Genomic DNA, 56,241 nt, shown 5'->3' with positions numbered 1-56,241 from the left:
GAAACCCCGTCCATAGACGAGATCGCGGCCAACTGGAGTCGGATCACGGACATGGACGCGGCGGTCCCCGGCGTCAACCCGGTGGGCTGAGGCCAACGGCGAGTTCGTGAGCGGCGAAGAGAGGCGAAGGCGATGACGATCGACGACATGGTGGTGGTCGGGGCGGGCTTGGCCGGGCTGCGGGCCGCCGAGGCCGCGCGGAAGACAGGCTTCGCCGGTTCGATCACCATGATCGGCGCCGAACCCCACCTGCCCTACGATCGGCCTCCGCTGTCGAAGGCGTACCTCGATCCGCTCGAGTCCGGACAACAGCCCGCGTCGACCACATTCCGTCCCGCGCGGACTTTGCGCGAGGAATTGGGTGTCGACCTCGCCCTCGGTACCGCGGTGACCGGACTGGACACCGGTGCCAAACAGGTACACCTCGGCGAGCGGGCGATCGGCTACGACGCGCTCGTCATCGCGACCGGCGCGGACGCCCGTTCACTGCCCGGCTCGGCGGGACTGGCCGGGGTCCACGCACTGCGCACTCTCGACGACGCGATCGCGGTGCGCGCCGCGCTGGACGCGGGGGCGCGCACGGTGGTGATCGGCGCGGGATTCATCGGGTCGGAGGTGGCTTCGGGAGCGCGCAAACGCGGACTGGAGGTCACGGTGCTCGAATCCATGCCGACCCCGCTCGTGCGGGCGATCGGCGAGCTCATGGGTCCCCGGTGCGCGTCGCTGCACGAGAAGAACGGCGCCGACCTGCGTTGCGGGGTCACGGTGACCGGACTGCTCGGCCAGGGCAAGGTCGAAGCGGTGCGACTCTCGGACGGCTCCGCGATCCCCGCGGACCTGGTTGTGGTCGGCATCGGCGCCGTCCCCGCCACCGGGTGGCTGACAGGTTCGGGTCTCACGATCGACAACGGCGTCGTCTGTGACTCGACCCTGTGGGCAGGCGTCGATGGTGTGTACGCGGCGGGCGATGTCGCGCGGTGGCACAACGACCTGTTCGACCGGTCGATGCGGCTCGAGCACTGGACCAGTGCGGCCGAGCAGGGCACGATCGCTGCCCGCAACGCTCTGAATCCCGCTGCGGCGCAAGCCTATCGGACGGTTCCGTACTTCTGGTCCGACTGGTACGACAGCCGCATCCAGTTCGTCGGAGTACCCACCGCCGACGAGGTGACGGTCGTCGACGGCGACTTCGACCGCGACGGCCGCTGCGTGGCGCTGTATCGCGAAGGCGACCGCCTCGCCGGGGTGCTCACGGTCAACGGGCAATCGGTGATCATGAAGTACCGCGGCCTGCTCATGCGACGAGCCGGCTGGGCGGACGCGTTGGCGTTCGCGGAAACCAGACGCGCCGCCAGGACCGGTTAGGCCGATCGGGTATCGGTGGTGACGCCGGTCTGTTTTCGTGCCGTCGCGCGCGCGGTCCTGCGGGTTCGGGAGCGTGGGGGGACCGTCGGCACCTGATCCGGGTCGGGGCTGAGTCCGTGGCGGACGATGGTTTTCGCGGTGCTGATGGTCTTCTCCAGCGAACCGCGGCGCGGGTTCCACCATTCCGCCGCCCAGTTGAGCGCGCCGAGCACCAGCATCCGTGCGGCGCCCGCGTCCAGTTCGGGGCGGAGGTAGCCCTCTTCCAGCGCATCCTGGAACAGTTTGCGCCAGATGTCGCCATAGCGGGTGGCTTCCTGGTCGTAGCGGGCGCGGATCTGCTCGGGGATCTGGCCCGCGTTGCGGATCGCGGCCGCGGTGTAGTCCGACACCGACAACTCGAAGCGCAGGTGGGCCTCGACCGCCGACTCGATACGTTCCAGTGCGGTCGTCTCGGCCGGTATCTCGTCCAGTGTCTGCTCGAGGTGATCGGCCATGTGCGCCAGCCCGGTCCACATGACCTCCTCGATGAGTTCTTCGCGCGAGGAGTAGTAGTAATAGATGGCGGGGGCTTGGAGTTCGGCCTCGTCGGCGACATCGGCCAACCGCGTGCCCGCGTAACCCTTGCGGCTCAGCACGCGAGCCGCGGCGTCGAGGACGCGTTGGCGGGTGCGCTCGGACTTCGGGCCGCCGTTGTTCCCCGCGGTCTCGTCGGGTGTCGATTTTTTAGGCACGAATCAATAATACGGTTCGAACCGGGGACGGGTGACCCGCGCGTCCGCCGCGGGCCACCCGTCGCGGATCAGCGATCCAGACCGCCGCGCTCGATCAGCTGCCCGATGATGACGTTGCGCTGGATCTCGTTCGTCCCTTCGCCCACGATCATCAACGGGGCGTCCCGGAAATACCGCTCCACGTCGTATTCGGTGGAATAGCCGTAGCCGCCGTGGATTCGCACGGCGCTCAACGCGATCTCCATGGCCGTCTCGGAGGCGTACAGCTTCGCCATCCCGGCCTCCATATCGCAGCGCTGCCCGTTGTCGAATCGCCGCGCGGCATCGAGGACGAGCAGGCGCGCGGCGGTCAGCTTGGTGGCCATATCGGCCAGATAGTGGCCGATGGCCTGGTGTTGCCAGATCGGCTTGCCGAAACTCTCGCGCTGCTTGGCGTATTCGAACGCGTCGTCGAACGCGGCCCTTGCGACGCCGAGCGCGCGCGAGGCGACCTGGATCCGGCCCGTCTCGAGACCTTTCATCATCTGGGCGAAGCCCCGTCCCTCCACCCCGCCGAGGACCGCCTCGGCGGGGGCGCGGTAGTTCTCGAAGGACAACTCGCAACTTTCGACACCCTTGTAGCCGAGTTTGGGCAGATCGCGCGAGACCGTGAACCCCGGGCCGGGTTCGATCAGCAGAATGCTGATGCCGCGGTGTCGCGGCGTGGCTTTCGGGTCGGTCTTGCACAGCAGCGCGACGAGCTGGGAACGCCGGGCATTGCTGATCCAGGTCTTGGCGCCGTTGATCACATAGCCGTCGCCGTCGCGGCGCGCGGTGGTGGTCATCGCCTGTAGATCCGATCCGCCGCCGGGTTCGGTGAGCGCCATGGTCGCGCGGACTTCCCCGGTGGCCATCCTGGGCAGGTAGCGTTGCTTCTGCTCCGGAGTTCCGAAGGCCGCCAGCAACTTCGAGACCACCGTGTGCCCACCCATGGCGCCCGCGAGGCTCATCCAGCCGCGGGCGAGTTCCTCCGTGACCGCCACGTAGCACGGCGTGGAGACCGGCGCCTCGCCGTAGGGCTCGGGCACGGCGAGACCGAAGATCCCCATGTGCTTCATCTGTTCGATCAGCTTGTCGGGGTACTCGTTGGCATGTTCCAGTTCACGGGCGACCGGTCGCACCTCCCGGTCCACCCACTCCCGGACCGTGTCGACGACGGACTGCTCTTCGGCGGAAAGGGTGGTCACTGCGTCGCTCCTTCATTGCGCTGTGCGTGATAGATCCTTTGTAGTTTAAGCTAGATTAAATAACAAGGAGCCTCCCGCAGGCGATCCCGCCGCGCGGCGGGTGTCCCCGCGCTTCGGTATCGTCGAGGAACTCGAACGGCGGATCGCGGCCGTCCAGCGGGACGCGGTTGCCGATGGTCCTCGTCGGCGGTTTCGCGCGAAATCTTGTCATCGAGAGGAACTTTCATGGATGCAGGCGCCCGTCGACGTCGGGGCGGGTCCGATGCTGACAGTGCTGTCAATTAGACTGGTCGGGAAGTCCTGAACCGGTCGGGTGTGGCCACCGCGGAGGTCGGGACCGACAAGTACGTGCGGGCCGGTCGAGGAGAGGTGGCGATTGTGGCCGAGGTGGCAGCGGGTCACCGCAGGGGGCGAGGGCGTCCTGCGGGTTCGGACGGCGCCGACACCCGGGATCGCATACTGCACGCGGCGCGTGAGATTTTCAGTGAAGTCGGCTACGACGGAGCGACTTTCAAGGACATCGCGGCGCGAGCCGGGGTGAGTCGCACCAACGTCAATCACCACTTCCACAGCAAGGAAGAGCTGTACCGGATGTTGTTCCAGGCGACGCGCGACAGTGTGATCGCGGTGGGCATCACCGATGCGGCATCCCAGCCGACGCTGGTGGACCGCATGTCGGCGTTCCTGCGTACGGCGGTGCAGATCGATTCGGCGGATCGCACCTACGCGCGCTTCATCGCCTCGTCGCTGTTCGACTCGTTCCGCAATCCCGAGTTCGACGCGAGATCGCGGGATCAGCTCGACGACGTGCGGACCTTCATCAAGGATTCGCTGGAAGACGCCGTCGAGTGCGGCGCCGTCCGCCCGGATATCGACGTCGTGGCGATCACCGAGATGCTGATCGCGGTGATGTGGGGGATGAGTATGTACGCGGGTTTCGTCGGTACGCACGACCAGCTCGAATCGGTGGTGGATCAGTTCGTACGGCTGTTGGAGGGCAGCCTGTGGTGACGAAACTACGCCCGCCCCGTCGAGCCGGGGCGGGCGCGTGTGTGCCGAGGGCGGAGGGTTACGCGTCGGCGGGTACCCGTTCCGGTTCGGGTAGCGCGGGCGGTGCGGCCGAGGATGTCGAGCGCCAGTTGTTGAGCGGCCAGGTCGGCAGCTTCGGCTCGTAGGTCTCGTCCCAGCCGATGCCGCGGATGTATTGCTCGCGCCGTTTCGGCGTCATGAATCGAGACTTGAACAGGCCCCAGAACGTCCATTCGACCGACTTCTCCGTGGCGACCAGTTCCGCGAGCACCCGGATCCACAGCAGCGACAGCGGGACCGTCAGGCATCCGATGGCCCACTGCAGCCAGGTCGGGATATCGGCGTTGATGGCGAGGAAGACCGGGAAGCCCGAGCCGAATTCGCCCATGGTGGTGCCGATGATCCCCAGCGGGATGATCCACAGTTGCTGCCTGCCGTTGTCCTTGACCAGCGGCCACACGTAGTGGACGAGGACCGCGATGGTGCAGATCGCGACTCCGTTGGTGAACGACCAGTAGAACGGGAACTTGTAGAACTCGAGCGGCTGCGTGCCGTAGTACTCGTACACGCCCATGATGACGCCGGGATGTTCCATGACGGCGTCGCTGATGCCCACCGCGGCGAACATCAGGAAGAATCGTTTGACGTCGATGCCGCGCTGGATGATCATCCAGATCCAGTAGGCCTCCAAGCCCATGAACAGCATGTAGCAGGGCGGGATCAAGACCGGTACCGGTATGCCGAAGTTGACGAAGGCCGGGCCGAGCAAGTTCTCCGACCAGCGCAGGTGCCCGACGAGGTCGAGCATCGGCTCACCGAGCGAGGTGCCGAGACCCGCGCCGAGCATCAGGATGGGCAGGGTGTCGCGGAACTGGACGAGGCGCCTGATCGCCCAGGGCAATGCCAACACGACGACCAGCAGACCCGCCCAGAACAGGAAGAACCACGCGGAGAAGTCGCTGGCGACGATCGGTGACGGATGCGGTAGTAGCTCGCCGTATCCCGGCGATGGCGTGTAGCCCGGTTCGTTCATCTCGATTTCCTTTCCCGGAACAGCGACCCGATTCGCTTCGCGCCGGGCGGTGATCCGCCGCGCGAGCACGAGGCGTGCGGCGGGGGTGAGGGGGATGCGGGTGAGTACCCGACGAAGTGATGCTAGACACTTATTGACCTATGTGTCAATATTGTGGCGATGGTCGGTCGCGGCGCCGAATCGGGGTCGCCTACGACATCGACTCTATTTTAGAATAAAAAATGGTGCGGACGCGGTAGCGAAGCCGCCGTATGGATGAGCCGGAAACCGCTGCCGCGGGGAAGATCTCGTTCCCGGTCCGCCCGCGCGAGCCCTGCGCCCTCGGCGCGCGGGTGAACCGAATATCAAGGAGTTCGATCATGGTTGTGCGAGAGAAGCACTCGGCGGGCCCCGCGGTGGCCGCCCCTGCCTCGCGACGCGGCGCGGCGACCGTGTGGGCGGTGGTCGGCGCGGTATGGGTGGTGCTGGCGACGCAGGCGATCCTGCGCTGGGTGCTGTCGGGGGAGCAGTTCGAACCTGCGCCGATCCTCGGACCGGACGAGTATCCGGTGTGGCGCGAATTCGCCCTGCGTGCACTCGAAGTCGCCAGTCTCGCGGTGCTGACGGGCTTCGTTTGGCGCTGTGTGCTCGTGCCGTGGCGTCGCGACGGCAGGCTGTCGCTGGACGGGAAGTTCGTCATCGGCGGGTTGTTCGGGGTGGTGGCCGACGGCTTCCTGAACATCCACCACTATCTGTTCGCTTGGAACGCCCATTCGGTGAACCGCGGCGTGTGGACGGCCTTCCTGCCCTTTCACGACCCGGCGGCGTCCACCCGCTACGCCGAGGGCCTCGCCTGGGGTATTCCGATGTACATCTACTTCTGCACCGGCGCGGCGATCGTCGGCTGTGCCACCGTGCGGTCGCTGCGTCGCCGGTATCCCGCCATCAGCGATGTCAGCGCGTACTCGATCGTTTTCGCCATGGAGTTCACCGGCGGTTTCCTGCTGGAGAACACCATCATCAGGGTCACCCAGGCGTACGGCTACGCGCAGACCACCGCCGCGTTGACGCTGTTCGACGGGTCGCAGTACCAGTTCCCGCTCTACGAGAGCCTGTGCACGGCCGCGCTGGGAGTGGCGTTCACCTATGTCCGACTCTCCGCGCTGGAGAGTGCCGACGGCGTCTCGTGTGTGGAATTCGGATATCGACGGTGGCCGCGTCGCCTGCATGAGCCGGTGCGACTGTTGTCGGTCGTTGGGTTCAGTGCGGCGGCTCTGCTGATGCTCTACCACCTGCCGTTCAACTGGTTCGGCGTTGCCGGACGCTGCATCGCCGATATGCCGAGTTACATGTTGCCGGGGTGAGACAGCCCTCATGAAAGTGACCCTGGACACTAAATGACGCATGTGTCAATATAGGCGGGTCGCCCATGGCGAGCATGCGGGACGGGTCCGCGATGCGCATCTGTTTCGAATCAACCACTATCCTCGCGGGCCGCTCCGACCTTGTCGGCAACCGCGAATACCGCTGACCGAGAACGGAGTTCGAGATGAGTCAAGGGGTGCGCAGACTCTGCGCCTGGTGCGGCCCCGCTTTCGTGGCCGTGTTCTTCCTCGGGGTGGTCCTGACCGGACTGCTGCCGCCGCCATCGCCCGCCGACTCCGCGGCCGAGGTCGCGCACTTCTGGAGCACGCACACCGACGTGCGCCGCATCGGCATCGTGCTGATGATGTTCGCCGCCACCTTGCAGGCGCCGTTCGGCGCGATCATGGCGGTGCGGATCAAGAGCATCGAAGGCAGGGCCGCTCCGTTGGCCTACACCATGATCGTGGGCACCGCGCTGGCGGTCATGGCCATCATCCTGCCGGTCTTCATGTTCGCCGCCGCCTCCTACCGGCCGGAACGGTCACCGGAGATCACCCAGGCGCTCAACGACCTGGCCTGGCTGCCGTTCGTCATGAATCTGCCCGCGGCGCTGTTGCAATGTCTCGCGTTGGCGCTGTCGGTGCTGGGGGACCGGCGCGCGACACCGCTGTGGCCGCGCTGGGTCGGCTATTACAACCTGTGGACGGCATTCCTGTTCTGCGGCGGCGGATTCGCGGTCTTCTTCAAATCCGGCGCGTTCGCCTGGAACGGCGTGCTCGCCTTCTGGATGCCCGCGGTGGTCTTCGGGTCGTGGTTCCTGATCATGTGCTATCTGCTGCTGCGGGTGGATGATCAGGTCGTGCCGGAGCTCGCGCCCGAACCGGAGCTCGCGCCGCGATGACACTGATTCGCGAACGGGTCGCGCGGGCCGAGCCCGCGAAGCGATTGCCGGGCGAGGAGGGAATCTGGGTCTTCGTCCTCGGCGATATGTGTGTCTTCGCACTGTTCTTCGGGATCTTCGTCTTCGAACGCACGCGCGCGCCCGAGGCGTACGAAGCCGGCAGGCAACTGCTCGACACGACCTCGGGAGCGATCAATACGCTGCTGCTGCTCACCAGCTCGCTGCTGGTGGTACGCGCGGTGGCGGCAGGCGACGCCCGGCGCGCCCCGCGCCTTTTCCTGGCCGCGCTGCTGTGCGGAGTCGGATTCGTGATCGTCAAGGCCGTCGAGTGGGCGCGGCTGCTCTCGGCAGGGATGACCCCTTCGGGCGGCGGCTTCTTCGGCTACTACTTCATGTTCACCGGAACTCACCTCGCCCACGTCGTGATCGGCGTTCTCGTACTCGCCCGGCTCGTGCGGCTGAGCAGGAAACCGCGGCCGACCGAACGCACGCGCGTGCTCATCGAGAGCGGCGCCATCTTCTGGCACATGGTCGATCTGCTGTGGGTGGTGCTGTTCCCGCTCTTCTACCTGATGCAGTGAGGCGGACAGTGACGACATCGACCCGAATGACCGCGGTGTGGACCGTGCTGGTCGCCGCGACCTGCGTGTCCTGGGTATTGGGCGCGACTCACCGGGCGGGCGCGGTGTCCGCGATCGCGCTGTTGGCCGTCGCCTTCGTCAAGGTCAGGCTGATCGGCCTGCATTTCATGGAGATTCGCGGCGCGCCGATGGCGCTGCGCGTGGTTTTCGAGATCTACGTCGTCGCGGTGCCGACCGCGCTCTCCGTCCTGGTCCTCACGGCATGAACGCCGCGATCGAACACCGAACCCACCGAACCGCCCGGGCGCGCGAGGAAGTCGCGACCCGCTACGAAATCAGGCAGTCATGAACAAATCCCGAATCACCCGTACGCTCTCCGGCAAGGTCGTCGCCGTCACCGGCGCGGCGCGCGGCATAGGACTGGCCACGGCCACGGCGTCGCACCGGTACGGTGCGCGCGTGGTCCTCGGCGATATCGATGAGGCCGAGGTCAAGGCGTCCGGCGCGCGACTCGGCGGTGACGTCGAAGCCGTCCGGCTCGACGTCACCGACGAGGACTCGTTCGCCGCGTTCCTACGGCAGGCCGAATCCCGTTTCGGCGCGGTGGACGTCCTGATCAACAACGCGGGCATCATGCCGATCGGCCCGTTCCTCGATGAGCCGAACGCGCTGTCCAAGCGCGCGCTGGACATCAATGTCGCGGGGGCGGTCATCGGCATGCGCGCCGTGCTGCCCGCCATGATCGCGCGCGGGAGCGGTCATATCGTGAACGTCGCCTCGATCGCGGGTAAATCGCCGGTGCCCGGTGGACTGATCTACGCCGCGAGCAAGGCGGCCGTCATCTCCGCGACCGAGACCGCACGCGTCGAATTCGCCGGTACCGGAGTGTCTTTCACCTGCGTGCTGCCCTCCTTCACCAATACCGACCTGATCTCGGGAACCACGGGCACCAAGTTCATCGCCAACCTGGAGCCCGAACAAGTCGCCGAGGCCATCGTCGGGGCGGTCGTCGCCAGGAAACCCGACCTCTATCTGCCCGCCGCGGTCGGCGTGATCGCCCGTACGCAACCCCTGCTCGGCCGCCGCCTGCGGGATCGGCTGAACCATCTCATCGGCGCCGACCGCACTTTCCTCGTCGTCGACCACGAGGCGCGCGGCGCCTACGATGCCAGGATCGGCGTCACGGCCCCGCCCGACTGAGTGCGACGAAGGTCGACAACGCTCCGCATTCGAAAATCGCACGGCGATCCCACCACGCGCATCCTGCTCACGGTGCGTTCGGTGTGCATGACTCGGTCTGTATCCGTGCTCAGATTTTCTAATGCAGAGTTTATTTTACTCTTGTGTGTAACTCGACTTATGCTACGCTGAGAGAGTGATCCAGAACACGATCTGCGCGTGAAAACTGCTCTTGTAGAGCAAATATATGCGCGGGATGCGATTTCCGTCGGAGCTGCGCAAAGTCTACGTCGTCGCTACCCATAGCGATAACTATCTAATCCAAGATCGAAATTCTTCGCGCATCGGCAGGTGCGCTCGGAGGCCGATCGGTTGCGCCGATCCAGCGTCAAGGGCAGGGAACAACTATGAAACACCCATCCGCGCAGCGGAATCGGCACGAAGGCAGCCGGATTCGATGAGCGCCACCCTGCTCCGTCCGCTCGCCTCGATCGACGCGGAACCATCCAAGCCGCCTCCCGGGGCTGCTTCACCCGCGCGCCGATTCGGCGCGCATCTGCGGCAGGCCCCTGTTCGGTCACTGGCCACCCTCGGTCGCGCGGCGCGTCTGGCTGCCGCGGTCGTGCGCTACGCCGTCCTCGACTCGGTGCGTTTGCGGTTGCCCGTGTCCGAGGTGGTCGACCAGATGTGGTTGCTGCTCAAGGTCACCGCGTTGCCCGCGCTGCTGATGGCGGTGCCCATCGGGGCGGAGGTCTCGGTGCAGGTCGGCGGCATCATGAATCAGGTCGGCGCGAATTCGCTGGCGGGTGCGGCCAGCGGACTCGGCGTGGTCGGCCAAGGCGCGCCGATGGCGGCGGGCCTGCTCATGAGCGGCGCCGCGGCCTCGGCGATCGCCTCCGATCTCGGCGCGCGCGCCATTCGCGAGGAGATCGACGCCATGCGGGTGATGGGCGTCGACCCGGTCGAGCGCCTGGTCATGCCGCGCTTCCTGGCCATGATCGCGATCTCGCCGATGCTGTGCGTCCTCATCATCGCCGCGGGAGTCGCCGCCGGGCTGATCATCTCGGCGAACGTGAACGACGTTGTGCCCGGCAGCTTCTGGCAGTCCTTCGGCGCCTTCGCGACACCGACCGATCTGCTGTTCTCCGTGCTGAAGGCGCTCGTTTTCGCCACCATCGTGGTGTTCGTCGCGAGCTTGCGCGGGCTGGAGGCCAAGGGCGGGCCCAAGGGCGTGGCGAACGCGGTCAACGCGTCGGTGGTGCTGAGCGTGTTCTGCATCTTCCTGTCGAATCTGCTCATCAGCCAGCTCCAGATGATGTTCTTCCCGGCCCGATTGGCGTAATATGGCAACTCTCGTACCCCGCCCGTTGCGCACCCTCGGTCGCGGCGTCCTCGACATCGGCGAAGAGATCGGCCAGGTGACGATCTTCGTCGCCAAGACCCTCTACCTGCTGCCGACGACGGTGCGCCACTACCGCCGCCAGACGCTGCAGACCATGAACGACATGGCTTGGGGCAGTGGCTCGTTGATCGTGGACGGCGGGGTGGTGAGCCTGATGTTCTTCCTCGGCGTCGCCGTCGGCGCGGTCGTCGCCATCGAGGCGTTCATGGCGTTGAACCTGCTCGGCTTCGGCGCGCTGAGCGGAATCATCGGCTCGTTCGGCAATATCCGCGTGATCGCCCCGATCATCACCGGCATCGGATTCGCGGCGCAGGCGGGCTGCCGGATGACCGCCGAGATCGGCGCGATGCGCATCTCCGACGAGATCGACGCCACCGAGGCGATGGGGCTGCGCGCGATTCCATTCGTGGTCGGCACCAGGCTCATCGGCGGCATGCTCGTGGTGCTGCCCGGATATCTCATGGCGCTGGTCGTGAGCTTCCTGACCGGCGGTGTGATCGTGAAGGTCCTGCACCGACAACCCGCGGGCACCTACGACCACTACTTCGCCCAATTCCTCACCATGGACGATCTGATCGCTTCGGTGTGCAAAGCGGTGCTGTTCTGCGCTGTCGTCACCGTGATCCACTGCTACTACGGCTATTTCGCCTCCGGTGGACCGGCGGGCGTCGGCGCGGCCTCCGGTCGCGCCATCCGGGCCAGTCTGGTGGCGATCGTGGTGATGAACTTCGCTCTGACGGTGGCGATCTGGGGTCTGAGTCCGCTGCTGGTGTTCAAGGGGTAGGCGGATGGCACAGTCGAGGAATCAGGACTTTCTGCGCGGCAGCGACCGCGCGCAGCGGGTGACGGTACTGCTCGCGGCGGGCGCCGTGATCGCGGTCGCGGTGGTCGCCGTGCTCGCGTTCGGGTGGATACGGCCGCGCTACGCCCAGCCCGACGGGCTGCCGGTGTCGATCGAGGTCCCCTATGTCGGACCGGGCGTCACCGAGGGCACGGCCGTGATCTCGCGCGGAGCGCGGATCGGTGCGGTCGTTTCGGTGGACGCCACCGGCCGTCACACACTGCGTCTGCGGATCGAATTGAGCCGGGACCGCGTCAACGGCCTGACCGACTCCTTCGACCTCGACTACCGGCCGCAGAACTACTTCGGCATCACCGCCGTGAATCTGGTGAGCAGGCCAGGGGGAGCACCGCTGACCGGGCCGCGGTCGCTGACCCGAATGCCCGCCGGTGATTTCACCATGTCGACCATGCTGGAACAGGGTTCGCTCGTCATCGACGGCACGCTGACCGACTCGATGATCGCCACGCTGAACAAGGTCATCCGCTACACCGACGGTCTCACCCCGCTGCTCGAGACCGGTGTCCTCGTCGCCGACCGAGTGGCCGTCACCCAGCGCGCGCTGCCCAGCGACCTGCTCGCGGCGGCCGACGATGTTCTGGCGGTGCTGCCCGGTTTCAGCACCCAGACGATCCAGGCGCTCTACAACATGTTCGACACCGAGTTCAACAGCACTGCCGACGGCGGATACCGCGTCGACGACGAAGCGATGGACCAGGCCGACGCGGGCCTGTATCTCGCGGCCAACAATCTCTTCGGGTCGTTGGGCAGGCTGCTCGCTTCGCACCGGCACGAGCTGGAGCCTACGGCCGGACTCGTCGCGACCGTGGCGAACACCGTCCCGCACTTGCTGGACGACGGCGCCGCGCTCGATGAACTCTCGGTATTGGTCGACCGGTACGACGCCGCCTTCACCGGTACGGGCGAGCAGCGACGGCTGCGCGTGCGGCTCGTCCTCGACGACCTGCCCGCACTCGCCACGCCACTGGCCCGGCTCGGCCTGCCCGCCGAATCGGAGGCGCCGCGATGAGCAGCCGCACTCGCACACTGCTGACACTGACGAAAGTGCTGGCGGCCGCGGTCGTGTCCGCCCTGCTCTTCGTCGTCGTGCTGAACGCCATCAAGAATCCGGTCGACGGCGAAACCGAGACGTACGTCGCCGATTTCACCGATGCGTCGGGCCTGCATGTGAACGGCGACGTGCGCAGCAGGGGAGTGCGAATCGGGAAGGTCGTCTCGGTCCGACTCGTGCGCGGCGGCGGGGAAAGTCTCGCGCGCGTCGAATTCTCCCTGGAACACCCCTATCGGCTGACCGATGCGACCGAGCTGGCGATCAAATACCAAAACCTCACCGGCGTGCGCTATATCGACTTCCGGCAGCCGACCCGACCTGGCGCGCCGGTGGACCGACTCGCGGCCGCGAGCACCAAGCCGTCGTTCGACATCACCCGACTGTTCAACGGCTTGCAGCCGGTGCTGACCACGATGAGCACCGACGAGATCAACACCTTCACCGCCAACGCCATCGCGCTGCTCGAGGGTGACGGCGGCGGACTCGCACCGATGCTCGACAGCGTCCAGCGACTCGCCGATCTGGCCCGCGACCGCGAACAGGTCGTCTCCACCCTGGTCGCCAATCTGTGGCGGATCTCCGACGGCATGGGCGGACGTTCCCCGCAGGTAATGGAATTCCTCCGGGCACTGAGTATTCCGGTGGACCAGGCGCTGACGGTGCTCGCCGAGTTCGAGAAGACCTCGGTATTCGGCCCCGAGTTCATGAGCCCGGTACACCGCATCGTCACCGAACTGGGATTGACCAACGACATGGACATCGACGCGCTGCTCGCGCGAAACTTCGCCTCCACCACCGAGGCCGCGCGTGCCGTTCGGCTGTTGCCCGCCGCCATCGCCGGACTCCAGATACCCGGCGGCGCGGGCGCCGTGACGTGTGCGAACGGCGTCGCGACGCTGCCGACCGAAATCGAGGTACTGCTCAACGGGAGCGAGGTCGTGATATGCCACGCGAAATGAGTCCGCGCGCGGTGATCAGCCGATTCGCGGGCAGCGATGTGCTGCTCGGCGGCGCGGTGGTCGCGGTGGCGGCGATCGTGCTCGCGGGCGCGGTCCTGCTGTATGTCCGTCCGCCCGGTCGGGTCGGCGTCGTCTTCGAGACCACCGACGCGGCCTCGATCGGAGTGGGTGCGGAGGTGCGGGTCGCGGGCATCACGGTCGGCAGGGTGAGCGAGTTGTCCCTCGGGGCGCGTGCGGTGCGGGTGCGGGCCGACATCGATGAGGCCACCTTCGTCGGCGACCGGTCGCGGGTCGAGGTGCGCATGCTCACCCCGGTGGGCGGATACGCGGTCACGCTCGTCTCGCTCGGGGACCGGCCGCTGGGAACCGAGGTGATTCCGGCGGACCGAGTCGTGGTTCCCTATTCCATCGGGGATGTCCTACAAGCCGCGCCGACGGTGACCGACAAGGTGGACGGCGCGACGGTCGAGCGGAACATCGACCAGATCGCGACCGCGCTGCGGCACAACCCGGAATCGGTCGGTTCGATGATCGACGGAATGCGTTCCGTCGCCGCCGTTCTGGACCGCCAGCGCACGCAGGTCGCCACCGTGGCCGGTTTGGCGGCGGAGTATCTGCGGACCTTCGATGGCAGCCGCGACTTCGTCTTCGACCTGGTCCGCCGCGTCGATATCATGCTGTCGACCTACAACACGGTGCACGCGGGATTCAACGAGGCGTACCGGCTACTCGGCGACGTGCTCCACCGCATCGAACCACTGGAACGCTTCTACCTCGGCCACAAGGCGGAAGTGGTGGCCGCTGCCACCGAATTACGTTCCGCGCTGGCACAATTCGACAGTGAACTGGGGCCGGTCGTTGACCGGTTGCAGGAGATGCGCGGCATCTTCGCGCAGTGGCTGACCCCGCGGGGACTGGCCGAGATCGGCGCGGGCGCCCTGTCGGTTCCGGAGCTGTGCGTTCCGGTACCCGGACGGACGTGCTGAGATGTCGCGTAGATATGGACGAATGCTGCGTGCGGGCGCCGCGGGCACGGCCGCCTTGGCGGTGACCGTAGCGGGGTACTGGGTCAGCGGGGACATCACGCCCGACCACCGCGCCGGATACTGCGCCGAATTGCCCGACGCGGCGGGTCTGTACGCCGGGAATCCGGTGACGCAGATGGGGTACCGGGTCGGTGAGATCGAGCGGGTCGAGCCGAAAGGCGAACGAGTTCTCGTATCGTTCGTGCTCGACGGCGGGCGGCGGTATCCGCTCGACGTCAAGGCGGTGACCCGCTCGAAATCGCTGCTGGCCGACCGCAGTCTGGAGCTGGTCGGCAACTACGATACCGGTCCGGAACTGGTTGCGGGACAATGTATTCCACTCGCGCACAGCTTCACACCGAAGAGCATCGCCGAGATCGCGGGCTCCGCGGCCGATTTCATCGACGCCCTGGCCCCCGAGGACAGCGAAGGACTGCGCGCGGCCGTCATCGGGCTCGACGACGCGCTGCGCGGCAACGGCGACAACGCGCGGGCGATGCTGCTGCACGCCTCGGCCGCGGCGAGTGACCCGGACCGGCTTGTGGCCGACATCGGCGCGAGTATCGAGAACATGGCGCCGTTGACCGAGGACGCACTGCGGCACTGGGCGACGATCCGCTCGATCATGGACCAACTCCCCACGGTGGCCGCGGTCGGAATAGATCTGTGGCCGAGCGTCGAACAGGTCGCGCGCGGCGTCGGGTGGCTGACGGCGGTGCTGTACGACATCCAGCGCAATTACGGCGCGGAAATCTGGCCGTTCGCGAAAGGGACGGTCGCCGACGTGGTCCATCTCGCCGCGACCAGGTCCGGGGATCTGGCCGAGCTGCTCGACACGTTGCCCGCCGCGGCCGCCGTCCTGCGTCAGCAGAGCGCCGACGCGGCGCTCACCCTCGAGTACGACGGGCGGACGGGGACAGCGCTCGGATTGTTCGACCTGATCATCGCGGAGGCCAACCGATGAGGCGAACCGCTCGGATGCGCGACGCTGTGGGTGCGGCGCTGATCTGCTGCGCGGTTCTCGGTGCCGGAGGATGCTCCCTCGGGCCCGAGGATCTGCCCTCGGTTCGCGCAGGCATCGATGACGGCTACGAGATCACCATTCGTTTCGACGGAGTCATGAACCTGCCCTCGGGCGCCGAGGTGACCCTGGACGGCTACCAGGTCGGCGTGGTGCGCTCGGTCGAGGTGACCGACACCGCGGCCGTGGTGACCGTGCGGGTGCGAGCGGGCACGGACGTGCCGGTCGAGGTGCGTGCGGTGATCCGGCAGAACACCCTGCTCGGCGACACCTACATCGCCCTGCTCCGGGACGGGAACGATACGCGGACAGCGTATCTGGGGCCGGGCGGTGTAGTCCCGGTGGAGCGGACCACCGCGCCGCCGCAGCTCGAGGACACCATGGCGGTGCTCGCTTATTTCGTCAACGGCGGCAGCATCCGGAAGGTCCAGGACACCATGGGCACGGTCGACTCCGTCCTGCCCGCCCTGCCGCAAGTGCGGAATCTGGCGGCCGTGGTAGCGACCGACCTCGATGACCTGGCCCGCGACACCGACGAGATCGACCGGTTGCTGACAGGGGCGAACGCCACCGCCGTCGCGGTGGGCGACCGGTCCGATGTGCTGGCCCTGATGTTCGCCCCTGCCGACTCCCACACCGGTGCGTACTACTGGCAGCGCTGGGCGGTGAGCATCGTCTCCTACGTCAGTCTGGTGCTGCCCTCCATCGGCAGCATCTTCGAAGGCGGGCTGTGGTTGGTGCCGATGCTCGACGCGCTGGCCGACACCGGTGCGGTCATTCGCGGGGTGTGGGATCAGGCCCCGTCGACGTCGGCGAAGCTGGCGCACTTCCTGCGCATGAACGTACTGCCGTTCCTGGCCCGCCCCGGCGTCGACATCACCTCGGTGGAATCCGCCGACGGCGTGCGACTCGTCGCCGATATGGAGCGGGTGCTGCGCATGCTGGGAGCGGTGAAATGATGCTTCGGACCGGGCTTTCGATTCTCGGCATGCTGGCCGTCGCGGCGACCTCGATCGTCTGCGTCGACCGGCTCGGCCTGGAGACGGGGGCGTTCGACCACGTCCGTACGGCCGAGATGGCCTTGCCCGACACCAACGGACTCGTGGTCGGCTCGAAGGTGCTGTTGCGCGGCGTGCCCATCGGATATGTCACCGACATCTCGCCCTACCCGGACCGCGTCGACGTGTCGTGGAGCTATGACCGCGACTACGACATACCGGTGCGCAGCCGCTATCGCGTGGACAATCTCTCCGCGCTGGGCGAGACCTATCTCTCGGTGCTGCCCGCGACATCCTCGGGACCGTATCTGAGCGACGGCGCCACCGTCGATCCCGCGCTGGTGGTCGTCCCGACCACGTTGCAGGAACTGTCCGCGCGGCTGACCCGGCTGCTGCGTCAGGTCGAACCGGATCGGATCCGCGACATCTTCGCCGTGCTGAATGTCGCGCTGCCGGAGGAGGTCCGGGTACTGGGCGATCTGGAACGGGCGGGGCAGCTGCTCGCGCACGCGGTGACGGCGCAATCGGGCAACCTGACCACGCTGCTGCGCACCATGCAGCCGCTGCTGCTCGACAGCGCCTGGCTGCCTGGCGATCTGGCGGGCGCGGGCCCGAATCTCGCCCCGTTCGCACGTGGGTTCTCCGACATGATCGACGGAATGCATTTCGCGGTCGAATTCGGCCCGCTGCGCGACGGGATCAAGTACGGGGCGGGCCCTTTCCTGGACGAGGTGCAGGCGTTCCTCGACCTGACGGCCGACGACCTCGGAATCATCGGCGCGCGACTGCTGCCGGGTACGCGAGCGGGCGCGGCCGCGCTGCGCGGCGTCGATATCGGCCGATTCCTGGACAACGCGCTGGCGGCCACCGCCTCCGGGGACGCGATGACCATCCATATCCGTTCGCCGCGTAGATGATTCGGCGACAAGTGAGGAAGTACTGATGACCGAGAAGACAGCGGTGCGAGCCGATACGGTCGACGCCGAACCGGACACCGCGGCCGAGCCGGAACACGTGCGGGCGGTGACGGGCCGAAGCAGACGGATCGCGAGTTCGTCGATCCAGGTCAGGACCCTGTTGACGGCCTGCATGATACTCGCGCTCGTCGCGGCCGTCGCGGTGCTCGGCTACCAGGTCAACGCCAAGAACGGCGACCTGGCCGCCGAGCGATCCGCGGCCGCGGACGCCGCTCGCGCCGAGCAGGTCGCCACCGCGTACGCCCTCGGCGCGGCCGAGATGGATTTCCACGACCTGGCGGCGTGGCGCGGCAGGCTCACCGCCGGAACCGCACCCGAGCTGACCGACCGGCTCACCCGTGCCGCGACCTCCATGGAACAGATCATCACGCCGCTGCAATGGATCTCCACGTCGAAACCCATCGCGGCGAAGGTGCGTTCACGGCACGAGGGGATCTATTCGGTGGATTGCTTCGTCAGCGTGCTGACCAAGAACAGCCAGGCGCCGGACGGCATCGAATCGACCGCCGCCTACCAGCTCACCATCGACAGCCGCGATCAATGGGCGATCACCGAGATAGGCGGTTCCGATGTGGGTCTCACTCCCGGCGCTTCGCCTCGGTAGCGGCGGCGGGCGCAGCCGTCCTCCCGGTCGTGCGCTGCCGCTCACGCCGCCGCGCGAATTCGTCGAGCAGTCGGGCCAGCGCCCATTCCAGCGGTGCGGTGTCGCCTTCGCCCGCGTCGAGTTGCTGATATCCGACGAGCAGGTAGGTGCCCCACTGCGCATGGCGCAGCGCCTCCTCGTCGTCAGCGAAGACCTGGCGTGCGGCGGCGAGCACGACCTGGCGGCGTTGCTCGTCCACCGCCCGCTGGATCGCGGCGACCTCGGCATCGACGGTGCTCCACACCCGGATGGCGGCCTCGGCGCGGTGCGGCAGCGAGACCGCGAAATGCAGCAGGGCGTCGAGCTGGTCGATCGGGCTGTCGAGTCGCTGGACGAACTCGACCAGCTGCGTCGTGCTCCTGGCCAGCCAGTGGTCGAGGAACTGCGCGGTGAAGTCGCGCCAGTTTTTGAAATAGTGATAGAAAGACCCCGTCGTGACGCCGAGGTGTTCGCAGACCGGTGCGAGCTTCAACGCGCCGTACCCCCGGCTGGACAACAGGGCGAACGCCGCTTCGAAATAGTTCTCCCTTGTGGCGATGGCTGCCATGATCCTCCGTGGTAGACGGTCCGCACCTTGTGGCATAAGTCGACTTATGTCTACGATACCCCTACTCCACTCGGCGCCGGAACCGCGCCATCGCAACCGCGCCCGCGTCGCATTACCCGTGCCCTGCCGCGAAGGCGGAGTGGAAATTAATCGAATCTATATTTCAGCGCGGGCTCTGTCCCGCGCCGCAAAGGAGCCGGAGATGAGCTTCAAGGACGCGGACGAGATCCGCAAATACATCGGCGGAATCTTCGAGGCCGCGTTCGAAGATCCCGAGATCGGGCCGAAGCTGGTCGCCACCGGTGTGGTACTGGCCTTCGAATTCTCCGGTCCCGACGCGGTTCTGGTGATCGACGCACCGGCCCGCGCGGTGCGCCTCGGCGCCGAGCACCTGGCCGGTTCCACCGCCAACATGCGCATGGACGCCGACACCGGCAATGCCTACTGGCAGGGCAAGGTCAACCTGCCCTTCGCCATGGCGCGCGGTCGGATCAAGGTCTCCGGCAATGTCGCGAGCATGCTCAAGCTCGCCCCGCTCGGGTCGCGGCTCTACCCCGTCTACGTCGAACAACTCCGCCGCGACGGCCGCGCGGACCTGCTGGTCTGACCCGCGTCGCGACCGAAATACCGAAGAAGAGGTACCGATCCCATGTTTCCTGGCGTACACGCGCAGACGACACCGGACAAGCCCGCCGTGGTGCTGGCCGGGTCCGGGCGCACCATCACCTACCGCGAACTGGACGAGAACTCCGCGCGCTTGGCGCGCGCTCTGCACGACCTGGGCCTACGGCCGGGCGACGTGCTGGCCATGCTGTCGGACAACGCCCCGGAATGCTTCGAAATCTACTGGGCGGCACTGCGTTCCGGCCTCTACATCACCGCCGTGAACTCGCATCTGACCGCCGCCGAGGTCGCCTACATCATCGACGACAGCGACGCCAAGGCCGTCATCGCCTCCTCGGGTGTCGCCGATCTCGCGCGCGGAGTGCGGACACTGGCGCCCCGGGTCGAGCACTGGTTGGCCTTCGGCGGCCCCGTCGCGGGATACGACCCCTATACCGAGGCGCTCGCGGGCGCGGGGGAGCGGTTGACCGAGCAACCGCGCGGGATCGACATGCTCTACTCCTCGGGGACCACCGGCAGGCCCAAGGGCATCAAACCCCCGCTGCCCACGTTCGCCGTCGACCAGCCGGGCGACCCGCTCACCGCGGTGGTCGGCAAACTCTTCTCCCTCGGTCCCGACGACGTGTACTTGTCGCCTGCCCCGATCTATCACGCCGCGCCGCTGCGCTGGTGCGGGGTGATTCACGCCTACGGGGGCACCGTCGTCCTGCTCGAGAAGTTCACCGCGACGGACGCGCTGGAGGCGATCGAGCGGTTCGGGGCGACCATCACCCAGATGGTGCCGACCATGTTCGTGCGCATGCTGCAACTGCCCGAGCACACCCGCGCCGGCTACGACGTGTCGAGCCTGCGGCTCGTCGTGCACGCCGCGGCCCCGTGCCCGCCGGAGGTGAAGCGGGCCGTCATCGCGTGGTGGGGACCGATCGTGGCCGAATACTACGGATCGACCGAGGGCAACGGTCTGAGCGTGATCACCACCCAGGAGTGGGAGGCCAAACCGGGCTCGGTCGGGCGCAGCATGCTCGGACCGGTCCACATCTGTGACGACGAAGGCGCGGAACTGCCCTCGGGCGAAGTCGGCACGGTGTATTTCGAACGCGAGACGCTGCCGTTCGCCTATCACAAGGATCCCGAAAAGACCGCTACCGCACAGCATCCCGATCATCCGACCTGGACAGCGGTGGGCGATCTCGGCTACGTCGACGCGGACGGCTACCTGTTCCTCACCGACCGCAAATCCTTCGTCATCATCTCCGGCGGCGTCAACATCTACCCCCAGGAGATCGAGAACCTGCTCGCCCTGCACCCGGCGATCTTCGACGTCGCCGTCATCGGCGTTCCCGATCCCGAGATGGGCCAGCAGGTCAAGGCCGTCGTGCAACTGCGTCCCGAGGTCGCGGCCACCGAAGAACTCGCGACCGAGATCATCGACCACGTCCGGGACCGGATCGCCCACTACAAGGCGCCCAAGAGCGTGGACTTCGTGGACCGGCTGCCGCGCACCGCGACCGGGAAGCTCGTCAAACGAGAACTGGAACAGCGGTACGTGCCCGCGCGGTGACCGCCCCATCACTCGATCCCACCGGAGGACTCTCATGACCGCTACCGCGGAACCGACCGTACGTACTTACGATCCGCTCAGCATCTCGCCGTTGGCCTTCTGGTCCGCGACGGCCGAGGAACGCGACGAAACCTTCCGGGTGCTGCGCGCCGAACGTCCGGTGAGCTGGCATCCGCCGATCGAGGGCGCGCTCATGCCGCCGGAGAACGCCGGGGTGTGGGCGGTCACCAGCCACCGGCTGATCGCCGAGGTCAGCAAGAAGCCCGAGATCTTCTGCTCCGGCCTCGGCATCCAACTCGAAGAGGTCCCCGCCGACATCCTCGAAGCCGCCTCGTCGTTCCTGGCGATGGACGCCCCGCGCCACCCCGCACTGCGCCGATTGGTGAGTTCGGCCTTCACGCCGAAACAGATAGCAAAGATCCACGACCAGATCCGTGATCAGGCGCGCGTCATCGTCGACGACCTGCTCGACGCCGGGGACTGCGATTTCGTCACCCAGGTCTCCAAACGCCTGCCCATGTGGACCATCTACGAAATGATCGGATTGCCCGCTTCGCTGCGCGAAGAGGGCGCGCGCATGGCCGATTCGATGGTGGCGTGGGCCGACGAGGAGGTCACCGGAGGCCGTGCGCCGGTCGAGGCGCTCAACGACGCGCTGGTCGGGCTGCTGATGATGGGTATCGACCTGGCCCAGCACCGACGGAACAAACCCGGCTCGGATCTGATGACGAATCTGGTGCAAGCCGAGGTCGACGGCGCGCGGCTGACCGACGAGGAGATCGCGTCGTTCTTCGTGCTGCTTTCGGTGGCGGGCAACGACACCACCCGCAACACCATCACCCTGGGAGCCAAAGCGCTCGCCGACTTCCCGGACCAGCGCACGCTGCTCGCCCAGGATTTCGAAGGACGAATCGGTCCCGCGATCGAGGAGTTCGTCCGCTGGGTGACACCGGTGATGACGTTCCGGCGCACCGCGACTCGCGACACCGTACTCGGCGGCCAGGAGATCGCCGCGGGCGAATGGGTGGCCACCATCTTCTCCTCCGGCAACCGTGACGAGTCCGTCTTCGCCGATCCGCACGTCTTCGACATCACCCGTTCGCCCAACCCGCACCTCGGATTCGGCGGTGGCGGTCCGCATTACTGCATGGGCACTGTCGTGGCCAAGATCCAATTGCGCGAGATATTCGACCAACTGGTGCGCCGCGTGCCGAATCTCCAAGTGGGCGAACCGGATTACATGGTCGGGAACTTCGTCCGCGCCGTCAAACACATGCCGGTCACGCTCCGATGAGCAGCGCTGTCCGACCCCGACCCCGCCGCCTCGCGGCAGGCGGATCACTCATGGAGGTGAGATGTCCACATCGACGACAGGGCCGTCGGTAGCGCCCGCCGAAATCCTCGCCCGTGCCAGGCGCGGCTTCGCCGACGGCCGGACCCGCGACCGGAAATGGCGTATCACCCAGTTGCGCAATATCGTTCGGATGCTGGACGAGCGAGAGGGGCAGATCGCGGCGGCACTGGCCGCCGACCTCGGTCGCGGTCCCGCCGAGGCGTGGCTGGGAGATATCGCCTCCACTCGCGGCGAAGCCTGCTACGCGATCAAACATCTGCGCGGCTGGATGCGCAAACGGCGTCAACCGCTCTCGCTCAACCAGTATCCCGGTTCGGCCTGGATACAGTACGAACCACTGGGGGTCGTGCTGATCATCGGACCGTGGAATTATCCGGTGTATCTGACTCTCGCCCCGCTCGTCGCGGCACTCGCCGCGGGCAACTGCGCGGTCCTCAAACCTTCGGAGCTCGCGCCCGCCACCGCCGCGCTGTTGACCCGCCTCGTGCCCGAATATCTCGATTCGGAAGCGGTATTCGTGATCGAGGGTGACGGTGCGGTGACCCAGGATCTGCTCGCCTGCGGCTTCGATCACGCCCTGTTCACCGGCGGCACCGAAATCGGACGCAAGATCATGGCGGGCGCGGCGCCCCAGCTGACCCCGGTGACCCTTGAACTCGGCGGCAAGAGCCCGGTGGTGGTCACCGCCGACGCCGACCTCGACGTCGCCGCCCGCCGGATCGCCTGGGTGAAACTGCTGAACTCGGGACAGACCTGTATCGCGCCGGACTACGTGCTTGCCGACCGACGGATCCGGGACACGCTGGTGGACAAGATCGTCGCCACCGTGCGCGAATTCACCCGCGAAGACGAAGCGGGCGGACGGCGCATCGTCAACGACCGGCAGTGGGAGCGGCTCACCGGATATCTCGCCGCGACCACCGCGAAGGTGGTCCTCGGCGGCGGCTCGACGAAGGCGACGTCGATGATCGAGCCCACCGTCCTTGTCGATCCCGACCCCGCCGAACCGGTGATGACGGACGAGATCTTCGGCCCGATCCTGCCGGTGCTGTCCTACGACACCATCGAAGAGGCGATCGCCTTCGTCAACGCCAGGCCCAAGCCGCTTGCCGCCTACTACTTCGCCAAATCGTCGCGAACGCAACGACGACTGGTCGACTCGATCGCCTCCGGCGGCGCGGTACTCAACCACGTGGCGATGCACTGCCTGGCGCCGCAGCTGCCGTTCGGCGGCGTCGGCGCCAGCGGCATGGGCGCCTATCACGGACGGTGGGGATTCGAGACGCTGAGTCACCGTAAATCGGTGTTGCGCAAGACCTTCACCCCGGACCTGCGGCTGGTCTACCCGCCCTACAGCGACCGGGACCTGCGGATCATGCGCAAGGTGTTCTGACCGTGTCGCGGGCGCGCGAAGCGTGTCGCGGCGCGATCGGCCGATTCGGACCGGCTCGTCGACGACGCGAACCGGCGCTCCTCGGGGAAGGACCAGCCGGTTTTCGAGATCGTCGCCTACATGCGCGTAACCCCGCTCTGAGGGTGTGAGACCGCGGGTGTCGTCGCCCTGTCACCGGCGCCGGGAACGGATGCTGTCGAGTCGCCGATCCACACCTCGCGGGTCGACGGCACCCGGTCCGAGAAGATGACCATCGGCGGTAGCGCAACGGGTCGGGCCGATCGCCGCGGAGTCGTCGGAAGTTCATCGGGGCTGATGGCGCGGCGTTATGGTGGGTGCGGCGGCGGGGTGGTCGGAGTGGATCGCCCGGATGGCCGTACGAGGATCGGAATGGATGAACTCGCGCGCTCGCGATTGCTGTCACGCTGGACCCGCGCACTCGATGCGACGGCTGTCGCATCGATGCCTGCGGCGTCCGTCGGTGCCGTGCTAGACGATTTGGTCGACTCGGTGGAGCGGTGGCTGAACGTCGAGTCCTTCGACGTCGAGATCGGGGTGCGTATCGGGGCCACGTTGGCCTCGCTTGGCTTCGTCGACGCCGAAGTGCCGCTGATCTCGACGCGGGTGCTCTACGAGCTGGCCGAGCGTGGTGAGCGGGCGGACGGGGGATTGCGCATGGCGATGTTGGCCGCGGCGATCGGTCGAGGGCACGGCATCGAGCCCCTCCGAGCGTCGCTGTCGAAGCCGAGGCGTTCGCTCGCGGATCGGGCCGCGGTGGCGCGCGACGAGGAATTGTTCCACATGGTCTTCGACAATGTCGCGGTGGCGATCGGGATCGCGGACATCGAGGGCACGCTCGTCGAGGTGAACGGTTGTCTGGCCGATTCGGTCGGTCGGTCCGTCGAGGACGTGCGTGGGATGTCGATCTTCGATTTCGCGCACCCGGAGGAGGTCGCCGGAATCCGTCGGTTGGTATCCGAGCGGCTCGTCGCGGAGCGCCAAGGAACCGTGCGGACCGAAAGCCGGGTGCAGCACGCCGACGGTCACTTCAGCTGGCTGGCCTGCTCCATCACCTACGTGCGCGGCAAGAACGGCGACGCCGACTTTCTGCTGGCGGTCGGCCAGGACATCACCAAGCGACACCGCTTGCAGGAGGAACTGCACTGGCAAGCCCGACACGATGTGCTCACCGGCCTACCGAACCGCCGCTACCTGCTCGAGCGAATCGACCGACTGTGTCTGGACGCGGCGACCACGGACCGGGTGGGACTGTGTTACGTCGATATCGATGAATTCAAGGCGATCAACGACCGCTACGGTCACGGTGTCGGTGATCGCGTCCTGTCCGCGGTGGCCACCAGGCTGCGGGAATGCTGCGCCGCCGACGAATACCTGATCGCCCGTCTCGGCGGAGACGAGTTCGTGGTCTTGGTGACGCGGGCCGACGACCGCCGTATCGCCGCGGTCGCCGACACGGTGCTGACCGGCTTCACCCGCCCCATCGTGGTCGATCGCAGGAAGATCCCGGTATCGGCGAGCATCGGCGCGGTGGTGGCCGCCATCTGGGGAACACGGTCGGAGACTCTGCTGGATGCCGCGGACCGCGAACTCTACCGAGCCAAGCGTGACGGCAAGGACCGATGGGCGCTGTGCGTACTCGACGGAAAGAGCCTGTCCGTCGAGCCGACGCGTTGACTCGGTGCAAGATCCCGAACGCCGTCCACACCCAGTCGACGTATCGATCGAAGCCTGCGCCGAATGCCGCGTCGGCGGTCGGTGACCGGGATGCGTCGCCCGCCAGTGCCGCGACCGGACAACCGTCGTCTATGTCGTTGTGTGTAGTCACAGGCGATGACAAGGGCCTGTCAGATGGAACCGTGGGTCCGAGCTGCTTGCGTGTAGGCGGTGCGGAGTGAGCTTCTGGTGGAGAGAGTGTGGGGGTTGTGGGGGCCAAGGACACGTTGTTGTGCGGCAAGAGTTGGTTCGAGGATGTCGATGGCATTGGTGTACCGCTCTGCCTGATGGAAGGCAGCGCCGAGTTCGCTTCTGGTGTAAAGAGTGTCGGGGTGTTCGGTTCCGAGGACGCGCTGTTGTAGGGCAAGGGTCGATTGAAGGATGTCGATCGCGTCGGAATCTCGGTTCGCCAGCCGGTAAGAGGTGCCGAGGCTGACGCTGGTGAACAAGATCTCGGGGTGTTCGGGTCCGACGAGTCGTTGTTGTGCGGCAAGGGTCGATTGGAGGAGGTCGATGGCGTCGGTGTACCGCTCTGCCTGCATGTAGGCGGTGCCGAGGTTGCTGCCGGTGAACAGCGTGTCGAGGCGTTCGGTTCCGAGGACGCGTTGTTGTGTGGCAAAGGTTGTTTCGAGGAGGTCGATGGCGTCGGAGACACGATCCGCTAGCCGGTAGGCGACGCCGAGGCTGCTGGTGGTGTACAGGGTACTGGGGTGTTCGGTTCCGAGGAGGTGTTGTTGTGTGGCGAGAGTTGGCTCGAGGATGTCGATGGAGTTGGCGACCTGGCCCGTTAGCTGATAGGTGATGCCGAGTTCGCTTCTGGTGGAGAGAGTCTCGGGGTGTTCGGTTCCGAGGACGCGTTGTTGTGTGGCAAGGGTTGTTTCGAGGAGGTCGATGGCGTCGGAGACACGGTCCGCTAGCTGATAGGTGATGCCGAGTTCGCTTCTGGTGGAGAGAGTCTCGGGGTGTTCGGTTCCGAGGACGCGTTGTCGTGTGGCAAGAGTTGCTTCGAAGACGTCGATAGCGTCGGCGAACCTGCCTGCCAACCGGCAACTGATGCCGAGTTCGTGGTTGGCGGTCAGAGTGTCGGGGTGGTCGGGGCCGAAGACGATAGTTCGGGCAGTGGGAATCTGTTCGGCTTTCTCGCCAGCCGGTGGGGTGGGGCTCGGGCGGTTGAACAGGATGGTTTGGCCTGCCGTATCCACCGCTCTGCGTTGAGGTCGGGGGTATCCGTGGCGGTGAAGACGTTGTTGGGTATGGGTGTAGAGGTCGTCGAGGATGAGTCCGGGAGTGTCGGTTCCGGCGGCCAGGAGGGCGGCGGTGAAGGCCGTGTTGCGTTGTCCTGGTGGTGCATAAGAGGTTTCGTTGCGGGCGGACGAGGTGATGGTATAGGTACCTGCGATGTCGGCTTGACCGAGGATCGCGTCGGGGCCGTCGGTGAGGGCGTCGAAAGCGCGGCCGGAGAAGCAGCAGTCCAGGATGAGGATTCGGATGGCGGCGGGGCTGTCGAGGATGGTCTCGCGCAGAGTGGCGAACGGTAGGGCGGTGTAGTTGGTGAGGTCGGGGTAAGTGCCGGTCAAGGCCAGGTGGAGTCGGCCGCGGCGGTCGAGGAGACCGTGGCCGGTGTAGTAGACGAGCAGGGTGTCGCCGGCTTGTTCGGCAGCGTGTTCGAGGATTTCGCCGATGTGGGAGCTGCTGGAGGGGTCGGCGACGGTTCGACAGTTGACGGTGTCGAGGGTGCCGCTGGAGCTGGTCAGCAGGCTGTGCAGGTCGGCGAGGTTATTGGCGGCTGCGGGGATATGGGGTAGCCGGTCGTTGTGGTCGTAGGTGCCGACGCCGATCAGTACCGCGCGGGACTGGTCGCGGTCGGGGTAGCGTGCCGTCACTGTGGTGTGTCGGGTGGACCGGCCAGTACTCGGAGTTGGTACGACATTCCGGTGGCGTCGAATCCGATCGTGTCGCCGTTGGGGCGGGTACCGGTGAGGGTGATGTCGGAGCGGCGGGTGGTCAGTGACCCAGCCGGCGCAGCGGCGATGATACCCGCTGTTTCGGAAGCGAGTGCGATGGTCATGATTTCGCTGGGGGCGCCCATGTCGCCTTCGAGGACCATGTTGTGCTGGAGCTGGGCTCGCTCCCGCAGGCTCGCGTCCTCTCGTAGCCAGTCCGACAGCCGCGGGGCGGTATCTGCGCCGCCGCCGGCGCGGATCAGCAGCTGTCGGTCCACATTCGACATGCGTGAGACCCTCCCTGTGTCGTCATCGCGTAGGAAAGAAGCGTAGCGCCACGTCTGGCACCGCACATCACGCGATCGAACTCTGCTCGAGCGCGATGAACGTCGTCCCGGAACTCCTGCGGGTAGGCATGGGCGGTCAATGCTGTGGCGGTGGTTTCCTCCAGCGACAAACGCAGCCCGCACCCGTGAACAGGCGCTCGACGAGCGAGTCGAGTGGTTGCCGGGGGTGATGGCGATGCTCTCACCCGGGCGGATACTCGATGGCGATCACCCTCACCTTGCGATGTGCCGAGACAACCTCGCCGATGTGCAGGAGCATCTCCGCAGGGAGGTCGAGTCCGTGCACGCGGGGCATTCCAGCCGACGATGATTTCCAGTGATCGGGCCGGTCGGTATGGTTGACAACTGGTCCAATAGATCGAGCGCATCCTTGCGCGGATTGTGGCGTCGCGCCGGGGCGCGGTCCCATGCGTGGTAGTAGTTCCAGGTTTCGCCGTTGGCCGGCATCGACTGCGGCCTCGAGTGCGGTGACCTCGTCGCGCCCTGAACCGACTCGGGTGGTTTGCGCGGCTCCGGCTCACCGGAGGAAATTCGTCCGCCGGCGGCCTGCAACGATGCCTCGGCCGACCAGCGGCACTTCGGGTCGCCTCACCGGTCCTGAGCTCGAATCTCAGCTTGTCGGCTCGCCGTGCAACTCGTCGGCGATGTCGGCGATCATCTGTCTGGTCCGATGTTTGGATGTGATCAACGAATCGCGGTCGTCGCCGATGGGTAGCAGGCGCACCGAGATGTCGGTGGCGCCCGCGTCGGCGTATCTACGCAGTCCGGCGGCGATAGCCTCCTCGTCGCCTGCCAGGCACATGTCGCCGATGGTGTCGGAATTCCCGTGTCGCAACAGCCGCCGATAGTTGGGAAAGTTCTCGTCTCGGCCCAGGATTCGGTTGGTGCGGGCTTTGGCCTCATCGACTTCCGAGGGGCGGCACAGGCACACGGGAAGTCCCGCGACGATTCGTGGCGTTCGGCGACCGGCGTCTCTGGCTGCCTCGGTGATCCGCGGTGCGATGTGCTCGGAGATGGCGCGCTCGTCGGCCATCCAGAGTATGGTGCCGTCGGCCTGTTCTCCTGCGAGTCGCAGCATCGTCGGTGCGAGCGCGGAGACCATCACGCTCACCGGGGCGACCGGCGTGAGGTCCAAGGGGTGGTGAACGGTGAAGGTGGAGTTGTGGATGTCCACCTGTCTGGCCCCGTGTAGCGCGGGGTTGAGTACGTCGAGACAGTCGCGTGTATAAGCGGCCGGTTTGTCGTAGGACAGGCCGAGCATGTCGTGCACGATGAGATGGTGTGAGGGGCCGACGCCGAGCGTGAGTCGGCCGGCGGTCGCCGCGTGAGCGGACAACGCTTGTCGCGCGAGAGTGATCGGATGCTGTGCGTGTAACGGAACCACGGCCGTGCCCAATTCGATCCGGCTTGTTCTGGTCCCCATCAATGCGATGGTCATCAATGCGTCGAAGTCGGTGGGTACCTGGGGAATCCAGGCGGTGTCCAGGCCCGCGGATTCGGCCCATTCGACGTCGTCCAACATCCGGGCCACCTTGCGCGCGGTGTCACCGCGCTCGGGCCCGATCATCACTCCGATACGCATGCTCTCTCCAGACTCTCGGTCGTGCACAGGCGCGGTCGTGGGATCGAATGATCGGCGACCGATCCCTAGGGCTGCTGCCCCTTGCCATCTTCACAATACGTACGGATTGCGTACTTTTCTAGAGGTGATGCGCGATCGTCGCGACGCGCGTGTGCAGTTTGGTCAAGCGGCCGCAGTGCGATGCGATAGCTGACAGACTGCCAATGAAGCACCTGAAGTTGATGTGTCAGTCAGGGTTATGTCCGGGAGCCTCGCTGAAGTCGTTCGCTGCCTGCCCGGGTGGCTGGCGGCGAGCCGGCCCGTCGGACACGACATGATTCGTTCGATTGACGTACGTAATACGGCCTGGCAGCGACGGAGGTTGCATGGGCCGGGTCGAAAGACCCGGGCATTCGAGCTCTCTCCGACCGCGGATTCGCTGGCGGCCGGGCGGCTGCGGGACTTCGCCAGGGCCACCGGAGGATGATCTCGGTATGGAAAGGTCATCTGCCGCCGCGCATCGGCCCGTCGGACGCAAGCGCGACCCACGCATCGAAGCGTTGGCTCTGGTCGCCGCGATCGAGGTGTACGCGCTCGACGGATGGCACGGTTTCACCTTCGAAGCGGTCGCGCGCGTCTCCGGTGTCGGCAAACCGGCGATCTACCGGCGATGGTCGACTCGTGAAGCCTTACTCATCGCCGCTTTCGATCGCACCAATATACCGACAGCCCGCGATCTGGGTGGTCTGGAAGCCGATGTGCACGACTACGTGAGCCAATGGGTGCGCTGGTATGTCACGCCGTTCCTCGCTCAAGCCGCCAATCGCCTACTGGTCGACTGTGTCAGCAACGCGGAACTCGACCGCTTGTATCAGAAGGTGATCTTCACCCCGCTCGGAAAGTCGGCGAGACAGGTGACCAATCGAGCGGTCGCGCGCGAAGAGCTTCCTCCGGGAACACCACCCACCATCCTGCCCGACCTGATACTCGGTGGCATGTTGATGCACTGGATGTTTGCTCCCTACCGCGACGATCGGCACGCCGCGGAGTTGTTTCGAGCCGACTGCGAACGCCTCGTCGACGTGATCCTGAGGGGACTGCGCGCCACACCGCAAGGCGGCGAGGGCTGAGGCGCCGAGATGGCGAGCGAAAAGTGCAGTCGGCCTCGACGCAGCTGAGTAGGCTGGTCGAGGCCGGCTCGTTTCGGGTGCGGTCACTTTCGTCGGCGAAGCGCGTTGGTCGCCCACGCGCTGTGCGGTCGTGGAACGCGTGAGCGACTCCGTGGGAATGGCCCGGCATGTCTATCCGTCGACGCGCCGCCGACCTTCGATATTGTCAAATATTTGGCAATCAACTCGGGTGGGTCATCCTCCGAGTGTTGCGCGTCGGCGTGAAACGAATCCGCTGTGCCATTTGCACTGGCGGAATTCGGGCCTGCACAGTGCGTTACGAACTGCGTTATGGCTCTCACGCTGAGAGGTTAAGGTGCTGACCTGCTCTTATCGGCCGAGACCTGTTTGGACGTGGCCTCGTTCTGCAGCCAGGGGCCGATGTTCTGGGGCTGGTGTGCCGACTTCCTCAGCGTTGGCACAGCGGTCGATAAGTACGGTCTGCGGCTGTGACGGAGACGACGAATCCCGGCGGAGCGACCGGCCGCATGTTGAGCAAGGTGCCTGAAGTCACGCTGTGGTTCTGGGTCATCAAGATTCTGTGCACCACGGTGGGCGAGAGTTTCGCCGATTGGATGGCCACGACCCTCGGGTTGGGGCTGGATGTGACCGCGACGCTGTTCACCGGTGTCCTGGTGGCTGTGTTGGGCCGGCAGCTGCGGATGAATCGGTATGTGCCGGTTGTGTATTGGTCGACAGTGGTTGTGCTGAGCGTGAGCGGCACACTGTATACCGATATCCTCACCGATGATCTTTCGGTTCCGCTGGCGGTGAGCACGAGTGTGTTCGCCGTGGTGTTGGCGGGTGTGTTCGGTATCTGGTATGCCCGAGAACGGACGTTGTCGATCCACAGCATCGTGACCACCCCGCGCGAGGTGTTCTATTGGGTCGCGGTCCTGGTCACCTTCGCGTTGGGAACCGCGGTGGGAGATTGGGTGTTGCAACTCACCGGGTGGGGACCTGGGGTGTCGGTACTGCTGCCGGCGGGGCTGATCGCAGCGGTTGTGCTCGGGTGGCGGTGCGGCGCGAACGCAGTCCTGTCGTTCTGGTCGGCTTACATCCTGACTCGCCCGCTAGGGGCGAATCTCGGGGACTGGTTCGCTTCACCGACGGCTGATCACGGACTCGGAGTGGGTACGGCTGTCACCAGTGTGGTGTTCCTCGTCGCGATCGCTGCGGTCATGGTGTATCTGACCCGCACTCGGCGTGACGTCATCGATGCCGATGCCGATGCCGTGCGGACCGAATCGGCTGTTTCGTCCGGGCGTGAGCGCCTCATGGTCGGTTATTTCGCGGTCGTCGCCTTGGTCGCGGTATCGCTGGTCGGATGGGCCTCGACACAGCCACACGAGTCTGTCGGTGGTGACGACGAGGCCGGCGCGCAGGTGAGTATGTCGGTAGCTCCGGGGACGGCGAGTGCGCATTTCCCGCCGGAAGAGGTCGCGAAGTTCCGCACCATCGCCCAGGACACACTGTCCAAGGTGCGGGCCGGACAGCAGAGTGAGGCCAAGATGCGGGTGAAGGACCTCGAAACTGTATGGGACAAAGACGAATCGACGCTTCGGTCGATCGATCGGGCCGCGTGGACGACTCTCGATGGACAGATCGACGCGGTCCTCGAAGCGATCCGAGCGCGTAAACCGGATCCGAGCGCCGAAATCGGTGCCCTATCTTCACTGCTCACCTCGCTCGGATGAGTCCGGACTTGCTCGTGCAGGGGATCGGTGAGTTGTTCCCGGTGTCGAGTCTGGGACACAGCATCCTGTTGCCGGCTTGGATCGGTGGGCAGTGGGCGAAGGACCTGGACATGTCGGCGCCGGATTCACCGTATCTGGCACTGTTGGTCGCCTTGCACGTCGCCACAGCACTGGCGCTGCTGGTCTACTACCGTCGGGAGTGGACACGAATCATCGTCGGACTCCGGCACGCGACCCGCATTCGTGAGATCCGCACTCCGGAAGCCAGATTGGGAGTTTTGCTGATCCTGGCGACCATCCCGGTCGGTGTGGCGGGGTTGCTGTTGGAGAAGGCCGTACGCAACTACCTCGGCGCCCTGCTGGAGAAGGTCTGCCCGGGTTCGGTTGGTACGCACCGCCACTCGATCCTGGTGTGGATCGGTGGCGCGTTCAGGTCGCCTGGGTGTCAGAGCGCTCGGGCTCGAGGTTCGATCGTAGATAGGGGATGTCCGGTCGGTGGTTACGTCGCGAGGTGTGCAGCTCCTCGATGAGCTTCGGGGTATCAGAAGCCGTAGCGAACTGTGTAATCGTCGGCGCGCGCGCGGCAGACCGCGTGTCGGACTGCGGCGATGATGTCGGCGAAGTCAGGATGATCGAGACATATTTGGCGGCCTCGGCGATCGATTGTGTTGCGCGACCATCGCGGAAACTGGTACGGCAATGCTCCAGCGGTGTGCAGCAGACCGATCAAGGCCAGGGTTCGGGTATCCGGGGTGTGCGCGTCGAGGACGGCGGAGTGCAGGCTGTGGCGGAGCTCGGCTTTGCCTGCGGGGTCACTGGTCGGCCAGGTGGTGCGAGGAATGAACCTGAAGCTACGACGTGTTCGCCGGTCGACGCGGTGGTCGGCGCACAGCCGGTCGAGAAGTGGCCCGCGCACGCCGGTCGCGAGGTCATCGACGGCCCGGTCGAGCACGATGCGTCGATGGCCCGCGACCACGGTGGCGAGCAACGGATCGCGCGGCGGAACGGCACCGTCGTGTGATCGCAGCTCCGCGAGCACCGCTCCCGCCAACACGCGGTGCAGGGTGATCGAATCGACAGTGGTGTTGCCGGCGAAGTCGTCCAGCAGCAGCCACAGCAGGTCCTCGGCGATGGTCGTGATCCTCGCGTGTGCACCGACCGCGGAATGTGCGTGGGTCATAGGTTCGACGGTGCCGTACAGGCGCTGAGAAAATGCAGAACCGCAGGCTCTGGCGGCATGGACGGCGTATCCCCACCCGTGCCTCCGGCGGGGTCCGGGTGGGGATGTCGTCGAGATCGATGTCGACCGAATACACCGGCGGACTGGTGTCGGTCTCCGCGAGTCGGTGTCGACGTGTCTGTCTGAGCATCGAAGGGGTGACTGCGGGGCCCCGATGTATGCGTTGACATCGGTGGACACCTCGTCCTAGCCGAGTTCATCGGGTGTATCGCCGGGCTCGGGGAGGTCGGAGTCGGGTGTGTCGCCCGGTTCAGGGGTGTCCACGACCGATGAGCCCGGCGAGTTCGCGTACTCTCTGTCGCCGGCATGTGTCGAAGCGATTCCGGCCACGATGCCCGCGGCGATCAAGGTAGCGGCCGGCGCGGCCAGTGTGGTGCGGGTGCGAATCATGATGTCGTTCCTGTCCTTCGGCCGATCGAACGGTGGTGGTGGCGGCTGCTCCTGGCGCGACGGGCAATCGTCAAGTCAGCGCCGGTTCACAGGCGCGTAGCGCTGGGCATCCATTCCGGAATCGGGTCGTGGGCATCGAAGTCGGGTCTCGCCGTGTCATTCCGATGCGGGTAGTTCGATGACGACCAAGGCGCCGCCGGCGGAAGATCGTTCGATGTGAACGCTGCCGTGATGGGCGGTCACGATCTCGGCGACGATGGCCAGACCGAGTCCGGTTCCGCCGGTGTGGCGACTGCGGTCGTGCTGGATCCGGTAGAAGCGGTCGAAGACTCGTTCGCGTTCATCGTCGGGTATTCCCGGGCCGTCGTCGCCGATCTCGAGGCGTGCGGTGCCGTCGTCGCGGGCGAGTCTCACCTCGACAGTACTGTCGGCGTATCGAGCAGCGTTGTCGAGAAGGTTGAGTACGACTCTCTGGATCTGATCGGGGTCGCCGCTGATACGCACCGGCTGGACCGCGGTGGTGACCGTAAGTGTGGTGTGCCCGCGTAGCCGTCGGATTTCGGTGGTGAGGATATCGTCGAGGTCGGTGTCGACCGGGTGTATTCGCAGGTCGTGCTCGTCGGCGCGGGCCAACAACAGTAGGTCCTGGGTGAGTCGGCGCATGCGTTCGGCTTCGGGGAGCAGCGTTTCGGCGATGAGGTCGGCGTCGAGTAGTTCGGGTCGGGCGTGGCCGAGTTCGAGAGCGGCGGTGATCGTGGTCAGCGGGGACCGCAATTCGTGCGAGGCGTCGCCGACGAAGCGTCTCTGGGCATCGTGACCGTTCTGGATGCGGGTGAGCATGTCGTTCATGGTGTGCGCCAGGGCGGCGATCTCATCGCGTTGTCGCGGTACCGGCACTCGATCGGTGAGGTCGGCGATCGATATGGCCGCTACTCGGGTTCGAATGCGTTCGACCGAGCCCAGTGACCGGCTGACCAGGGCGTAGGTCGATGCGGCGGCAAGAGCGACTATGAACGGCGCCCCGATGCCGACGAGGACCGCGACGAGTTCGATCGTGTTCTCGAGTTCTTCCTGGTCGAGCGCGACGACAACGGTATGGGTTCCCGACAGGGGACTGGTGGTGGTGAGGGTGGAGATCCGGACGTCATCGATGCAGCCGACTTCGGGCCGTAGGCCGTGTCGCACCGAGTCGGGCGCCGGGAGTTCGGTGACCATCGGCCGTGCCGGGCTACCGGGCGATGAAGCCACCACCGCTGCGTTGGCGTCCAAGATCTGGATCGCGGTGATCTGGCTGTCCGGCACGAGTCCACCGTTGTCGAGGTCGTCGGGGGCATCGAGCTGGAGTTGGTAGGCGATCTGGCGCAGCCGCGCGGTCGCCAGGTCGTCGGAGGCCGATACCAGCGACCTGTACAGCACGAGGGTCAACGCAAGGGTGGCCGCTCCGAGCGCGATGGTCAGGATCACCACAACCAGCAGCGCCGATCGGACACGAAGACCCCATTGCGACGGCGCGGGCGGCAACCACTTCCTCGACACACGAGACCTTTCCGGGCAGGGATGTGATGGTGTGCACGGACATCACGGCCGACTGGGCGCTTTCCAGGCTAATGGGCACGTCGCCTACATAGTGGTCACGGTCATGAACCGAGTCGGGTATCACCCGGCACGAGAGGATCGGATTCCCACTGGGTGGCATATATACACAGGCAACTGTCGTCGAGTCGCGGCTCGTCGGGAGGGTCCTGGCCTGGTGCGCCGGGCATAGGCTGATGCGGCCGGAATGGGTCTCGTCGACACCGCCTCGGCATCACTCCCATGGTTTGCTACGGAGATCGGAGTCGGCGGGGGAGTACCTGTCAGTCGCGCTCGTGTGGAAGTGGACCAGCAGAGTGGCACCATTGCCGCGCAGACCACCGTGACGCCGAGGATGACGCCACCGACGACATCGGTGAGCCAGTGAACTCCCAGGTAGAGGCGAGTCGCCCCGACCGTCGTCACCACGGTGACCGCGAGAGTGACAGCTACCGCGATCCGCGCCCGCGTCGGCCGTCCGAGCGCATAGACCAGCAGCAGAGCGCCGGCCAGCGCGGTGATAGCGGTAACGTGGCCGGAAGGGAACGAATAGTTGTCCTCCGGGACCAGTCGCGCGACCTGTGGTGGGCGCTCACGGGCCACGGCCAGCTTGGTCAGGCTGCTCGCGGTGAACGCCACTGTGACAATGCCGAGGACAGCCGAAGCCGCGACGAAACCACGGCGTCGCCACCCGAGCACGAGCGCCGCCAGCGCTGTCACTGCCGAGACGCCGAGCGGCCCGCCGACGGTCGTCAACCCCTTGGCCGCGACTGTCAGCGTCGGATCACGATGGGTGAGAAACCAGTCGTAGGTGGCGACATCCGCGCCGGTCAGCCATCCCGATGCCGAGACCTGCACACCGAGTATCACCAGCGCGGCGGCCATCGCCGCGACACGAACGCTCGACCACCGCAGGCGCACCGAATCGTCGTCGCGCCACTGGCGCGCCCGTGGGATCAGGACCGAGCCAACCACCAGCGCGGCGGACACGCCCAGGGTCCACAACGCGATCTCCGCGGTGGCGACTTCGGTGTGCACCTCGGTGATCACCTCGACGATGGTTTCCCACGAATGCGACACGACCGTGAGTGTGGTGGCGACGCGCTGTGAGAACGCTGAGGAGGTTGCCTACTACCGGTGAACAGACGGGTAGGAATGAGATCCGATGACGTCGTTGTCGACGAAAGGGCAGGCCGATGCGGGTACTGGTGGTCGATGACGAGGTGCGTTTGGCCGAAACGTTGCGACGTGGGTTGGTCGCCGAAGGATTCGTCGTGGAGGTCGCCAACGACGGTGACGAAGGCTTCCACCTCGCCGTCACCGGCCACTACGACGTAATCGTGCTCGACATCATGCTGCCGGGCAAACACGGCTATCAGATCGTGCGCGAACTGCGTGCGGCCCGCGTGTGGACGCCGGTACTGATGCTCTCGGCGAAGGACGGCGAGTACGACCAAGCCGACGCGTTCGATCTCGGAGCCGACGACTACCTGACCAAACCGTTCTCTTTCGTGATCCTGGTCGCCCGCTTGCGCGCTCTGCTCCGGCGCGGGGCGCCGGAACGCCCGGTCGTTCTCGCTGCCGGGGACTTGTCCTTGGATCCGGCGCGGCGCCGGGTCACCCGCGCCGAGCGACAACTGGAATTGACACCTCGCGAGTACGGACTGCTGGAGTTCCTGATGCGACACAAAGGAGATGTCGTCACCAAAGCCGAGATTCTGCGGGCGGTGTGGGACAGCAACTACGAGGGCGACGACAACATCGTCGAGGTCTACGTCGGTTACCTGCGCCGCAAGATCGACATACCCTTCGACGCCGCGAGCATAGAAACCGTTCGCGGCGTCGGCTACCGACTGCGAGACGGCAGGTGAGCGGGCTCGGTGACACACCCGGACCGATATCGGTGCGCCGCAGCGGCCCGTCGCGGATTGAGTGGGGGTGAACGCGGCGCTGGTCCTGGCCGGTGTCGCGGTCGCGATCACGCTGACGGCCCCGCTGGCGGCGCGTCACGTCGGTACCGGCACCTCAGTGGAACTCGCCGCCGTTCGCGCAGCACGCGCGGTGGGCTCGGCCGCTGTGTTCCTGGCAGTGGGTGTCGCGGCACGAACAATACCTTCGGTAGCACGACTCGACACCGCCGCCAGTAGCTGGTTTGTCACTCATCGGTCGCCGGACGCGTCGAGGGCGGTGTCGGTGATAACAACCTGCGCCGATCCCGCCGGGTTGGCGGTGATCAGCCTTGCCGTCGCCACCTTGCTGTCGTGGCGTCGGCTCAGTCTCGTGCCGTTGGTGCTGCTTCCGACCGCCGTCGCGGTCGCATCTATCGGAATCCCTTGTATCAAACAGGCTTTCGGTGTCGCGCGCCCGCCGTTGGAGATGCGTATGGCTGTGGTGGGTGACGCGTCCTACCCGTCCGGACACGTGACCGGGACCACGGCGGTCGCCGTGCTCGTCATGCTGTTGTCCTCGGGGTGGCGAACGTCGTGCGCTCGACGCGCATATGCCACCGTTATCACCGTCGCGGTGGTCGCCTCGGTAGGGGGAAGTCGTCTGTATCTGGGCTTGCACTGGCTGACCGACATCGTCGGCGGCGCGCTGTTCGGGGGTTCGATCGCGATGACGGTCGGTGCTGCCGCGGCCCTGACCGATGCGCATTCGAGCGCAATTCTCAGCAGCCATTCAGCGGCCGGCATGCATCGTTGACGCTGCCGACCACGGGTGTGTGAGTCCGCGTCACCTCTGCTGTCCGGCCTCACTGTCCCACCGAGACGGGAAGTACTCACCGAATGCAACAGTTGATCCTCTACGACAACCGTATGGTCCTGGTCGAGGCGATCACTGCGGAACTGACCATCACCCAGCCACGGGAGATTGCCCAGTACGGCCGGGTGTTCGAGAGTTTGTCGCGGCAGGCAGTGGTCGGCAATGCTTCGTGCTGTTCGTCGCGCCAGGGAAACGGTCGCTGGCAGCAGCAGGGCTGGCGGTGAGGGATGCGGCTGTTCCTGGTCCGAGGGCAGTTGCTTGAAGAACTGACGTCGCTTCACATCTGCCTCCTCATCCGAGTCCACCACCAGTATGGCAAGTGGAACCTGAAGGGCACGAGCGCCGGGCTCGGTCAGTGCCGGGGGGTGAAGGTGATCGGCAGTCGGGTGCAGCCTCGAACCTGACTGAAATGCATGACCGGCGGGTCGGCTTCGACCAAGCTGTAGTCCGGTATGCGTCGGTGCAGTTCCTCGAGTGCGATTTTGAGTTCGATGCGTGCGAGGTGTGACCCGATGCAGCGGTGTGCGCCCGCGCCGAAGGAGAGGTGGCGGTTGGGCAGTCGGTAGAGATCGAGTTCGCTCGGGTTCTCGAATTCCGCCGGGTCACGGTTCGCCGCACACAGCAGCAGGATCAGCTGATCGCCCTCCGCGATCCGCACACCACCGAGTTCCGTTGCCCGCGTTGCCCTTCGGCCGGGTACGACGGCGGCTTCGATGCGCAGGATCTCTTCGACGGCAGTGGGGATCACACTGTCGTCGGCGATGATCTCCTGGCGCCGATCGGGGTTGTTCGCCAGATGGACGACACTCCAGGCCAATGAACCCTGCACCGTGTGCAGACCGGCGATGAGCAACAGGAAGAACATGCGGTTGAGTTCGTCGTCGGACAGTGTGCGCGCACCACCGTCGAGTTGGTACTCGGCGTGGATGAGTTGCGAGGTGATGTCGGTGCCGGGGTTCTGCCGCCGCGCATTGATCATGTTCTGGAAGTAGCCGAGCATCTTCACCGCGGCCTCGCCACGGGCTCGGTCGGATTCCTCGGCACTGGCTCCGGGAATACCGGTGAGTACGATATCGGTCGCGTCGGTGAACAGGGGCGCGTCTTCGATCGGCCAGTCCATCAGGGCCAGGAATACGCGGGTGGGAAGTTCGTGGGCGAATTCGGCGATGAACTCCGCCTCGCCTTTTTCCGCGAATCCGTCGATGAGTTCGTCGACGACCTTTCGGATGTCGTCCTCGAGTGCTTTCATGCGGGTCGGGTTGAACAGCGGTTGCAGTGCGAGCCGATAACCGGTGTGCTCCGGCGGATCGAGCTCGATCGGAATGAACTTACCGAAACCCGCCGTGGTGGTCACCAGATTGTTCGGATAGCTGGAGAAGGTTTCGTGGTCGCGCAGGACCTCGTGGACTTCCTGGTATCCGGTCACGATCCAGTGGCCGCCGTGCGCGGTGGAGTAGACGACCGGACCCTTGGCGGCGAGTTCGGCGGCGTGCTGCTGAACGTTGTCGATCGGGAATGCCATCGAGCTGTCGTAGACATCGAAGTCGACGACGAGTTCGGGCGGTACTTCGGCTGCGGTGGTCATCGCGATGATTCCTCGGGGTCGATGGATGATGAAGCAGGTACGAGTGACAGTGCGCGCTCGGGGCAGACGGAGACCGCGGTATGGGCGTCGTCCCATTGCGCCGGGGAGATGGGGTCGATGAGTACGACCGGGTCGCCTTGTTCGTCGGGTTCGACGAGGGACGGGGCGATTCCGTAACACATTCCGTGGCCCGCGCACGCGGCGCGGTCGACCACTAGACGAACGGGGACGTCGGTCATGTTCTCGGGTCAATGCCCTCGGCTCGGTGCCGGTACCACGCCGACGGTTGTCATGATGTGCTCGATCAGATGGATCAGGACATGTTTGGCGGATTCGCGATCTCGTACGTCACAGAGTCTGATCGAGACGCCGTCCGAAAGGTCGAGCGCGCCGCGGATCTCGTGTTCGTCGTATATGTCGGCGTCGTCGAAGCAATTGACCGCGACGATGAAAGGTATTCCGCGTGACTCGAAATAGTCGATCGCGGGAAAGCTGTCGTCCAGGCGCCTGGTGTCGGCGATGACGATCGCGCCGAGCGCGCCGATGGACAGCTCTTTCCACATGAACCAGAACCGGTCCTGCCCCGGTGTGCCGAACAAGTAGAGGACCAGCTGCGGACTCAGTGTGATGCGACCGAAATCGAGAGCCACCGTCGTCGTGGTCTTGGTCTCGACACCGGTGGTGTCATCGATCGCCGTCCCGAGTGCTGACAGGCGTTCCTCGGTGCGCAGGGGAGTTATCTCACTGACCGTGGTGACGAGAGTGGTTTTGCCGACTCCGAATCCACCCGCGATCAAGAGTTTCACGGCGTTGACCGCGCCGAGCCGAGATCTGCCGGCGAGGTCAGATTCTGCGAATACCATCGAGTACCGCCTGGAGGAGTGCCGGTTCGGCGCTGCCGGTGGGCAGCGTCGGAGACCGGAAGATGACATGACCGGAGCGAATGAGGTCGCTCACGAGGACTTTGACCGCCGCGAGCAGGAGATTGAGATGGGCGGCCAGCTCGGCGATCGACAGCGGCCTGCCTTGGCACAGCCGGACGATCTCGGTGTATTCCCGGTCGAGCGTGGCCGCCTCGTGTTCGGTTCGAACCGCGACGACAAGGGTGAGGATGTCGAGTTTGTGCAGATCGTGGCCCGCCCGGCCGCGGGTGACCGCGAACGGGCGGACCAGTGGACCCGGGTCGTCGCTGACCTCCCAGCCGTGCTCCCGGTGGATGCTCACGGCTTCAGTGGGACGCGCAGCGCACCCGACGGCGTGCGAGGCACGGCGGTGAGTTGATCGCGGACTTGGCCGACCATCACGTTCATCTCGTAGGCGATGAGGCCGAGGTCGGCGTCGATGGTCGCGAGCAGCGCCAGGCAGGTGCCTTGCCCGGCTTCGGTGACCACGAGGTAGCCGTCATCGAGTTCGATGACGATCTGCCGGGTGATGCCCTTGCCGAACCTGTGACCCACCCCGCGGGCCAGACTGTGCACGGCGGAGGCCATGGCGGACAGATGTTCGGCGTCCTCGCGCAGCAGCGACCGCGAGCGGGCCAGGGGCAAGCCGTCCGCGGACAGGATCACCGCGTGCTCGGACCGTGGGGTGCGTTCGATCAGACTGTCGACGAGCCAATCGAGAGTGTCGCGGACCGGGTTTGCTGCTTCATCGTTCATGCGTCGTGGCCGTCCATCGATGGTTGGTTGGGATCGGGAGGTGAGGTGCGTGCCCGGCGGGTGCCCATCTGGAAGGACCGCATCGACCGCTGGACCTCGGCCGCGGGCCTGCGCTGGTCAGGAGGCTCCCATTCGAGCGTCGACGGCCCGTCCTCGTCGCGCAGCTCGGGTGCGAGATGAGTCAGCTTGTTCCGGCGGGGGAGCGGCGCGCGCTGCCCCTGCCGCGGTCCGGCCGCGATCTGCGCGGACAGCGGCGGCGCCGTGCCGTCGGTGCCCGCGTGCTCGTCGGCGGGCCATTGCGGTAGTTCCGGCGGGATGCGTCCGGATAGGTGGGGCGTCTGTTCGGGCGGTCTCGGCATCGTCGGTTCGAGCGCACCGCGCGTTCGAACCCGCGGCGCCGCATCCCAATCGTCTTGCGGGCCAACGGAGCCCACCGCCAGCTGGGCCGACGGGATCAACACCACCGCCTTGGTGCCGCCGTAGGCGGATTCCTGGAGGTTGACCGAGATGGCATGTTGACGGGCGAGCCTGCTGACCACGAACAGTCCGAGGTGGCGTCGTCCGGCCAGTGCCAGCTCCTGGAACTCCTGCGGCTCCCGCAGGAGTTCGTTGAGGCGCTCGCGTTCCTCGAATCGGATGCCGAGACCTTGATCCTCGACCTCGACCACAACGCCGCGGCCGACCACACTGCCGTAGATGGAGACCAAGGACTGCGGCGGCGAGAACAGTACGGCGTTGTCGATCAGTTCGGCGAGCAGGTGGATGAGGTCGGCCACGACGGCGCCGAGTACCTCGGCGTGCGGTAGGCGGATGGCGCTCACCCTCGACAGGTCGTGGGTTTCCGACACCGCGCTGCGGACGACCTGTTCTAGTGCGACCGGGTCACGCCATCGACGTCCGGGTTGGCCACCGCCGAGGATGAGCAGGTTCTCCGCGTTGCGGCGGGCACGGGTGGCCAGGTGATCCAGTTGGAACAGCAATTCGAGGTGCTCCGGGTTGTCCTGTTGGGCTTCGGCGACGTCGAGGATGTCCAGTTGTCGTCGAACGACGACCTGGCTGCGGTGCGCGATGTCGAGGAAGACCTTGTTGAAGCCTTCACGTGTGCGGGCCTCGGACGCGGCGGCGGTCATCGCGGTTCGCTGGGCCGTGCTGAACGCCGCGGCGACCTCGCCGATCTCGTCGTCGGTGCTGTCGAGGATCGCGGTCTCAGCGACGACGTCGACCACCTGTCCGTCGTGTAGGCGTTCGATGATCGACGGCAATGTCTCGTTGGCCAGTTCCAGCGTTCTGGCGCGCAATGATCGAAGACGGCCGACGAGGCGGTTGGCCAGCAATAGCGCCAGCACGAATGCGCCGATAGCGGTGACAGCGACGCCGATACCCGCCCAGATCGTACGTTCGAGGGAACGCTCGGCGGCCGCGGTGGCCATGGTGTTCGCGTAGAGCGCGTGGTCACGGAAGAGGCCGATCAGCTCGTTGTCGACCGCACGTTCGGCGGCGAGCCATTCGGCGTTGGGGACGGAAATGACCCCGCGTTCGGCCAGCGTGTCTTCCGCGGTCGTCGCGGTGTGCCAGTTGGCGCTTCGCGTGAGGCGATCCAGTCGCGCGCGCCCGTCGTCGGTCAGACGCACGCGCACCGCGGCCAGTTGATGTCGGTACGCTCCGACGAGTTCGATGATGACTCGCCGCTCATCGGGGCGTAGTGGTGTGCCCGCCATGGTCGCGGCCGCCGCGGTGGCGGCGGCTCTGGCGTGCAGTTCGGCGACTTCCACCATGGCTGCCGCTGTCATCTCCTCGGCGGCGGTGGGTGCGTCGGGTGTGAAGCGCGCCAGATCCTCGAGGCCGGGGCCGACTGTTCCGGCGAGCGTCCGATAGAAATCGTCGACCGCTTGGGGGTCGGCCTGGCCGATGTCGACGGATCGCCGGATGACCGGCGTCTTGGCCGCCAGTTGGACGAACTCGGGGGTGGATCGTGCGACGGCCTGTGGGTTGAGTTCCAGCATCGCCACGCCCATCGCGCCGAGCGCGGCCAGCGACGCGTCGGTCGCCGCGCGCTGGGCATCCAAGCCCGCGATCGCCTGCTGGTCGCCGTTCATGGCGAACAGACTGTTCAGTCGCTCTTGCTGGACGGCCGTCACGAATGTCGCGAGTGGGTCGACCTGTTTGTCGAGGTACACCGACCAACCATGGGTCGCTCGAGCCTCGTTGGTGAGGATCCACACCGTGATCGCGCCGGAGCCGAGCATCGCGGCGCAGGGCACCAACGCGATGGCGAGCACTCGTGTCCTGACGCTTCTGGCACGCGGCGTGCGCCATCGCCGCACGGCTCGCGCGTCCTTGCCGACTACCCGGGACAGCACGATTCGGCCCTGTTCTCCTGCTTCATCGGACGAAGGGACGTACCGCGTCGCGTGCTGTGCCTCGGCGATGGCGCGAATCGTATGGAACGCCCGGGGTGGACGGCGGGCGGTGTGGAGGAGTGGGTCACCGATTCCGTCGGTGAATGTCGACTCAAGGAGTATCCTGGCAATCGGCCTGTACTGATATCACATTGCTGCGCAATGCGTTAACTGGCAGGTTGTGGGCTGTAATGGTAAAGGTCGGTCGTAAAGGTCGGTCGCAATTTTCGCTTCAGCTGAAATCTCTGGGAGGCACCGTATTTGGGTCGCTCTGCGCTGTCAATACGTGGGACTGCTTTCGCTGTTGCCCGCGTCGAGTAGCCGGCCGGGGGTTCCGGTGAAAGTTGTTGTGGCACTGCGGTGGCCGATGATCCGCCGGATCCGGTGATGTCACCTCGGGGGGCGGCGGACCCGCCTCGACGCCTGGACAGGTGACGTAACCTATTGTGAGGCAGTCATTTTGATAGTAGTTACGGTGGGAACGCGCCATGTGTGCATATGGCCATCCGGCCACAGACGCACATGTCCGATGCGACAACAACGGCGCGTCCGCTCCGCCGACGGTCTCGGACTGCGGTCGTTCAAGGCTCGGGTGCGCTGGACCGAGCCGGGTACCAAGAAACGCCCCTCGGTGTCGGAGCCGTTCGAGACTCGTGAAGAGGCCGAGGTGTGGATAGCGCGGTTGCAGCGCAAGGCGGCTCGAGGGATCAACCCGAAGACGGCCATGATGCGGCTGTCGGAGTACGGCGCCGCGAATATGGACCTGGCGTTGCGCGGTCTGGAGAAGAAGACGCTTGATCCGTACAAGGCCGGTTGGCGCAAGCGGGTCGTGCCGTCGCTGGGGCATCTGCCGGTATCCATGGTCACCAACGGTGCTGTGAAGCCCCTGTGGACACTACCCGCCGCGATGCCTGCGGTGTCTGTAGCGCCGCGACCCGAACGCCGAGTGAACCAGCAATTGGTGGTGCAGATCTCGGTGCCGCGCCCACCCGATCTCGGCGCGTCCGAACACGAGAACCGGGTGGCCGCCGGATATGCGGCCAGTTGGCGCTGACGGTGCTGTGCCCCACTGCGGCCGCTTCGACAGCAGACTGCGACTGCGTGGGCAGCCGTCACGACCAACTCACGAGGAAAGTAGCGTTCGTTACGTGCAGGTCGATATTCAAGGCGCGGTCCGGATCGCACGTCTGGCCGTGGACCCGGGTTGGGACTGGAGCGTCGGTGCGCTCGACCAGTTCTGTGCATCTGCGGGCTGGGAGATCATCGACCGATCCGATCGGGGGGCCGCGACCCTTCGAACGAACTCGAGAGTCGGCCGACCCGAGTCCGATGTGTACGGCAATCCACGCAGAACCAACCTGATCTCCACCTACGTCAGCGATGTGGGCGATACCGATATGCCAGGTGTCCACGATCCGCTGCGAGTTCGAGACACCGCCTTGGGAGGATTCCCGGCGCGGCGGGCGGCGGCACACCGCGGGCACGGACACGTCCGGCCGGGCTCGTGCACGAACGCGGGCCTTCTGCTCCTGTCCCGCGATTCCTGGGCACTATGACCCACCGCGTGCAAGACCTTGATCGGGCGGTCGACGATCCCGGCGGCGCGGGATTCCGCGACCAGCATCGTGATCACCCGCCGCGCCGGGGAGCGCTTGAAATCGCTTGTGCTTCTCTGCGCCAATCGAGTCGGCGCGCGGACGTGCGGTTCCATAAATCGGCCGAAATTGGCCGATTGGCCTTGTCCTCGGTTTGCACGAAGCGACGCGGACTGGCGGTACCTCGGCGCGTTGACTGTAACTACGGTGGTTGGTGCGAAGCAGGACTCGCTTCGGAGTCCTGCTTGGGTTCCCGCCGACTCGGTGGGGCGGCGTCACCGGTAGTGGTGGCGAGGTAGGTGTTGATGCGGTTGAGAAGGGTGAACAGTTGCGCGCGTTCGTCGTGGTCGAGCGGCGCCATGATGTGGTGGTTGACCTCGTCGAGGACATGGTCGAGTTCGGTGAGGCGGTGGCGGCCGGAGTCTGTGATCGTGATGACGTTGCGTCGTCCGTCGGAGGGATCGGGTGCTCGGCATACCCATCCGCCCTCTTCGAGGTCGTTGAGGACCGATACCAGGTCGCTTTTGTAGACGCTGGTTCGGTCGGACAGGGCTGCCTGGCTGGCGGGGCCGAGCTCGGCAAGCGCGGTCAACACGACGAAGTGGTCCCGGCGGGCGCCGACTGCTCGTAGGGCGTCGCGGGAAACGCGTCCCATCTGGGCGGCGGTCATCGTGGTGAGGCGGGAGAGTTGCTTCTTGAGTCGCGTCGGGGTCCGCTCGCCGCAGTCGAATCGCAGGTCCTCGCCGGTTTCCATAGCCGAAGAGTACCGCGCTTGCGTTGGTGTCACTAACGATCTAAATTGTTAGTAACTCTAACGTTAGAGTCGCTAACCGATTGGGGAGATTGATATGACCGGAATCGAATCCCGAATGCGCGACCTCGCCGACCGTGCCGAACTGGCCGAGTTGGTCGCCCGCCATAGCCTGTGGATCGACGAGGGTTTCGCCGATACCGACCGGCTTTTCACCGACGATGTCGTGGTCACCTCCCTACGCGGGCACGCGCAAGGGATCGACGCGCTCGTGGCGCTTGCACGCAAAGGGCACGACGCCTACGAGCGCACTCTGCACAGCAAGTCCAACATCGTCATCGAGATCGACGGTGATCGTGCGACGGTACGCGCGCACGATGTCGCGGTGTTCGTCATCGATGCCGAGTCCGAGGCCGTCGCGGCCGGAATACATCGATATCAGGCGCGTCGTACCGCCGAGGGCTGGCGTTTCGAGCGCCTCGACATCACCCCGGTCGCGCTGACCCAAGCGTTGGCTCGGGCTCTTTAGCCGATCGCGGTGTCATTGTGCACCGCGCGCTGAATCGTCTCCGAACTATTCGAGACCGAATCACGCCGATCATCTGCCACATCAACTCTTTTGTATCGGAGGCCTTGGTGCAGTCAACTATGCACCAACGTTTTCGGGGAGATGGCCACATTCGGCGTTCGGTGACGCGTTCGAGCAGATCGCCGCCGGTTCGGGCTACCACCTCGTGGCGCAGCCCGTAGTGCTCGGCGTGTTCTCGCGCGAGCCGATGTTTCGGGTCAGTCGACGCGGCCCATGTCGGCGTGGACGGTGGTGACCCGGTCCAGCAGGCCGAGGTGGTGGAACTGCTCGACCAGGACGTCTGCCATCGCTTGGCTGTCCTTACCGCTCGACAGCGACAGGAGGTAGTGGTCGTAGCCGGGCGGGTCCGGGCCTGCCGCGAGCGAGAAATCCACCGCACCAAGCGAAATGAGCGAGCGGCGGGCGCGGCGGGTGCCATGCGGTACGGCGGGGCCGGCAATGATGGACATGGGCACGGAACGGATCACCTTTCTCGGTCGATGTCGCCCGCCGGGGCGAGGCGGAGGCGGGGAGGCACGAGCGCCCGGTACGGGAGTCGATCGGGTCGGGTGGGTGCTCGGGTGCTCGGGTGGTGGTCTGTGACTGGGCGGTGCCGGTGAGGTCGCCCCGGCTGCGGTGAGGCTTGAGTGGATCGCTGGTGCGGTGGCGTGACAGCGCGCCCGGGGCCGGTCGCGGGTCGGCGGACAGCGCAGTGGTTCAGTCGGTGCTGGTGTGGTCGATGGTGACGCCGAGGTCGGTCGCGGCGGCGGCACCGAAACGCACGTTGATGTCCAGTGAACCGGCCAGCAGAGGGTTGTCGAGGGCTGCGTAGATCAGCCGTGCGGTGATTTCGCCGGGGTCGGCGTGCAGCGCGACCGATGTCGCGACCGAGGTCAGTTCGCTGTCACCGCGCAGGAACGCGCTGTAGGCCAGCAACATCACCGGGGTCGCGCGCAGCGGCCCGTCCAGGCAGCGACCCCGGTGATGTTGTTGGCCTACAGGGCTTCGGCGGCGTCGGCGTATTCGCTCGCGGCGGTGGCGTGCAGGCATTGGGAGACCGCGGGAACCGACAGGGCGGCAGCGACGCGCGCGAGTCGCCGCGCGGTCGGGGTGGCGTCGTGGTCGATATCGGCGATCGCCTCGAGGACCAGTTCCAGGTCGCGGCGGTCGAGATCGCGCACGTGCTCGTCGTGGTCGGCCCAGAGGCGGCGCGCGCGTGCGTCGAGCGCGGCTGGCGCGCCGAATACGACCGCGCGCTACTCGCGGCCGGACCGCCGGGCCTGCTGGTTTCACGTGAAATTGTTGCTACACAACAGAATTCGACCATTCCGGAAGCGGCGTAGGTGGTGGTGATCATGGATGCGCGTCTGGTGGACGGCAAGCTGTATTCCACGGCGGAGTTGGCGTTGCTGTTGGGTATCGATCCGTCGAGCCTGCGGCGGTGGCGTACGGCTAACCCGCCGACTGGTCCGGCTTTCGTTCGGGTGTCGCCTCGGGTGGTGAAGTACGCGGCGGAGGACATCGAGAGGTGGCTTCGTGAGTCGCGCACTGATCCGGGTCGTCTGGTGGCGTGATGCAGATGGACCCGAATATTCCTGTGGGCCTGCGCCTTTCGGTGGACATGGAGGAGCGCGCGGATTACGGTCGTCGGCCGTTCAAGGCTCGGGTGCGCTGGACCGAACCGGGCACCAAGAAACGCCCCTCGGTGTCGGAGCCGTTCGAGACTCGTGAAGAGGCCGAAGCGTGGATCGCGCGGTTGCGGCGCAAGGCGGCTCGAGGAATCGACCCGAAGACGGCCATGATGCGGCTGTCGGAGTACGGCGACGCGAACATGGACCTGGCGCTGCGGGGCTTGGAGAAGAAGACGCTCGACCCGTACAAGGCCGGTTGGCGAAAGCGGGTCGTGCCGTCGCTGGGGCATCTGCCCGTGGCCATGGTCACCAACGGTGCCGTGGACCGGGCGGTGGTCGGCTGGATCGGCGGAGGTGCGGGCAAGTCCACGGTGAAGAACAGTCTCGCGGTGCTGGTCCGGGTGATGGAACAGGCTGTGCGCGACGAGATCCGGGAGAACAACCCGGCGCAGGTTCGAGGCTGGCAGAAGCTCTATCGACAGGTCGAAGACGAACTGGACGATCCACGGTCGCTGGCGTTACCGAATTGGACGGCGTTGGTGACCTTGGCCGATGCGCTGGTGGATCGTTCTGCAGGTCGCTACAAGGGCTGGGGTGACGTGGTGATCTTCGCCGCGTGTACGGCGTGCCGTATCGGTGAGGTGTCCGGCTGTCGTGTCAAGGACATCGACACCGAGTCGTGGACATGGAAGGTGCGGCGCCAGACCACGCCTTCACCGGGCGGCATGGAGGACAAGGGCACCAAAGGCAACCGGGCGCGTGAGGTTCCGTTGATCGAAGAAGTTCGGCAGTTGGTCTCCGATCGCCTCGCGGTGCTCGGACGTGATCCTGAGGCGCGACTGTTCACCGGACCCCGGGGTGGGCGTATCGCGACCGGTGTCCTGCGGGACGCGACGTACTGGGATGAGGTCGTGGCGAAACTCGGGTACGAGCATCTGCGGCGTCACGATCTGCGCCACACCGGGCTCACCTGGATGGCCGATGCCGGGGGTCAGTCTGCACGTGCTCCAGAAGATCGCCGGACACGCCGAGAGTCGCACTACCGAGCGGTACCTACACCCGGATCGTTCGGAGATCACCGGGGCCGGTGACAAGCTGTCGGGGCATCTGCGGTCCCGTTCTGGTCCCGCTCTGCGGGTGGTCGGTGAATGAAGAAACCCCTTCCCGTGCTGGTGGGAAGGGGTTTCTGTCTGTCGGGCTGACAGGATTTGAACCTGCGACCACTTGACCCCCAGCGTTCCCGAGAAGCCAATTGCGCACGTCACACTCGGTCTACTTCTTCTCCGCGAGTTGCCTAATGCGCTGGTCGTTCAGGCTGGTTCATGACGTGTGGCCCCAAATTGGCCCCAATCCAGAAAGGGCTGGATGGTTACTCCTCCGAAGCGCTCAGGCTCTCGGTCGTCGTCGGATCGAGCCAAGACACCCGCACTATTTCATTGCCAAGTGCAGGCTCGAAAGTGAGCACTTTATCTCCGTCTGAGTCTATCTCGGTGCGGACCAAATTCGCCGACTCGAGGATTATTCGTTGTGCGCCCAGATCTACTTGATGATCTCCAATCTCTAGTGTCAACGGCTCTGACATGATAACGGGGCTGCCAGGCTCCTCGAAGTCGGGTGCATCAGCAGATACGACGATTGTGAACTCTGCCCATTTGGACTGGAGAGTATCTCCCTTCAAAAGTTGCGCAACCTGAAGTGTTTTCTCGATATTGAAATCATCAATAGATTCTGGAATTCTAATCTCGATATCTGAATGTTTCTGCACTACAAGCAAAGCTCGAACATACCGAAGCAAGATCTCACTTAGCCCTGACTGCTGCTCATCGAGGAGGTCGCATGGAATTTCCTGAATGTCAACGGTGTTCGGGCCGCGTACCTTACCCATTCTCAGCCTATTACCACCTCGGAGGGCACCGATTACGGCGAGCGCTGGCTCGACTTCATCAGGAAACTTGCCCTCGATACATCCACAATGAAACCGCAACGACATCGGCGTGAGAGGTTCGAGTACGGTCAGGGTTTCCAGTTCGAACGCGCCACTTCTGTCCGTACCGCGATTAGAGACCCCATTGCCATCACTGCTCTTCAGTGGCGGATACATTTTTAACTCAATTGATGCAATCACTTCATCATCTGGTGAGAGCACTTCGAGGCGCCGTTCAAATACTTCAGCCTCCATATCGGGCTCAAGTATACGAATCTTCCCTTCAGCGCTTTCTCTTCCCAATCCGCCAGGCATGTCGACCTCCATGTCTCTGACAGTTATCAGGCCCCGTGGAACTCGCCCGAATTTTATGTATTCTTTCAATTCCCTTTCGTTTTCGCTTCCGGACTCTACAATGAGTGTCATTCGCGCTGTGATCGGTCTTTCGTTTAGTGATTCCGCGCAGCGAGCATGAACATCGAATGTTACGTAGCTCTCGCCGACCTGCTGGACGGCCCGCACCGCCAGGGTGGCGGGAAGTGAACTAGGATAATTCATTGGCAAAGAACCGGTTACAGCGAAGTCATATAGATAGTGCGGGTCTCGACTGTTCAAAGTCTCGCGCAGTTGAGTAATTCCGTTTAGAACGTCGGAGGGTGTCAAATTGGCATAATTCCCAACATTAACGGGAGAGTTCTCTGACATCGGTACGCCCGAAATTGCAGTGAACCTAGCCAGATCTTCATTTAGACGCGCCTTGCCGCTTTCGAAATAGTAATCCACAATTTCCGGGAATTGTGCAGCCCAGCCATCAACGTGCGACAAGCCCCGCCACTCACACGGAAATGTGCCGGATTTCGCTATCGCCGCGAGCCAGGTCAAATTCTCTGTCGTAGGATCGAGAGGCAGTGTCAGATACCAGTTATCGATGACCCATCCTCTGCCCGCAGCGTATTTCGCTATCCGCTTGTGTGAACCTTCCGCTTGCTTCTTCTGCGAGCTTGTCAAATTAGAAGAAAATTTCTTCACCTGATATATATCGAAATGATTGGGCGCAGTCGGGACGCAAACATCAATTCCGCCATCGCCTCTCGATGCACGTACTCGAAACGCGCTAGGATAGAGGCGGCAAATAAACATCGAAACAGCTTCTTCAATTTCGTCAGGACCCCTTCGGGTCCACTCGATTCGGCTCATGTCCATCATCTTGCCGCCTTTCGCGTGCACCAGGGCATGTACTTCGTGGATAGATCGGACCAATCCTGATCTCGCCTAAAGCAGACCAATTCCCCGTTTATGCCCCCAATGGATAGCTGGGCCGCTGAAGCTGAGCCCTAGCGTGGCGGGGTATCCACGATTGCAGATCGACGCAATCGCGCCGCCTCGGCGGTGTGGGCCGAGCAGCTACGGAAACCGCAGGGGTGATTCCGGTTGGAGGACTACGTGTTCGCGGTCTGGCGGTGGTTCTAGTCTTTTCCCCGACTGTTCCCCTGGCCGTTCCTCCGAAGGCTTCTAGAGCGCGGAGCGGCGGTTGCTCAAGGGTTGCCGCAGGCTATCGGCGCAGCCGACGCGACGCAGGAGCGCCCTTGAACAAGCGTCGATCTGGGCTCAGGCTATCCGCCGAGGAAGGGCCTCCCCTCGTGTTCACGAGGTCCGGCCAGCGGTGGTCGAATGTCGGTTTCGGGCGGTTCGTGTTGTGTCAAAACCCCGGCACAACCCTTGTCATCTTCCCGGCAATCGACGGTACAAGCGCGGACGCTTGTTTGCCGGGGTTTTGTCACAGCCGAGATCATCGGAAACCGGTGATGAACTGGGGATTTAAGGGCGGGATTTCTGCTCACCCCCACCCCCTCCCACTACGACATCTCAACACACACTGCGTGAAACGTGTGCTGAGATGTCGTAGTGGGAGGGGGTGGGGGCAATCAGAAATCAAAAGATGAGGGGTGGTCGAGTTGGAGAGTGGTTGAGTGAAAGAGATAAAAGACATGGGTTGCGTCGGATGGGTATCGGTGGGTTTGCGGGCGTGGTGCGTTGGCATACGAGAGTGGGGGTGACGTCAGGTGGTGCGGCTGCGGTTCAGGGCCGCGGCTTGCGTACTCTGGTGGGTTTAGTTGGAGCGGTGTCGGTTCTGGGGGTGCGCGTGTGGTGGGTCGGAATTGATGCCGATGCGCCGAACCGTCGCCAGGACTGATGCTTATGCATCAAGGAGTTTGATGCATAAGCATCGACGCGGATTGACGCCTATGCATCAAAAGCGTTTGATGCATAGGCGTCAATGTCGAGGTTGGTCGCGGGCGCGGGCACCCGCGTGCACGGCCTGCGGCCGTGGTTTCTGGTGTGGGTCGCCTGCATTGTGTTCCCGCGTCCCTCACGCCTCAAGGGCGCCTGCGGCGTCGGCTGCGCCGATGGCCTGCGGCCACCCTTGACCCGTGAGCCTCTACGCGGAAAGGTGCAGGCTTAGCGGGCAGGCCAGGGGCCTGCCCGAAGGGGCGCACGCGCCCCACACCAGAAACAGCCGCTGGTCGCCGGAAAGTGTCAGCGGCGGTTTCGGTCTCGTTCCAGCCATGCAGAGCACCGCGTGATGTAGCTGGGCAGTTCGTTCCGCTCGAATTCGTTCAGCAGCCAATCGGCGTCTTCGAAGTCATTCGGCCAGGCGTATGCCCATGCGTCGGTTCTGTCGGCGGTCGTTACGCGTTCGAGGCTGTAGATGGTGTCCTCGAATCTGTCGAGTAGTGACCATTCCTCGTTGGTGAGGTCGGTCAAGAGCAATCCGGGTGCTGCGTGTGAGGTATCGCGAACTAGGCCGGGATAAGGCTTTCCGTGGAGTCGAACCGCTCGCCATCCAGGCAGATTTGTGGGCGTGGTCGGTGGGATGCGCCCGATCAAAGTTTCGAGTACTGCCGCGATTTGAAGCGTGCCGTATGCGAACAGGATTGGCGGAATGCCGTCGTCGGTGGCAATCTCGGCGCGAGGGATCAGACGGCCGTCGGGGGAAGTACTCACTCGTTTTCCTTTTCGGTGTCGTACTGCGCGTGATTCCGTTCGATGTGTTCGACATCCCACCGAAGGGTTACGGACTGTCCAGGCCGTAGGTAGTCGCGTGTCAGGGTCACTGATACGTCGTCGCCGTCGTTGTCCCAGAAGAGGTTTTCAGAGACCGACTTTTCTGCGCCGTTCACCTGTTCTTCCTGTGCTGAGTAGGAGAGTAGTCGGCCGACCGCTTGATGGTGCAGTGTGATCGTCAGGTGCCGTGTGTACCGTGCAGCGCCCTGCCGCCAATAGTGGTCGCTGATGAACTGGCCGCCGGTGCACTCGTAGCTGACGGTTCCTGTTTCGCCAGGTTGGATCGCGGGGGCGATCTGGCAGGCGAATTTAGCCAGGCCCGGTGTGTCGTGGATTCGCTGGATCAGCGCTCGGTGAGTGCCGACTGAAATCGGGGTGATGGTGAGCGGTTTCGGCGTGTGCTCGAACCAGACTTCGCGGGGTATCCGGCTGACAGGATCGTTGCTCATGTTGAAGAGTTCGTGACGGTAGGTGACTCGGCCGAGGCCGTCGCGGTCGATGGAGATCTCGACATGCATCTCGAGTTCGACCACCTGACCTGCGAGGCTGGCAATACGCGCTGTCTCGGTGTCATCGAGTCGAAGGACTCGCGCGAGAGAGATGAGCCGTTTTGCGATTCGCCGTTTGGAGTCTGGGATGTCCTGGCCGGAAGCAGATATCGCACCGTCGAGCAGGATGGCGCCGTCTCCTCTGGACTCGCCCGGCGCCCATCCGGCGCGGCTCGCGTCCGGGGTGTGCATGGCGCTGCTGACCGCACGGACGAGTTCGTCTACGCCGAAGGTGTCGCTCGGGATGGCCAGCCCGTCGTCGGTGACCTCGAAGAGGCGATCGGCCGACCAGCCCGGAAACATGCCCTCGAGCACACGGCAGTGGTCAGGGTATGGGAGTCCTTTGAGTTCGCCGGACAGCCAACGGTGCAGCTGCCCGCGGCTCGGGGCAGTGCCGATCAGGTCGGTGTCGATCAGCGCCGCAACGCGGTCGTACTCGCGGCAGAAAGTCGCGTACTTCTGCCAGTGACGTTCGCGTAGTAGCGCTTTAAGGCGGACGGCGGTTATCGGCAACGGCTCCCCCTGGATATCGGCTTGTGATCGAGCGTAGTCGCAAGACGGCACACAGAGGGAACAGCGTCGACACGAGACCGCACAGCGAAGCATGAGACGTGACGCGCGCGGCGTCGCGACGGAACATGTTGTCGGTGTTTGCTCGTAGACATGAACATCAGACAAGTTGATTCGCCGCGAGGACCACCGACAAACGTGTCAATGTTGTTGTCAGTCAGATGCTTTGCGAGGTTCGCTCTCCAGCAGTGACAGCCTGTTTTCTATGCTGTCCAACCTGTTCAGCACCTCATCGAGTCGGGCGACAACTTGGCCGATGTCGTTCGCCGGATCGGCAGGCGCGCGGTCGGCAGCGTAGAAGACGCCTCGGCCGGGTGATGACGTGACGAGTTCGTCGGTCCGAAGCACGTCGATCGCGGCGCGGATCGTTTCGCGGGCTACACCCCACTCCTCCGCGAGTTTCGGAGTGGAGGGGAGCTGACCGCCCGGTGTGTAGCGCTGACGAAGTGCGTCCGCGATCCGGAGATACACCGGACGAGCGTTGTCGGCATCTGTCAGTTCCTCGGCCACGGGACCAGCTTATATGCGAGGTCCGACGACCATTTCCCGGCGTCAAACCTTGACCGTACTAGTACGGTCTAGTAAAGTTGTAGATGTTGGGGACAACAGAAAGGGCTCCCTCGCCGTTCGAGCGACGAGAGAGCCCGGTGCCGAAGGCGGGTTCCAGCCCGCTTCGGTCTTCGCCTCTTTTGGATAGGAGTCCAAGAAGCATGTCCAGTGTAAGGACGAATCTCAGGTTGCGTGAAGCGGTGCTGAAGGCGGGTTTCACCCCCGAACGTGTCGCAGAGAAGTTGCAGGTCGATCCGAAGACCGTTGAGCGGTGGATTCAGACCGGCCGTACTCCGTACCCGCGTCACCGGTATGCGGTGGCCGCGTTGGTGGGGGTGTCGGTGGCCGAGTTGTTCCCGCAGTCGGCACCGCAGCTGCGCCCGTCGCGGACAAGTTTCGCTGGGGTGTGCATCTGGTGCGAGCACACCGAGTGTGAGAACGCCGATTGCATCGTGACTCACGAGTCGGCGGAGTGGGAGGTCTGCGAGGTCTGCGGCGGTGCGCCCTGGATGGCCAGTGTGACCGGGTGCGGCTGCGTGTTCGGGTTGGTGCAGAAGTCGGCGAAGTTCGCCGCCGCTGGGGCGGTGGCGTGATGGCACGCAACATGGGGCAGGGCACGGTGTTGAAATCGCTTCTGCGCGAGCAGCATTTGCAAAGCCATTCCGAGTTCAAGCGCGCCTACGATCGTGTCGCTGCCGTGTCGGAGCCTGAGCTGGTCGGCACAGCTCCGAGTAAGGCGATGTTCTATAAGTGGCTGTCCGGAGACCTCCAAGGCTTGCCGCGTGGGCATTCGTGCCGGGTGCTGGAGGCCATGTTTCCCGAGCACAAGGCCGAGGAACTGTTCGAACCGGCCGGGGCTGCGCTCGGCCAAGGCGGGGAGTTCGACCCGTTCGCGGGAGCCGAAGACATCGGGGGGCCGCGCCGTGAAGCCGCGGGCTCGGTCGAACGGAAGTGGTTGGCCGCGCACCCCGACAAGGCCGAGCGCATCCAGGCGCGCCGCGATGCCGACGCGATATACCTGGCCTACAGCCGGGAACTCGACGCGGCGATGGCCGCGCGGGAAGTCGAGTGCCCGCAGAACAACGGTCAGGTGCGGGCCAGCGAGGGAATCGATATCGAGCGGGCCGTGCAGGAACCCGCGCGCGTGCCTGCGGCGACGGAAGCGGGCGATCAGG

The 56,241-nt window shown here is 65.2% G+C and carries 59 protein-coding genes (2 of these 59 cut by a window edge); 35 read left to right on the top strand and 24 right to left on the bottom strand.

Annotated elements, in window-relative coordinates; all coding sequences use genetic code 11:
• A protein-coding gene (locus IT779_RS10550) for an SDR family NAD(P)-dependent oxidoreductase (protein ID WP_196149043.1) crosses the window boundary here: on the top strand, positions 1-90 show its end. It extends 774 nt beyond the left edge of the window; 90 of the gene's 864 nt are visible here — the last part of the coding sequence; the start codon falls outside the window, past its left edge; its stop codon occupies positions 88-90.
• Positions 91-132: 42 nt separating this feature from the next.
• Positions 133-1,365: an NAD(P)/FAD-dependent oxidoreductase gene (locus IT779_RS10545; protein ID WP_196149042.1), complete on the top strand. Its 1,233-nt coding sequence runs from the start codon at positions 133-135 to the stop codon at positions 1,363-1,365.
• Here the strand turns inward: IT779_RS10545 and IT779_RS10540 are convergent.
• Together IT779_RS10540 and IT779_RS10535 are read right to left on the bottom strand one after the other, a co-directional pair.
• Positions 1,362-2,096, bottom strand: a complete 735-nt coding sequence (locus IT779_RS10540; protein ID WP_196149041.1) for a TetR/AcrR family transcriptional regulator — start codon at positions 2,094-2,096, stop codon at positions 1,362-1,364. The genes IT779_RS10545 and IT779_RS10540 overlap by 4 nt on opposite strands.
• A gap of 68 nt (positions 2,097-2,164) precedes the next feature.
• Positions 2,165-3,322 carry an acyl-CoA dehydrogenase family protein gene (locus tag IT779_RS10535; RefSeq protein ID WP_196149040.1) on the bottom strand — a complete coding sequence of 386 codons (1,158 nt, stop codon included), beginning with the start codon at positions 3,320-3,322 and terminating at the stop codon, positions 2,165-2,167.
• Positions 3,323-3,691: 369 nt separating this feature from the next.
• On the opposite strand from IT779_RS10535, the gene IT779_RS10530 reads away from it, so the two are divergent.
• Entirely contained in the window at positions 3,692-4,333 is a 642-nt protein-coding gene (locus tag IT779_RS10530; protein WP_196149039.1) for a TetR/AcrR family transcriptional regulator, read from the top strand.
• 58 nt (positions 4,334-4,391) lie between these two features.
• On the opposite strand, the gene IT779_RS10525 is transcribed toward IT779_RS10530, so the two are convergent.
• Positions 4,392-5,384: a hypothetical protein gene (locus IT779_RS10525; protein WP_196149038.1), complete on the bottom strand. Its 993-nt coding sequence runs from the start codon at positions 5,382-5,384 to the stop codon at positions 4,392-4,394.
• Between the two features lie 359 nt (positions 5,385-5,743).
• On the opposite strand from IT779_RS10525, the gene IT779_RS10520 reads away from it, so the two are divergent.
• The 14 genes from IT779_RS10520 (at position 5,744) to IT779_RS10455 (ending at position 18,288) form a co-directional block, all read left to right on the top strand.
• Positions 5,744-6,727: a spirocyclase AveC family protein gene (locus IT779_RS10520; protein WP_196149037.1), complete on the top strand. Its 984-nt coding sequence runs from the start codon at positions 5,744-5,746 to the stop codon at positions 6,725-6,727.
• Positions 6,728-6,912: 185 nt separating this feature from the next.
• A complete protein-coding gene (locus IT779_RS10515) occupies positions 6,913-7,629 on the top strand; it encodes a hypothetical protein (RefSeq protein WP_196149036.1) in 717 nt (238 codons plus the stop codon).
• Positions 7,626-8,210, top strand: coding sequence for a cytochrome c oxidase subunit 3 (locus IT779_RS10510; RefSeq protein WP_196149035.1), 585 nt, complete (start codon positions 7,626-7,628; stop codon positions 8,208-8,210). The genes IT779_RS10515 and IT779_RS10510 overlap by 4 nt, the downstream gene beginning before the upstream one ends.
• Positions 8,211-8,218: 8 nt before the next feature.
• The gene (locus IT779_RS10505; RefSeq protein ID WP_332838737.1) at positions 8,219-8,476 is read left to right on the top strand and encodes a cytochrome C oxidase subunit IV family protein; all 258 of its coding nucleotides are present in this window, start codon (positions 8,219-8,221) and stop codon (positions 8,474-8,476) included.
• 79 nt (positions 8,477-8,555) lie between these two features.
• On the top strand, positions 8,556-9,410 hold the full coding sequence (locus tag IT779_RS10500) for an SDR family oxidoreductase (RefSeq protein WP_196149034.1): 855 nt from the start codon (positions 8,556-8,558) through the stop codon (positions 9,408-9,410).
• A 436-nt stretch (positions 9,411-9,846) separates the two neighbouring features.
• Positions 9,847-10,731, top strand: a complete 885-nt coding sequence (locus tag IT779_RS10495) for an ABC transporter permease (protein ID WP_196149033.1) — start codon at positions 9,847-9,849, stop codon at positions 10,729-10,731.
• Between the two features lies 1 nt (position 10,732).
• Positions 10,733-11,575 carry an MlaE family ABC transporter permease gene (locus IT779_RS10490; RefSeq protein WP_196149032.1) on the top strand — a complete coding sequence of 281 codons (843 nt, stop codon included), beginning with the start codon at positions 10,733-10,735 and terminating at the stop codon, positions 11,573-11,575.
• Between the two features lie 4 nt (positions 11,576-11,579).
• Positions 11,580-12,662: an Mce family protein gene (locus IT779_RS10485; RefSeq protein ID WP_196149031.1), complete on the top strand. Its 1,083-nt coding sequence runs from the start codon at positions 11,580-11,582 to the stop codon at positions 12,660-12,662.
• Positions 12,659-13,663, top strand: a complete 1,005-nt coding sequence (locus tag IT779_RS10480) for an MlaD family protein (protein ID WP_196149030.1) — start codon at positions 12,659-12,661, stop codon at positions 13,661-13,663. Before IT779_RS10485 ends, IT779_RS10480 begins: the two co-directional genes overlap by 4 nt.
• A complete protein-coding gene (locus IT779_RS10475) occupies positions 13,648-14,649 on the top strand; it encodes an MlaD family protein (protein ID WP_196149029.1) in 1,002 nt (333 codons plus the stop codon). Before IT779_RS10480 ends, IT779_RS10475 begins: the two co-directional genes overlap by 16 nt.
• A 1-nt stretch (position 14,650) precedes the next feature.
• Entirely contained in the window at positions 14,651-15,652 is a 1,002-nt protein-coding gene (locus IT779_RS10470) for an MlaD family protein (protein WP_196149028.1), read from the top strand.
• Complete coding sequence (locus tag IT779_RS10465; protein ID WP_196149027.1) at positions 15,649-16,668, top strand: MlaD family protein; 1,020 nt, start codon at positions 15,649-15,651, stop codon at positions 16,666-16,668. Before IT779_RS10470 ends, IT779_RS10465 begins: the two co-directional genes overlap by 4 nt.
• Positions 16,665-17,624 (top strand): MlaD family protein, encoded by a 960-nt coding sequence (locus tag IT779_RS10460; RefSeq protein ID WP_196149026.1) that lies wholly within the window; start codon positions 16,665-16,667, stop codon positions 17,622-17,624. Before IT779_RS10465 ends, IT779_RS10460 begins: the two co-directional genes overlap by 4 nt.
• Before the next feature lie 25 nt (positions 17,625-17,649).
• Positions 17,650-18,288, top strand: a complete 639-nt coding sequence (locus IT779_RS10455; RefSeq protein WP_198428341.1) for a hypothetical protein — start codon at positions 17,650-17,652, stop codon at positions 18,286-18,288.
• Here the strand turns inward: IT779_RS10455 and IT779_RS10450 are convergent.
• Positions 18,263-18,874, bottom strand: a complete 612-nt coding sequence (locus IT779_RS10450) for a TetR/AcrR family transcriptional regulator (RefSeq protein ID WP_196149025.1) — start codon at positions 18,872-18,874, stop codon at positions 18,263-18,265. The two genes, IT779_RS10455 and IT779_RS10450, sit on opposite strands and share 26 nt — an antisense overlap.
• A 202-nt stretch (positions 18,875-19,076) precedes the next feature.
• On the opposite strand from IT779_RS10450, the gene IT779_RS10445 reads away from it, so the two are divergent.
• The 5 genes from IT779_RS10445 (at position 19,077) to IT779_RS10425 (ending at position 25,501) form a co-directional block, all read left to right on the top strand.
• Complete coding sequence (locus IT779_RS10445) at positions 19,077-19,481, top strand: SCP2 sterol-binding domain-containing protein (RefSeq protein ID WP_196149024.1); 405 nt, start codon at positions 19,077-19,079, stop codon at positions 19,479-19,481.
• Between the two features lie 42 nt (positions 19,482-19,523).
• Positions 19,524-21,059: an acyl-CoA synthetase gene (locus IT779_RS10440; RefSeq protein WP_196149023.1), complete on the top strand. Its 1,536-nt coding sequence runs from the start codon at positions 19,524-19,526 to the stop codon at positions 21,057-21,059.
• A 34-nt stretch (positions 21,060-21,093) separates the two neighbouring features.
• Entirely contained in the window at positions 21,094-22,353 is a 1,260-nt protein-coding gene (locus IT779_RS10435; protein ID WP_196149022.1) for a cytochrome P450, read from the top strand.
• A 61-nt stretch (positions 22,354-22,414) separates the two neighbouring features.
• Entirely contained in the window at positions 22,415-23,806 is a 1,392-nt protein-coding gene (locus IT779_RS10430; protein ID WP_196149021.1) for an aldehyde dehydrogenase family protein, read from the top strand.
• A gap of 486 nt (positions 23,807-24,292) precedes the next feature.
• Entirely contained in the window at positions 24,293-25,501 is a 1,209-nt protein-coding gene (locus tag IT779_RS10425) for a diguanylate cyclase domain-containing protein (RefSeq protein WP_196149020.1), read from the top strand.
• A 170-nt stretch (positions 25,502-25,671) separates the two neighbouring features.
• Here the strand turns inward: IT779_RS10425 and IT779_RS10420 are convergent, their stop codons facing one another.
• From IT779_RS10420 to IT779_RS10410, 3 genes are all read right to left on the bottom strand, one after another.
• Positions 25,672-27,423, bottom strand: coding sequence for a caspase, EACC1-associated type (locus tag IT779_RS10420; protein ID WP_196149019.1), 1,752 nt, complete (start codon positions 27,421-27,423; stop codon positions 25,672-25,674).
• Positions 27,420-27,770 carry an effector-associated constant component EACC1 gene (locus tag IT779_RS10415; protein ID WP_196149018.1) on the bottom strand — a complete coding sequence of 117 codons (351 nt, stop codon included), beginning with the start codon at positions 27,768-27,770 and terminating at the stop codon, positions 27,420-27,422. Before IT779_RS10415 ends, IT779_RS10420 begins: the two co-directional genes overlap by 4 nt.
• A gap of 670 nt (positions 27,771-28,440) precedes the next feature.
• A complete protein-coding gene (locus tag IT779_RS10410) occupies positions 28,441-29,412 on the bottom strand; it encodes a TIGR03564 family F420-dependent LLM class oxidoreductase (protein WP_196149017.1) in 972 nt (323 codons plus the stop codon).
• A gap of 473 nt (positions 29,413-29,885) precedes the next feature.
• On the opposite strand from IT779_RS10410, the gene IT779_RS10405 reads away from it, so the two are divergent.
• From IT779_RS10405 to IT779_RS10395, 3 genes are all read left to right on the top strand, one after another.
• Positions 29,886-30,521, top strand: coding sequence for a TetR/AcrR family transcriptional regulator (locus tag IT779_RS10405; protein ID WP_196149016.1), 636 nt, complete (start codon positions 29,886-29,888; stop codon positions 30,519-30,521).
• 527 nt (positions 30,522-31,048) lie between these two features.
• Positions 31,049-32,257 carry a COG4705 family protein gene (locus IT779_RS10400; protein ID WP_196149172.1) on the top strand — a complete coding sequence of 403 codons (1,209 nt, stop codon included), beginning with the start codon at positions 31,049-31,051 and terminating at the stop codon, positions 32,255-32,257.
• Positions 32,254-32,787, top strand: coding sequence for an undecaprenyl-diphosphate phosphatase (locus IT779_RS10395; RefSeq protein ID WP_196149015.1), 534 nt, complete (start codon positions 32,254-32,256; stop codon positions 32,785-32,787). Before IT779_RS10400 ends, IT779_RS10395 begins: the two co-directional genes overlap by 4 nt.
• A gap of 11 nt (positions 32,788-32,798) precedes the next feature.
• Here IT779_RS10395 and IT779_RS10390 read toward each other — a convergent pair whose 3' ends face one another.
• Positions 32,799-33,437: a GOLPH3/VPS74 family protein gene (locus IT779_RS10390; RefSeq protein WP_196149014.1), complete on the bottom strand. Its 639-nt coding sequence runs from the start codon at positions 33,435-33,437 to the stop codon at positions 32,799-32,801.
• Positions 33,438-33,753: 316 nt separating this feature from the next.
• On the opposite strand from IT779_RS10390, the gene IT779_RS10385 reads away from it, so the two are divergent.
• Complete coding sequence (locus tag IT779_RS10385; protein WP_196149013.1) at positions 33,754-33,987, top strand: hypothetical protein; 234 nt, start codon at positions 33,754-33,756, stop codon at positions 33,985-33,987.
• A 56-nt stretch (positions 33,988-34,043) separates the two neighbouring features.
• Here the strand turns inward: IT779_RS10385 and IT779_RS10380 are convergent, their stop codons facing one another.
• Complete coding sequence (locus IT779_RS10380) at positions 34,044-35,423, bottom strand: sensor histidine kinase (RefSeq protein ID WP_196149012.1); 1,380 nt, start codon at positions 35,421-35,423, stop codon at positions 34,044-34,046.
• Positions 35,424-35,543: 120 nt separating this feature from the next.
• Positions 35,544-36,539: a phosphatase PAP2 family protein gene (locus IT779_RS10375; RefSeq protein WP_196149011.1), complete on the bottom strand. Its 996-nt coding sequence runs from the start codon at positions 36,537-36,539 to the stop codon at positions 35,544-35,546.
• A 116-nt stretch (positions 36,540-36,655) separates the two neighbouring features.
• Between IT779_RS10375 and IT779_RS10370 the strand changes: the two genes are divergently transcribed.
• The 3 genes from IT779_RS10370 to IT779_RS10360 all read left to right on the top strand — a co-directional run bounded on the left by IT779_RS10370 (position 36,656) and on the right by IT779_RS10360 (position 38,446).
• Complete coding sequence (locus IT779_RS10370; RefSeq protein ID WP_196149010.1) at positions 36,656-37,330, top strand: response regulator transcription factor; 675 nt, start codon at positions 36,656-36,658, stop codon at positions 37,328-37,330.
• Between the two features lie 67 nt (positions 37,331-37,397).
• The gene (locus IT779_RS38740; RefSeq protein WP_196149009.1) at positions 37,398-38,162 is read left to right on the top strand and encodes a phosphatase PAP2 family protein; all 765 of its coding nucleotides are present in this window, start codon (positions 37,398-37,400) and stop codon (positions 38,160-38,162) included.
• 83 nt (positions 38,163-38,245) lie between these two features.
• Positions 38,246-38,446, top strand: a complete 201-nt coding sequence (locus IT779_RS10360) for a hypothetical protein (protein WP_196149008.1) — start codon at positions 38,246-38,248, stop codon at positions 38,444-38,446.
• Between the two features lie 128 nt (positions 38,447-38,574).
• Here the strand turns inward: IT779_RS10360 and IT779_RS10355 are convergent, their stop codons facing one another.
• From IT779_RS10355 to IT779_RS10330, 6 genes are read right to left on the bottom strand one after another with little or no spacing between them, the layout of a single operon-like run.
• Positions 38,575-39,807: a cytochrome P450 gene (locus tag IT779_RS10355; RefSeq protein ID WP_196149007.1), complete on the bottom strand. Its 1,233-nt coding sequence runs from the start codon at positions 39,805-39,807 to the stop codon at positions 38,575-38,577.
• Positions 39,804-40,046, bottom strand: a complete 243-nt coding sequence (locus tag IT779_RS10350) for a ferredoxin (RefSeq protein WP_196149006.1) — start codon at positions 40,044-40,046, stop codon at positions 39,804-39,806. The genes IT779_RS10355 and IT779_RS10350 overlap by 4 nt, the downstream gene beginning before the upstream one ends.
• 9 nt (positions 40,047-40,055) lie before the next feature.
• Entirely contained in the window at positions 40,056-40,670 is a 615-nt protein-coding gene (locus IT779_RS10345; RefSeq protein ID WP_196149005.1) for a GTP-binding protein, read from the bottom strand.
• On the bottom strand, positions 40,651-41,031 hold the full coding sequence (locus tag IT779_RS10340; RefSeq protein WP_196149004.1) for a DUF742 domain-containing protein: 381 nt from the start codon (positions 41,029-41,031) through the stop codon (positions 40,651-40,653). Before IT779_RS10340 ends, IT779_RS10345 begins: the two co-directional genes overlap by 20 nt.
• Entirely contained in the window at positions 41,028-41,465 is a 438-nt protein-coding gene (locus tag IT779_RS10335; protein WP_196149003.1) for a roadblock/LC7 domain-containing protein, read from the bottom strand. Before IT779_RS10335 ends, IT779_RS10340 begins: the two co-directional genes overlap by 4 nt.
• The gene (locus tag IT779_RS10330; protein WP_196149002.1) at positions 41,462-43,825 is read right to left on the bottom strand and encodes a sensor histidine kinase; all 2,364 of its coding nucleotides are present in this window, start codon (positions 43,823-43,825) and stop codon (positions 41,462-41,464) included. The genes IT779_RS10335 and IT779_RS10330 overlap by 4 nt, the downstream gene beginning before the upstream one ends.
• A gap of 568 nt (positions 43,826-44,393) precedes the next feature.
• Between IT779_RS10330 and IT779_RS37625 the strand changes: the two genes are divergently transcribed.
• Positions 44,394-44,918, top strand: a complete 525-nt coding sequence (locus IT779_RS37625) for a hypothetical protein (RefSeq protein WP_196149001.1) — start codon at positions 44,394-44,396, stop codon at positions 44,916-44,918.
• 743 nt (positions 44,919-45,661) lie between these two features.
• Here the strand turns inward: IT779_RS37625 and IT779_RS10320 are convergent.
• On the bottom strand, positions 45,662-46,213 hold the full coding sequence (locus tag IT779_RS10320) for a MarR family winged helix-turn-helix transcriptional regulator (RefSeq protein ID WP_196149000.1): 552 nt from the start codon (positions 46,211-46,213) through the stop codon (positions 45,662-45,664).
• Positions 46,214-46,307: 94 nt separating this feature from the next.
• On the opposite strand from IT779_RS10320, the gene IT779_RS10315 reads away from it, so the two are divergent.
• Positions 46,308-46,739, top strand: coding sequence for a nuclear transport factor 2 family protein (locus IT779_RS10315; RefSeq protein WP_196148999.1), 432 nt, complete (start codon positions 46,308-46,310; stop codon positions 46,737-46,739).
• A gap of 257 nt (positions 46,740-46,996) precedes the next feature.
• On the opposite strand, the gene IT779_RS10310 is transcribed toward IT779_RS10315, so the two are convergent.
• The 3 genes from IT779_RS10310 to IT779_RS10300 form a co-directional block, all read right to left on the bottom strand.
• The gene (locus tag IT779_RS10310; RefSeq protein ID WP_232541590.1) at positions 46,997-47,254 is read right to left on the bottom strand and encodes a hypothetical protein; all 258 of its coding nucleotides are present in this window, start codon (positions 47,252-47,254) and stop codon (positions 46,997-46,999) included.
• A 241-nt stretch (positions 47,255-47,495) separates the two neighbouring features.
• Positions 47,496-47,828: a DUF4192 family protein gene (locus IT779_RS10305; protein ID WP_408637743.1), complete on the bottom strand. Its 333-nt coding sequence runs from the start codon at positions 47,826-47,828 to the stop codon at positions 47,496-47,498.
• Complete coding sequence (locus IT779_RS10300) at positions 47,774-47,959, bottom strand: hypothetical protein (protein WP_196148996.1); 186 nt, start codon at positions 47,957-47,959, stop codon at positions 47,774-47,776. Before IT779_RS10300 ends, IT779_RS10305 begins: the two co-directional genes overlap by 55 nt.
• A gap of 162 nt (positions 47,960-48,121) precedes the next feature.
• Here IT779_RS10300 and IT779_RS10290 point away from each other — a divergent pair, with 162 nt between their 5' ends.
• Entirely contained in the window at positions 48,122-48,352 is a 231-nt protein-coding gene (locus tag IT779_RS10290) for a helix-turn-helix transcriptional regulator (protein WP_332838736.1), read from the top strand.
• A complete protein-coding gene (locus tag IT779_RS10285; protein ID WP_232541589.1) occupies positions 48,352-49,500 on the top strand; it encodes a site-specific integrase in 1,149 nt (382 codons plus the stop codon). The genes IT779_RS10290 and IT779_RS10285 overlap by 1 nt, the downstream gene beginning before the upstream one ends.
• Positions 49,501-49,778: 278 nt before the next feature.
• Here the strand turns inward: IT779_RS10285 and IT779_RS10280 are convergent, their stop codons facing one another.
• The 4 genes from IT779_RS10280 to IT779_RS10265 all read right to left on the bottom strand — a co-directional run bounded on the left by IT779_RS10280 (position 49,779) and on the right by IT779_RS10265 (position 55,027).
• Positions 49,779-51,530, bottom strand: a complete 1,752-nt coding sequence (locus tag IT779_RS10280; protein WP_196148994.1) for a hypothetical protein — start codon at positions 51,528-51,530, stop codon at positions 49,779-49,781.
• A 1,341-nt stretch (positions 51,531-52,871) separates the two neighbouring features.
• Positions 52,872-53,339: a gamma-glutamylcyclotransferase family protein gene (locus IT779_RS10275; RefSeq protein WP_196148993.1), complete on the bottom strand. Its 468-nt coding sequence runs from the start codon at positions 53,337-53,339 to the stop codon at positions 52,872-52,874.
• Positions 53,336-54,460: a hypothetical protein gene (locus IT779_RS10270; RefSeq protein WP_196148992.1), complete on the bottom strand. Its 1,125-nt coding sequence runs from the start codon at positions 54,458-54,460 to the stop codon at positions 53,336-53,338. Before IT779_RS10270 ends, IT779_RS10275 begins: the two co-directional genes overlap by 4 nt.
• Positions 54,461-54,670: 210 nt before the next feature.
• Positions 54,671-55,027 (bottom strand): winged helix-turn-helix domain-containing protein, encoded by a 357-nt coding sequence (locus tag IT779_RS10265; protein WP_332838735.1) that lies wholly within the window; start codon positions 55,025-55,027, stop codon positions 54,671-54,673.
• 200 nt (positions 55,028-55,227) lie between these two features.
• Here IT779_RS10265 and IT779_RS10260 point away from each other — a divergent pair, with 200 nt between their 5' ends.
• On the top strand, positions 55,228-55,659 hold the full coding sequence (locus IT779_RS10260) for a helix-turn-helix domain-containing protein (protein WP_196148991.1): 432 nt from the start codon (positions 55,228-55,230) through the stop codon (positions 55,657-55,659).
• Positions 55,659-56,241, top strand: the 5' portion of a protein-coding gene (locus IT779_RS10255) for a hypothetical protein (protein WP_196148990.1). 155 nt of this gene lie beyond the right edge of the window; only the first 583 of its 738 coding nucleotides appear in the window; it begins with the start codon at positions 55,659-55,661; its stop codon lies beyond the right edge, outside the window. Before IT779_RS10260 ends, IT779_RS10255 begins: the two co-directional genes overlap by 1 nt.

The organism is Nocardia bovistercoris (genome assembly GCF_015674855.1).
GTDB classification, from domain to species: Bacteria; Actinomycetota; Actinomycetes; order Mycobacteriales; family Mycobacteriaceae; genus Nocardia; species Nocardia bovistercoris.
The sequence above is the reverse complement of the archived record's forward strand: the minus strand, read 5'-3'. Positions and strand labels throughout refer to the sequence as shown.

Excerpts from the sequence above, each read along its gene's own strand:
- IT779_RS10370 (WP_196149010.1), top strand. The coding sequence starts at position 36,656 with ATGCGGGTACTGGTGGTCGATGACGAGGTGCGTTTGGCCGAAACGTTG.
- IT779_RS10395 (WP_196149015.1), top strand. The coding sequence starts at position 32,254 with ATGAGTCCGGACTTGCTCGTGCAGGGGATCGGTGAGTTGTTCCCGGTG.
- IT779_RS10390 (WP_196149014.1), bottom strand. The coding sequence starts at position 33,437 with ATGACCCACGCACATTCCGCGGTCGGTGCACACGCGAGGATCACGACC.
- IT779_RS10480 (WP_196149030.1), top strand. The coding sequence starts at position 12,659 with ATGAGCAGCCGCACTCGCACACTGCTGACACTGACGAAAGTGCTGGCG.
- IT779_RS10285 (WP_232541589.1), top strand. The coding sequence starts at position 48,352 with ATGCAGATGGACCCGAATATTCCTGTGGGCCTGCGCCTTTCGGTGGAC.
- IT779_RS10305 (WP_408637743.1), bottom strand. The coding sequence starts at position 47,828 with ATGCCTGCACGCCACCGCCGCGAGCGAATACGCCGACGCCGCCGAAGC.
- IT779_RS10445 (WP_196149024.1), top strand. The coding sequence starts at position 19,077 with ATGAGCTTCAAGGACGCGGACGAGATCCGCAAATACATCGGCGGAATC.
- IT779_RS10495 (WP_196149033.1), top strand. The coding sequence starts at position 9,847 with ATGAGCGCCACCCTGCTCCGTCCGCTCGCCTCGATCGACGCGGAACCA.
- IT779_RS10545 (WP_196149042.1), top strand. The coding sequence starts at position 133 with ATGACGATCGACGACATGGTGGTGGTCGGGGCGGGCTTGGCCGGGCTG.
- IT779_RS10465 (WP_196149027.1), top strand. The coding sequence starts at position 15,649 with ATGAGGCGAACCGCTCGGATGCGCGACGCTGTGGGTGCGGCGCTGATC.
- IT779_RS10410 (WP_196149017.1), bottom strand. The coding sequence starts at position 29,412 with ATGCGTATCGGAGTGATGATCGGGCCCGAGCGCGGTGACACCGCGCGC.
- IT779_RS10490 (WP_196149032.1), top strand. The coding sequence starts at position 10,733 with ATGGCAACTCTCGTACCCCGCCCGTTGCGCACCCTCGGTCGCGGCGTC.
- IT779_RS10440 (WP_196149023.1), top strand. The coding sequence starts at position 19,524 with ATGTTTCCTGGCGTACACGCGCAGACGACACCGGACAAGCCCGCCGTG.
- IT779_RS10470 (WP_196149028.1), top strand. The coding sequence starts at position 14,651 with ATGTCGCGTAGATATGGACGAATGCTGCGTGCGGGCGCCGCGGGCACG.
- IT779_RS10450 (WP_196149025.1), bottom strand. The coding sequence starts at position 18,874 with ATGGCAGCCATCGCCACAAGGGAGAACTATTTCGAAGCGGCGTTCGCC.
- IT779_RS10455 (WP_198428341.1), top strand. The coding sequence starts at position 17,650 with ATGACCGAGAAGACAGCGGTGCGAGCCGATACGGTCGACGCCGAACCG.
- IT779_RS10360 (WP_196149008.1), top strand. The coding sequence starts at position 38,246 with ATGCAACAGTTGATCCTCTACGACAACCGTATGGTCCTGGTCGAGGCG.
- IT779_RS10400 (WP_196149172.1), top strand. The coding sequence starts at position 31,049 with ATGTTGAGCAAGGTGCCTGAAGTCACGCTGTGGTTCTGGGTCATCAAG.
- IT779_RS10415 (WP_196149018.1), bottom strand. The coding sequence starts at position 27,770 with ATGTCGAATGTGGACCGACAGCTGCTGATCCGCGCCGGCGGCGGCGCA.
- IT779_RS10475 (WP_196149029.1), top strand. The coding sequence starts at position 13,648 with ATGCCACGCGAAATGAGTCCGCGCGCGGTGATCAGCCGATTCGCGGGC.
- IT779_RS10500 (WP_196149034.1), top strand. The coding sequence starts at position 8,556 with ATGAACAAATCCCGAATCACCCGTACGCTCTCCGGCAAGGTCGTCGCC.
- IT779_RS10345 (WP_196149005.1), bottom strand. The coding sequence starts at position 40,670 with ATGGTATTCGCAGAATCTGACCTCGCCGGCAGATCTCGGCTCGGCGCG.
- IT779_RS37625 (WP_196149001.1), top strand. The coding sequence starts at position 44,394 with ATGCGACAACAACGGCGCGTCCGCTCCGCCGACGGTCTCGGACTGCGG.
- IT779_RS10320 (WP_196149000.1), bottom strand. The coding sequence starts at position 46,213 with ATGGAAACCGGCGAGGACCTGCGATTCGACTGCGGCGAGCGGACCCCG.
- IT779_RS10260 (WP_196148991.1), top strand. The coding sequence starts at position 55,228 with ATGTCCAGTGTAAGGACGAATCTCAGGTTGCGTGAAGCGGTGCTGAAG.
- IT779_RS10335 (WP_196149003.1), bottom strand. The coding sequence starts at position 41,465 with ATGAACGATGAAGCAGCAAACCCGGTCCGCGACACTCTCGATTGGCTC.
- IT779_RS10520 (WP_196149037.1), top strand. The coding sequence starts at position 5,744 with ATGGTTGTGCGAGAGAAGCACTCGGCGGGCCCCGCGGTGGCCGCCCCT.
- IT779_RS10485 (WP_196149031.1), top strand. The coding sequence starts at position 11,580 with ATGGCACAGTCGAGGAATCAGGACTTTCTGCGCGGCAGCGACCGCGCG.
- IT779_RS10430 (WP_196149021.1), top strand. The coding sequence starts at position 22,415 with ATGTCCACATCGACGACAGGGCCGTCGGTAGCGCCCGCCGAAATCCTC.
- IT779_RS10525 (WP_196149038.1), bottom strand. The coding sequence starts at position 5,384 with ATGAACGAACCGGGCTACACGCCATCGCCGGGATACGGCGAGCTACTA.
- IT779_RS10515 (WP_196149036.1), top strand. The coding sequence starts at position 6,913 with ATGAGTCAAGGGGTGCGCAGACTCTGCGCCTGGTGCGGCCCCGCTTTC.
- IT779_RS10280 (WP_196148994.1), bottom strand. The coding sequence starts at position 51,530 with ATGAGCCGAATCGAGTGGACCCGAAGGGGTCCTGACGAAATTGAAGAA.
- IT779_RS10435 (WP_196149022.1), top strand. The coding sequence starts at position 21,094 with ATGACCGCTACCGCGGAACCGACCGTACGTACTTACGATCCGCTCAGC.
- IT779_RS10315 (WP_196148999.1), top strand. The coding sequence starts at position 46,308 with ATGACCGGAATCGAATCCCGAATGCGCGACCTCGCCGACCGTGCCGAA.
- IT779_RS10460 (WP_196149026.1), top strand. The coding sequence starts at position 16,665 with ATGATGCTTCGGACCGGGCTTTCGATTCTCGGCATGCTGGCCGTCGCG.
- IT779_RS10355 (WP_196149007.1), bottom strand. The coding sequence starts at position 39,807 with ATGACCACCGCAGCCGAAGTACCGCCCGAACTCGTCGTCGACTTCGAT.
- IT779_RS10350 (WP_196149006.1), bottom strand. The coding sequence starts at position 40,046 with ATGACCGACGTCCCCGTTCGTCTAGTGGTCGACCGCGCCGCGTGCGCG.
- IT779_RS10510 (WP_196149035.1), top strand. The coding sequence starts at position 7,626 with ATGACACTGATTCGCGAACGGGTCGCGCGGGCCGAGCCCGCGAAGCGA.
- IT779_RS10405 (WP_196149016.1), top strand. The coding sequence starts at position 29,886 with ATGGAAAGGTCATCTGCCGCCGCGCATCGGCCCGTCGGACGCAAGCGC.